The organism is Falsigemmobacter faecalis (genome assembly GCF_003863335.1).
GTDB lineage: Bacteria > Pseudomonadota > Alphaproteobacteria > Rhodobacterales > Rhodobacteraceae > Wagnerdoeblera > Wagnerdoeblera faecalis.
In genome coordinates this window covers 1-48,857 of sequence record NZ_RRAZ01000028.1, presented here as the reverse complement: position 1 = coordinate 48,857, position 48,857 = coordinate 1, and the positions used below count along the sequence as shown (strand labels likewise).

The 48,857-nt window shown below is 62.0% G+C and carries 71 protein-coding genes and 1 pseudogene; 39 read left to right on the top strand and 33 right to left on the bottom strand.

Going from position 1 to position 48,857, the window contains the following annotated elements; translation table 11 throughout:
• A pseudogene (locus EG244_RS20470) lies at positions 1-623 on the top strand (hypothetical protein); the annotation flags it as partial.
• A 269-nt stretch (positions 624-892) separates the two neighbouring features.
• On the opposite strand, the gene EG244_RS16085 reads toward EG244_RS20470, so the two are convergent.
• The 18 genes from EG244_RS16085 to EG244_RS16010 all read right to left on the bottom strand — a co-directional run bounded on the left by EG244_RS16085 (position 893) and on the right by EG244_RS16010 (position 10,049).
• Positions 893-1,984, bottom strand: coding sequence for a tyrosine-type recombinase/integrase (locus EG244_RS16085; RefSeq protein WP_233589040.1), 1,092 nt, complete (start codon positions 1,982-1,984; stop codon positions 893-895).
• Positions 1,966-2,157 carry a hypothetical protein gene (locus EG244_RS16080; protein WP_124966202.1) on the bottom strand — a complete coding sequence of 64 codons (192 nt, stop codon included), beginning with the start codon at positions 2,155-2,157 and terminating at the stop codon, positions 1,966-1,968. Before EG244_RS16080 ends, EG244_RS16085 begins: the two co-directional genes overlap by 19 nt.
• Positions 2,158-2,233: 76 nt before the next feature.
• The gene (locus EG244_RS16075) at positions 2,234-2,656 is read right to left on the bottom strand and encodes a hypothetical protein (protein ID WP_124966201.1); all 423 of its coding nucleotides are present in this window, start codon (positions 2,654-2,656) and stop codon (positions 2,234-2,236) included.
• Complete coding sequence (locus EG244_RS21330) at positions 2,653-2,787, bottom strand: hypothetical protein (RefSeq protein ID WP_267900292.1); 135 nt, start codon at positions 2,785-2,787, stop codon at positions 2,653-2,655. The genes EG244_RS16075 and EG244_RS21330 overlap by 4 nt, the downstream gene beginning before the upstream one ends.
• Complete coding sequence (locus EG244_RS16070) at positions 2,784-3,182, bottom strand: DUF968 domain-containing protein (RefSeq protein WP_158617333.1); 399 nt, start codon at positions 3,180-3,182, stop codon at positions 2,784-2,786. Before EG244_RS16070 ends, EG244_RS21330 begins: the two co-directional genes overlap by 4 nt.
• Complete coding sequence (locus EG244_RS20465; protein WP_158617332.1) at positions 3,179-3,358, bottom strand: hypothetical protein; 180 nt, start codon at positions 3,356-3,358, stop codon at positions 3,179-3,181. The genes EG244_RS16070 and EG244_RS20465 overlap by 4 nt, the downstream gene beginning before the upstream one ends.
• Entirely contained in the window at positions 3,355-3,774 is a 420-nt protein-coding gene (locus EG244_RS16065; RefSeq protein ID WP_124966199.1) for a hypothetical protein, read from the bottom strand. Before EG244_RS16065 ends, EG244_RS20465 begins: the two co-directional genes overlap by 4 nt.
• Positions 3,771-4,160, bottom strand: coding sequence for a recombination protein NinB (locus EG244_RS16060; protein ID WP_124966198.1), 390 nt, complete (start codon positions 4,158-4,160; stop codon positions 3,771-3,773). Before EG244_RS16060 ends, EG244_RS16065 begins: the two co-directional genes overlap by 4 nt.
• Positions 4,160-4,345, bottom strand: a complete 186-nt coding sequence (locus tag EG244_RS16055; protein ID WP_124966197.1) for a hypothetical protein — start codon at positions 4,343-4,345, stop codon at positions 4,160-4,162. The genes EG244_RS16060 and EG244_RS16055 overlap by 1 nt, the downstream gene beginning before the upstream one ends.
• Positions 4,342-4,596, bottom strand: a complete 255-nt coding sequence (locus tag EG244_RS16050; RefSeq protein WP_124966196.1) for a DUF2312 domain-containing protein — start codon at positions 4,594-4,596, stop codon at positions 4,342-4,344. The genes EG244_RS16055 and EG244_RS16050 overlap by 4 nt, the downstream gene beginning before the upstream one ends.
• Positions 4,597-4,658: 62 nt before the next feature.
• Positions 4,659-5,111 (bottom strand): single-stranded DNA-binding protein, encoded by a 453-nt coding sequence (gene ssb, locus EG244_RS16045; protein ID WP_325050395.1) that lies wholly within the window; start codon positions 5,109-5,111, stop codon positions 4,659-4,661.
• Positions 5,111-5,821 (bottom strand): hypothetical protein, encoded by a 711-nt coding sequence (locus tag EG244_RS16040; RefSeq protein ID WP_124966194.1) that lies wholly within the window; start codon positions 5,819-5,821, stop codon positions 5,111-5,113. Before EG244_RS16040 ends, ssb begins: the two co-directional genes overlap by 1 nt.
• A 10-nt stretch (positions 5,822-5,831) precedes the next feature.
• Positions 5,832-6,794 carry a hypothetical protein gene (locus EG244_RS16035; protein ID WP_199738003.1) on the bottom strand — a complete coding sequence of 321 codons (963 nt, stop codon included), beginning with the start codon at positions 6,792-6,794 and terminating at the stop codon, positions 5,832-5,834.
• A complete protein-coding gene (locus EG244_RS16030) occupies positions 6,791-7,624 on the bottom strand; it encodes an ERF family protein (RefSeq protein WP_124966193.1) in 834 nt (277 codons plus the stop codon). The genes EG244_RS16035 and EG244_RS16030 overlap by 4 nt, the downstream gene beginning before the upstream one ends.
• Positions 7,624-7,860 carry a hypothetical protein gene (locus tag EG244_RS16025; protein WP_124966192.1) on the bottom strand — a complete coding sequence of 79 codons (237 nt, stop codon included), beginning with the start codon at positions 7,858-7,860 and terminating at the stop codon, positions 7,624-7,626. Before EG244_RS16025 ends, EG244_RS16030 begins: the two co-directional genes overlap by 1 nt.
• A 99-nt stretch (positions 7,861-7,959) precedes the next feature.
• A complete protein-coding gene (locus EG244_RS16020; protein WP_124966191.1) occupies positions 7,960-8,247 on the bottom strand; it encodes a hypothetical protein in 288 nt (95 codons plus the stop codon).
• A gap of 157 nt (positions 8,248-8,404) precedes the next feature.
• Positions 8,405-8,596 (bottom strand): hypothetical protein, encoded by a 192-nt coding sequence (locus EG244_RS16015; RefSeq protein ID WP_124966190.1) that lies wholly within the window; start codon positions 8,594-8,596, stop codon positions 8,405-8,407.
• A 1,066-nt stretch (positions 8,597-9,662) separates the two neighbouring features.
• Positions 9,663-10,049, bottom strand: a complete 387-nt coding sequence (locus EG244_RS16010; protein WP_158617331.1) for a helix-turn-helix transcriptional regulator — start codon at positions 10,047-10,049, stop codon at positions 9,663-9,665.
• 10 nt (positions 10,050-10,059) lie between these two features.
• Between EG244_RS16010 and EG244_RS21530 the strand changes: the two genes are divergently transcribed.
• The 8 genes from EG244_RS21530 (at position 10,060) to EG244_RS15970 (ending at position 14,622) form a co-directional block, all read left to right on the top strand.
• Positions 10,060-10,278, top strand: a complete 219-nt coding sequence (locus tag EG244_RS21530) for a helix-turn-helix domain-containing protein (protein ID WP_124966188.1) — start codon at positions 10,060-10,062, stop codon at positions 10,276-10,278.
• Positions 10,279-10,596: 318 nt separating this feature from the next.
• Positions 10,597-10,977: a RusA family crossover junction endodeoxyribonuclease gene (locus EG244_RS16000; protein WP_124966187.1), complete on the top strand. Its 381-nt coding sequence runs from the start codon at positions 10,597-10,599 to the stop codon at positions 10,975-10,977.
• Complete coding sequence (locus tag EG244_RS15995; RefSeq protein ID WP_124966186.1) at positions 10,974-11,732, top strand: helix-turn-helix domain-containing protein; 759 nt, start codon at positions 10,974-10,976, stop codon at positions 11,730-11,732. The genes EG244_RS16000 and EG244_RS15995 overlap by 4 nt, the downstream gene beginning before the upstream one ends.
• A gap of 10 nt (positions 11,733-11,742) precedes the next feature.
• A complete protein-coding gene (locus EG244_RS15990; RefSeq protein ID WP_158617330.1) occupies positions 11,743-12,165 on the top strand; it encodes a hypothetical protein in 423 nt (140 codons plus the stop codon).
• Positions 12,162-12,911, top strand: a complete 750-nt coding sequence (locus tag EG244_RS15985; protein ID WP_124966184.1) for a hypothetical protein — start codon at positions 12,162-12,164, stop codon at positions 12,909-12,911. Before EG244_RS15990 ends, EG244_RS15985 begins: the two co-directional genes overlap by 4 nt.
• Entirely contained in the window at positions 12,908-13,108 is a 201-nt protein-coding gene (locus EG244_RS15980; RefSeq protein WP_124966183.1) for a hypothetical protein, read from the top strand. Before EG244_RS15985 ends, EG244_RS15980 begins: the two co-directional genes overlap by 4 nt.
• 385 nt (positions 13,109-13,493) lie before the next feature.
• Positions 13,494-14,012 carry a hypothetical protein gene (locus EG244_RS15975; protein WP_124966182.1) on the top strand — a complete coding sequence of 173 codons (519 nt, stop codon included), beginning with the start codon at positions 13,494-13,496 and terminating at the stop codon, positions 14,010-14,012.
• Between the two features lie 187 nt (positions 14,013-14,199).
• A complete protein-coding gene (locus EG244_RS15970) occupies positions 14,200-14,622 on the top strand; it encodes a hypothetical protein (RefSeq protein WP_124966181.1) in 423 nt (140 codons plus the stop codon).
• Between the two features lie 279 nt (positions 14,623-14,901).
• Here EG244_RS15970 and EG244_RS15965 read toward each other — a convergent pair whose 3' ends face one another.
• Both EG244_RS15965 and EG244_RS15960 read right to left on the bottom strand, forming a co-directional pair.
• Positions 14,902-15,441 (bottom strand): hypothetical protein, encoded by a 540-nt coding sequence (locus EG244_RS15965; RefSeq protein ID WP_124966180.1) that lies wholly within the window; start codon positions 15,439-15,441, stop codon positions 14,902-14,904.
• Positions 15,442-15,602: 161 nt separating this feature from the next.
• Positions 15,603-16,073, bottom strand: a complete 471-nt coding sequence (locus tag EG244_RS15960; RefSeq protein WP_124966179.1) for a hypothetical protein — start codon at positions 16,071-16,073, stop codon at positions 15,603-15,605.
• 454 nt (positions 16,074-16,527) lie between these two features.
• Here EG244_RS15960 and EG244_RS15955 point away from each other — a divergent pair, with 454 nt between their 5' ends.
• Together EG244_RS15955 and EG244_RS15950 are read left to right on the top strand one after the other, a co-directional pair.
• Positions 16,528-16,812 carry a hypothetical protein gene (locus tag EG244_RS15955; RefSeq protein ID WP_124966178.1) on the top strand — a complete coding sequence of 95 codons (285 nt, stop codon included), beginning with the start codon at positions 16,528-16,530 and terminating at the stop codon, positions 16,810-16,812.
• 155 nt (positions 16,813-16,967) lie between these two features.
• A complete protein-coding gene (locus tag EG244_RS15950) occupies positions 16,968-17,480 on the top strand; it encodes a phage terminase small subunit P27 family (RefSeq protein ID WP_124966177.1) in 513 nt (170 codons plus the stop codon).
• A gap of 7 nt (positions 17,481-17,487) precedes the next feature.
• Here the strand turns inward: EG244_RS15950 and EG244_RS15945 are convergent, their stop codons facing one another.
• Positions 17,488-18,099, bottom strand: coding sequence for a BRCT domain-containing protein (locus EG244_RS15945; protein ID WP_124966176.1), 612 nt, complete (start codon positions 18,097-18,099; stop codon positions 17,488-17,490).
• Between the two features lie 99 nt (positions 18,100-18,198).
• Between EG244_RS15945 and EG244_RS15940 the strand changes: the two genes are divergently transcribed.
• The 27 genes from EG244_RS15940 (at position 18,199) to EG244_RS15815 (ending at position 38,474) form a co-directional block, all read left to right on the top strand.
• Positions 18,199-19,899, top strand: coding sequence for a terminase large subunit (locus EG244_RS15940; RefSeq protein ID WP_124966175.1), 1,701 nt, complete (start codon positions 18,199-18,201; stop codon positions 19,897-19,899).
• Complete coding sequence (locus EG244_RS15935) at positions 19,892-21,115, top strand: phage portal protein (RefSeq protein ID WP_124966174.1); 1,224 nt, start codon at positions 19,892-19,894, stop codon at positions 21,113-21,115. The genes EG244_RS15940 and EG244_RS15935 overlap by 8 nt, the downstream gene beginning before the upstream one ends.
• 5 nt (positions 21,116-21,120) lie before the next feature.
• Positions 21,121-21,816, top strand: coding sequence for an HK97 family phage prohead protease (locus tag EG244_RS15930; RefSeq protein ID WP_124966173.1), 696 nt, complete (start codon positions 21,121-21,123; stop codon positions 21,814-21,816).
• A 13-nt stretch (positions 21,817-21,829) separates the two neighbouring features.
• Positions 21,830-23,026 carry a phage major capsid protein gene (locus EG244_RS15925; RefSeq protein ID WP_124966172.1) on the top strand — a complete coding sequence of 399 codons (1,197 nt, stop codon included), beginning with the start codon at positions 21,830-21,832 and terminating at the stop codon, positions 23,024-23,026.
• Between the two features lie 62 nt (positions 23,027-23,088).
• Positions 23,089-23,454 (top strand): hypothetical protein, encoded by a 366-nt coding sequence (locus tag EG244_RS15920; protein ID WP_124966171.1) that lies wholly within the window; start codon positions 23,089-23,091, stop codon positions 23,452-23,454.
• A 2-nt stretch (positions 23,455-23,456) separates the two neighbouring features.
• Entirely contained in the window at positions 23,457-23,765 is a 309-nt protein-coding gene (locus EG244_RS15915; RefSeq protein WP_124966170.1) for a head-tail connector protein, read from the top strand.
• A complete protein-coding gene (locus EG244_RS15910) occupies positions 23,762-24,115 on the top strand; it encodes a head-tail adaptor protein (protein WP_124966169.1) in 354 nt (117 codons plus the stop codon). The genes EG244_RS15915 and EG244_RS15910 overlap by 4 nt, the downstream gene beginning before the upstream one ends.
• Entirely contained in the window at positions 24,084-24,542 is a 459-nt protein-coding gene (locus tag EG244_RS15905) for an HK97 gp10 family phage protein (protein ID WP_124966168.1), read from the top strand. The genes EG244_RS15910 and EG244_RS15905 overlap by 32 nt, the downstream gene beginning before the upstream one ends.
• 3 nt (positions 24,543-24,545) lie before the next feature.
• Positions 24,546-24,923, top strand: a complete 378-nt coding sequence (gp17, locus tag EG244_RS15900; protein ID WP_124966167.1) for a tail completion protein gp17 — start codon at positions 24,546-24,548, stop codon at positions 24,921-24,923.
• Between the two features lies 1 nt (position 24,924).
• Complete coding sequence (locus EG244_RS15895) at positions 24,925-25,353, top strand: phage tail tube protein (protein ID WP_124966166.1); 429 nt, start codon at positions 24,925-24,927, stop codon at positions 25,351-25,353.
• A 3-nt stretch (positions 25,354-25,356) separates the two neighbouring features.
• The gene (locus EG244_RS15890) at positions 25,357-25,695 is read left to right on the top strand and encodes a GTA-gp10 family protein (protein WP_124966165.1); all 339 of its coding nucleotides are present in this window, start codon (positions 25,357-25,359) and stop codon (positions 25,693-25,695) included.
• A 26-nt stretch (positions 25,696-25,721) separates the two neighbouring features.
• Positions 25,722-26,015 carry a hypothetical protein gene (locus EG244_RS15885; protein WP_124966164.1) on the top strand — a complete coding sequence of 98 codons (294 nt, stop codon included), beginning with the start codon at positions 25,722-25,724 and terminating at the stop codon, positions 26,013-26,015.
• Positions 26,016-26,048: 33 nt separating this feature from the next.
• A complete protein-coding gene (locus EG244_RS15880; protein WP_124966163.1) occupies positions 26,049-28,625 on the top strand; it encodes a tape measure protein in 2,577 nt (858 codons plus the stop codon).
• The gene (locus tag EG244_RS15875; RefSeq protein ID WP_124966162.1) at positions 28,625-29,251 is read left to right on the top strand and encodes a hypothetical protein; all 627 of its coding nucleotides are present in this window, start codon (positions 28,625-28,627) and stop codon (positions 29,249-29,251) included. The genes EG244_RS15880 and EG244_RS15875 overlap by 1 nt, the downstream gene beginning before the upstream one ends.
• 3 nt (positions 29,252-29,254) lie before the next feature.
• Positions 29,255-29,869, top strand: a complete 615-nt coding sequence (locus EG244_RS15870; protein ID WP_124966161.1) for a hypothetical protein — start codon at positions 29,255-29,257, stop codon at positions 29,867-29,869.
• Positions 29,854-30,282, top strand: a complete 429-nt coding sequence (locus EG244_RS15865) for a DUF6950 family protein (protein ID WP_124966160.1) — start codon at positions 29,854-29,856, stop codon at positions 30,280-30,282. The genes EG244_RS15870 and EG244_RS15865 overlap by 16 nt, the downstream gene beginning before the upstream one ends.
• A gap of 7 nt (positions 30,283-30,289) precedes the next feature.
• Positions 30,290-33,118, top strand: coding sequence for a phage tail protein (locus EG244_RS15860; protein ID WP_124966159.1), 2,829 nt, complete (start codon positions 30,290-30,292; stop codon positions 33,116-33,118).
• Between the two features lie 52 nt (positions 33,119-33,170).
• Complete coding sequence (locus EG244_RS15855; RefSeq protein ID WP_124966158.1) at positions 33,171-33,632, top strand: phage upper tail fiber protein; 462 nt, start codon at positions 33,171-33,173, stop codon at positions 33,630-33,632.
• Positions 33,632-33,757, top strand: a complete 126-nt coding sequence (locus tag EG244_RS21325; RefSeq protein WP_267900291.1) for a hypothetical protein — start codon at positions 33,632-33,634, stop codon at positions 33,755-33,757. The genes EG244_RS15855 and EG244_RS21325 overlap by 1 nt, the downstream gene beginning before the upstream one ends.
• A gap of 65 nt (positions 33,758-33,822) precedes the next feature.
• A complete protein-coding gene (locus EG244_RS15850; RefSeq protein ID WP_124966157.1) occupies positions 33,823-34,089 on the top strand; it encodes a spike base protein, RCAP_Rcc01079 family in 267 nt (88 codons plus the stop codon).
• Positions 34,089-34,286 carry a hypothetical protein gene (locus EG244_RS15845; RefSeq protein ID WP_124966156.1) on the top strand — a complete coding sequence of 66 codons (198 nt, stop codon included), beginning with the start codon at positions 34,089-34,091 and terminating at the stop codon, positions 34,284-34,286. Before EG244_RS15850 ends, EG244_RS15845 begins: the two co-directional genes overlap by 1 nt.
• Positions 34,283-36,442 (top strand): hypothetical protein, encoded by a 2,160-nt coding sequence (locus EG244_RS15840; RefSeq protein WP_124966155.1) that lies wholly within the window; start codon positions 34,283-34,285, stop codon positions 36,440-36,442. The genes EG244_RS15845 and EG244_RS15840 overlap by 4 nt, the downstream gene beginning before the upstream one ends.
• Positions 36,439-36,831: a hypothetical protein gene (locus EG244_RS15835; protein WP_124966154.1), complete on the top strand. Its 393-nt coding sequence runs from the start codon at positions 36,439-36,441 to the stop codon at positions 36,829-36,831. The genes EG244_RS15840 and EG244_RS15835 overlap by 4 nt, the downstream gene beginning before the upstream one ends.
• Positions 36,832-36,880: 49 nt before the next feature.
• Positions 36,881-37,129, top strand: a complete 249-nt coding sequence (locus tag EG244_RS15830) for a hypothetical protein (protein ID WP_124966153.1) — start codon at positions 36,881-36,883, stop codon at positions 37,127-37,129.
• Positions 37,130-37,377: 248 nt separating this feature from the next.
• Positions 37,378-37,917 carry a lysozyme gene (locus EG244_RS15825; RefSeq protein ID WP_124966152.1) on the top strand — a complete coding sequence of 180 codons (540 nt, stop codon included), beginning with the start codon at positions 37,378-37,380 and terminating at the stop codon, positions 37,915-37,917.
• Positions 37,914-38,120 (top strand): DUF7940 domain-containing protein, encoded by a 207-nt coding sequence (locus EG244_RS15820; protein WP_124966151.1) that lies wholly within the window; start codon positions 37,914-37,916, stop codon positions 38,118-38,120. Before EG244_RS15825 ends, EG244_RS15820 begins: the two co-directional genes overlap by 4 nt.
• Positions 38,121-38,267: 147 nt before the next feature.
• On the top strand, positions 38,268-38,474 hold the full coding sequence (locus tag EG244_RS15815; protein WP_124966150.1) for a hypothetical protein: 207 nt from the start codon (positions 38,268-38,270) through the stop codon (positions 38,472-38,474).
• A gap of 149 nt (positions 38,475-38,623) precedes the next feature.
• Here the strand turns inward: EG244_RS15815 and EG244_RS15810 are convergent, their stop codons facing one another.
• The 8 genes from EG244_RS15810 to EG244_RS15780 all read right to left on the bottom strand — a co-directional run bounded on the left by EG244_RS15810 (position 38,624) and on the right by EG244_RS15780 (position 44,312).
• Positions 38,624-39,751 (bottom strand): tyrosine-type recombinase/integrase, encoded by a 1,128-nt coding sequence (locus tag EG244_RS15810; RefSeq protein ID WP_158617329.1) that lies wholly within the window; start codon positions 39,749-39,751, stop codon positions 38,624-38,626.
• Positions 39,748-39,924, bottom strand: coding sequence for a hypothetical protein (locus EG244_RS20460; RefSeq protein WP_158617328.1), 177 nt, complete (start codon positions 39,922-39,924; stop codon positions 39,748-39,750). The genes EG244_RS15810 and EG244_RS20460 overlap by 4 nt, the downstream gene beginning before the upstream one ends.
• Position 39,925: 1 nt before the next feature.
• Positions 39,926-40,141 (bottom strand): phage head-tail joining protein, encoded by a 216-nt coding sequence (locus tag EG244_RS15805; protein WP_124966148.1) that lies wholly within the window; start codon positions 40,139-40,141, stop codon positions 39,926-39,928.
• Positions 40,141-41,901, bottom strand: coding sequence for a prohead protease/major capsid protein fusion protein (locus tag EG244_RS15800; protein ID WP_124966147.1), 1,761 nt, complete (start codon positions 41,899-41,901; stop codon positions 40,141-40,143). Before EG244_RS15800 ends, EG244_RS15805 begins: the two co-directional genes overlap by 1 nt.
• On the bottom strand, positions 41,898-43,220 hold the full coding sequence (locus EG244_RS15795) for a phage portal protein (protein ID WP_124966146.1): 1,323 nt from the start codon (positions 43,218-43,220) through the stop codon (positions 41,898-41,900). Before EG244_RS15795 ends, EG244_RS15800 begins: the two co-directional genes overlap by 4 nt.
• On the bottom strand, positions 43,217-43,696 hold the full coding sequence (locus EG244_RS15790; protein ID WP_124966145.1) for a MerR family transcriptional regulator: 480 nt from the start codon (positions 43,694-43,696) through the stop codon (positions 43,217-43,219). The genes EG244_RS15795 and EG244_RS15790 overlap by 4 nt, the downstream gene beginning before the upstream one ends.
• Positions 43,697-43,802: 106 nt before the next feature.
• Positions 43,803-44,144, bottom strand: coding sequence for a hypothetical protein (locus EG244_RS15785; protein ID WP_124966144.1), 342 nt, complete (start codon positions 44,142-44,144; stop codon positions 43,803-43,805).
• 15 nt (positions 44,145-44,159) lie between these two features.
• Positions 44,160-44,312: a ribbon-helix-helix domain-containing protein gene (locus EG244_RS15780; RefSeq protein ID WP_124966143.1), complete on the bottom strand. Its 153-nt coding sequence runs from the start codon at positions 44,310-44,312 to the stop codon at positions 44,160-44,162.
• 83 nt (positions 44,313-44,395) lie between these two features.
• Here EG244_RS15780 and EG244_RS15775 point away from each other — a divergent pair, with 83 nt between their 5' ends.
• Positions 44,396-44,755, top strand: a complete 360-nt coding sequence (locus EG244_RS15775; protein WP_124966142.1) for an Arc family DNA-binding protein — start codon at positions 44,396-44,398, stop codon at positions 44,753-44,755.
• A 125-nt stretch (positions 44,756-44,880) separates the two neighbouring features.
• Here the strand turns inward: EG244_RS15775 and EG244_RS15770 are convergent, their stop codons facing one another.
• From EG244_RS15770 to EG244_RS15755, 4 genes are all read right to left on the bottom strand, one after another.
• Positions 44,881-46,662 (bottom strand): phage terminase large subunit family protein, encoded by a 1,782-nt coding sequence (locus tag EG244_RS15770; protein ID WP_124966141.1) that lies wholly within the window; start codon positions 46,660-46,662, stop codon positions 44,881-44,883.
• Positions 46,649-47,140, bottom strand: coding sequence for a DNA packaging protein (locus tag EG244_RS15765; RefSeq protein ID WP_124966140.1), 492 nt, complete (start codon positions 47,138-47,140; stop codon positions 46,649-46,651). The genes EG244_RS15770 and EG244_RS15765 overlap by 14 nt, the downstream gene beginning before the upstream one ends.
• A 554-nt stretch (positions 47,141-47,694) precedes the next feature.
• Positions 47,695-47,940 carry a hypothetical protein gene (locus EG244_RS15760; protein WP_124966139.1) on the bottom strand — a complete coding sequence of 82 codons (246 nt, stop codon included), beginning with the start codon at positions 47,938-47,940 and terminating at the stop codon, positions 47,695-47,697.
• On the bottom strand, positions 47,937-48,602 hold the full coding sequence (locus tag EG244_RS15755; RefSeq protein WP_199738002.1) for a hypothetical protein: 666 nt from the start codon (positions 48,600-48,602) through the stop codon (positions 47,937-47,939). The genes EG244_RS15760 and EG244_RS15755 overlap by 4 nt, the downstream gene beginning before the upstream one ends.
• Positions 48,603-48,857: the final 255 nt, after the last annotated feature.

Here is a 48,857-nt window from a genome sequence, read left to right as displayed (position 1 = left end):
AATGGTCAGGACAGCGAAATCAGCGCCTTACTTGGGAAATGTGGGTTACCACGGTTGCAGAGAACACTGGGGTCATTGGTATCCACTACGATGAATGCCAGCATGTTTTCGTGAAGGGCAGCCGCAATAGCGCGGCGACCAATGCCTCAATCCTCGACAGCTTCAAAACGCTGCTGAAAGATCGAGGTCATCCCCTCATCCTGATCCTATCTGGCGTGCCTGAATTGGCGGAGTTCGTGAACACAGAGCCTCAGTTGGCCCACCTGCTAAGACCCGTGCATTTCGATGACATTGTGCTGGCCCGTAGCAGTGACAAAGACGAAGTGACCGCTCTCCTCTTCGAGTATGCCGATCTCGCCGAAGTTTCGATGGACGAACTCATGACCGAAGACTTCCTGGGAAGGCTGGTCTTTGCCTGCTGCAACAGATGGGGCTTGGTGATCGAACTGATCTGCGATGCCTTGGAGCGATGCATCAGGGCGGATGAAAACCACTGCGGTCTTCATCGGTTCAATGAGGCCTTGTGCGATAGAACCGGTCTCTCCCCCAGTTACACACCCTTTGTGGTGCCGGACTATGTTTCCGCTTTTGATCCGGCGCAACTCGAACAGCTGCGTCTCTGATCAGGGCGCCAGATTTACGGAATTCCGAGCCCGCCAATGGCGGGCTTTTTCGTGTCCCAGACGCGTGGAGCGTAAGGTGTGCAAACTTATCCTGTCATTCGTGCAGCCTTATGCAGGAAGCCCGAATGAATGTCCGCATCTGTTTGATTTTAATTAAAAATAATCAGGATTATTTGATTCGAATGCAAAGTGTGCAAGCTTATGCCTTATCGACATTTATCCAATAAAATCAATGGCAGGTGTCCCGCTTTTCGAAGCTGCGGGACACTTTACCATTCGAGTGATGCCAGAGCCTGCATCGCATCTTCCGACAAAACCCGCCGCTGGGCGCCGCGCGTATAGATCTCCGAGGTCTTCGCCTGGCTGTGCGCCATGATCGCCATGATCTGATGCTGCGAGCATCCGGCCTCGGCCAGCAGCTCAGCCACGGCCTTGCGAATGCCGTGCGATGAGCGATCGGTGAGGCCAGCGGTCTGGCACCATTTCCGCACGCGGTTGCGCAGGCCCTCAGGTGTGCTGAAGGGCTTGCCCGCCTCGGTGAGCAGATAGGTCGGCCCCCGCTGGCCCACCGCACGTGACGCCCGCACAAGCGGCGCCAGCATTGGGATCGTGACCCTGACAGAGCCTTTCTTCGCAGGCTGCCAGTCCAGCCAGAGCATACCATCGCGCTCGACTTCATGCGCCGGGCCCAGCCAGATCGCATCTGAAATCCGGCAGGCGGTGAACATATGCAGCGTGAGCCAGAGGTGCGCCATGGTGCCGAGCGGGTGAGCCGCGCGGAACCGGCGCAGATCCTCGGTGGTCCATGCTTCGGCGCCGCCCTGTGAGCGATGCACCTTGCTGATCCCCTTAACGGGGTTCTGGCTGATTTCTTCGCGCTCGACGGCCCAGGCATACATCGCGCGAGCTGTCTTCATCATGTTGTCGGCCTCAGCCGGTGTGGCGATGAACGCGTCTCGCAGCCGCACGAAAGCCGCGGTTGGCGCGTCTATGTCGAAATCGCCGTAGCGCCCGTCACCATCGTCAAAGTCGCAGATCCGCCGCAGTTGCGAGCGGCGCTGCTTCAGCGTCAGAGGGGAGGCGAGCTTCGCTGTGACCAGCTTCTCCAGATGGGCGAGGTATCCCTGCGCCAGCCAGTCGAGCGACCTCACCACCAGCTTGACTGGCACCTCCGGCGAATAGATCACGCCTGCTCTGGCAGCAGCATAGTATTCGCCGAAGAGAGGGTGATCCGGAGGGACCGGAATATGGATCCGCCGCTCCGCCCGCCGCGCTACGCGGACGCGGTAGCGCAGCGAGCCATTGCGATGGCGCTCGATCAGCAGGCCCGGGAAATTCACCTTCATGGTTGTTTGCGCCATTGGCGCGGGGCACCCGGAGCAGGGGCGGGAATTGTCGCTTCTGCGGGTGGGGTGGCGCTGATGATGATCCGTCCCTCGGGGGTGACCTCCATCTGTCCGACCGAAAGGCCGGCCTCTTTCCAGGCAGTGATGACCCGGCGCATAGCAGCCTCAGTGGGGCGTGGTGCGCGCATTGCGTTGGCCTCCTTTGTTTAATCGCTTCTCTGAGTGAAGCGTGGTTTCTTGTTTTCGCAGATGGAGCGGGCGGCGTCAGAGACGCGGCCATTTTCCGTTCACGCTGTGAACCGGGTTGTGTGCCGCAAGCCGTCCGGCCCAGTCCTTCACCTGCAGGAGCTGTGCAGCGCTGATGCAGAAGCCGTCCGGGCTGGTCACCTGCTCTGCAAGGTTGAGGATCTCCAGAGCTGCTGCGCGAAGGGCCATATCCCGGTCTCCAGCAAACCGGCCCCATTTCGGGCCGACCTTGAAGCTGCTGCCGGCGGCAGAGGCGGACCACATCCAGCGGCCGTCCGTGTGCCGGTGCAGCTCAATGCGCGCCAGCGGCCAGGCCATGCGCGGATGGGGCAGGATCAGTGTCTCGTCCGGTGCGCCCTGTATGACCGTGCCGTGGGGATCGACCGGAAGCCGTACCGGGACCGGCTGCCACAGGTCAAACATGCTGAACTGCTGGCTCATGAGAACCACCAGAGCAGCAGACCCGCCAGCGTGGCCAGAGCTGCGATGATCACCAGCGCGGCGACCGAGGGCAGGGGGAGCGTGTCGTGATGCTCCCGGCCTGCTTCGAAAAGGCTGCGGCGTCCTCTCATGTCTCTCCCCTCAATCTGGCCACCTTGTCCTGCGTGATGGCGATGTAATCTCGGTCGCTGGAGTAGTGGTCCACCCACAGGGCCTTGTCGGCGTGGATGGCGATCCGCCCGGTGCCCGTGTCGCCAATGTGGTGGCAGCGGCACAAAGCGATGGCTTCGCGGTCTGGTGTCTTGTCCTGCCCGAAGCGGCCGCAGATCGTGTGGTGCGCTTCGGTCGGGCTTTGCTGGTGAAACCCGAAGGCATCACAGATCACGCAGGGCAGGCGGCGCACATCGGCCAGATACTCGCGGTCGATCTTGCCTTGCCGCTGCCGGCGCGTGGTCTTCGGCTCGCGGGTGGTGCCCTTGAGGCCCCTCCGTGGGGCCCCGGTCAGGTTGCCGGGGTGGATGCTCACCGGATCACCTCCCGGACATGCCAGCCCCCGTGGCGGGTGCAGTAGACCGCGCGGAATATGGCGTGGTGCTTCCTGCACATGGCCTTGGCGTCAAACTCGGCGCGCCTCTTATCCGCCATGGGGTAGACCTTGTTGTCGTCGCAGTCCGTCTGGAAGCTGTGGCGGGCGAAGGTCATGCCGAGCGCTCCGATGCAGTGATCCGCTCCGGCGGTGTCATTTCAGCGAAGGTGCTGGCGTGAAATGAGAGACCGTGTGCCTCTTGCCATTCATCGCAGGCCCTTTTGACCCGTGCGGCCAGATCCTGCTGTTGTGCTTTGGTTGCGGTGAAAACGATATCATCGAATTCAGACGAAACGCGGTCGCTGTCGAAAATGCTTTCATCAGCGCGTTCGATCAGATCGTCTGCCCCGATCCAGTCAGAGAGTTTGATCGGAGCGTTGATGGCCTGCGCCACATAAAAGCCGCTGTCTTCGCGCTCCTGCTTTCCGGCCTCAATCGCCAACTCGCGGCTATCGAAGGGCCCGACCCAATATTCGTCTTCGAACGGTGCCCAGTGCCACGGCCAGCTTTCGGTTGCTTGCTTCTCGGTCATTCCACATTCCCCCCATCGGACCAGCGCACGCCGTGGCGGTCGCCGTATGATTGAACAAAGGTGATCAGGTCCGCGAACTGCGCCTTGCTCATGCGCGAGGTGCGGAACCCTGCCGGAAATGGCGGGGCATTCTCGATGCCCGGCTGCCAGATGATTTCGTGGCCCAGAGCCGACATGAATGCGGCCTTCCAAAGCTCCGGGGCCATAGAGCGGCCCTCGGGCTTGGCGCGGGCGATATCTGAGAGCAGGGCCCAGAGCTTCGCGTTTTGATCAAGGCTCCGGGTGCCCTCTTTGATCGTCACCACCGCATCTGCCGGTGCCCGCTCGATCAGGGCCTTCGCCAGATCCCGCTGGCGGTCGCCGCGAATGATGATCGTCTGGCTCATCAGACGGCATCCCAGACGCGCAGATCGCGGTCATAGACCTTGCGCACTTCACTGGAGCTGGTGCTGTGCGTGGCGGCCACGGTTTCGCAAATCGCGTCCATGTCGCCACCTTCCGGCAGAGAGCCGTGGGCGCGGGCATAGGCCTGGATGCAGTCGAGCAGGGAGGATTTGATGCGGTCGGTCATGCCATCCCCAGAGCGGCTTTGTACATTTCGAGGATAGCTTCCTCTTCGCTGATCTCGTCGGGCTTGCGCTTCCGCAGAACGATCAGCTTCTTCATCACCTTCGTGTCGTAGCCCCGGCCCTTGGCCTCGGCGAAAAGCTCTTTCTCCTGCTCAGTGATGTCTTTCTTCTCAGCTTCCAGCTGCTCTGCGCGCTCGATGAGCTGGCGCAGTTCGTCGCCCGTCACGGCATAGGCGCCTGACGGATTGCTCATGGCTTTCTCTCCTGTGATTGGCGTTCAGGATGCTGGCCCGCACGGGGCCAGGCACCAGAGCGTCAGAAAGGGATTTCGTCGTCGAAGTTTCCGCCAGATGGGCCGGGCGGGATGTTGCCGCCGCCATAGGCCTCATCCTGCCCGCGCGATGCGCCGCCGCCCTGACCTTCCGGCCAGTCGATCACATCGAGGCGGGAGCCAAAGCCGGAAAGCACCACCTCGGTCGAGTAGCGATCGTGTCCAGCCTGATCCTGCCATTTACGGGTGCGCTGAGGGCCTTCGACATAGACGCGGCGCCCCTTCGCCAGCCACTTCTCGGCGATCAGGGCGAGGTTGCCCCATGCAACCACCGTGTGCCATTCGGTGCGCTCTTTCTTCTCGCCGCTGTCGCGGTCCTTCCATTGCTCAGAGGTCGCGATGCGGAAGGTGGCGACCTTCTCACCGCCCTGGGTGCTGCGGATTTCAGGATCCGCTCCGAGGCGGCCCAGAAGGGTGACGCGGTTCAAATCGGCCATCAGAATGCTTCCTTATCCTGCCAGACGCGGAGGCCGTTCGCCTGCGGGTCCGGTTTGTGGTTCTTGCGCGCCCAGTCCTCGATGAAGGCTGTCAGGTCGTCGCGGCGATTGGTGGCGATCCAGTGCAGGAGCGCCTTGTGGTCGGTGATTTCGTAGCGGGTGACGGTGCGGGTGCCGCGGCTGGCTTCCTCAGTCGCCTTGCGGGTAGCAGCGGCTGCACGGTTGGCCTCGTCGGCTTCCCGCATTGCCTGAGCCGCGGCGCGCTGCGCTTCCAGATCAGCGGCATTCGCGGCGCGGGCAGCTTCCTCAGCCTCACGGCGCTTGCGGGCGGCTTCCATTGCGGCCTGACGCTCGGCCTCTGCCCGCTCGGCCGCCAGCTTGCGCTTGAAGCCATCCACGGAGGCGACCAGGCATCCCTCGATGCGCTTGGCGTCCTCAATGGTTGGCAGCCAGCGCGCGCCCTCGGCCTTATAGGCGTCATAGAGCGGGGCGGTTGCAGACTTCTGACCCTTCTCCAGCGCCAGTCGCCACTCGCGGGCCTCTTTGCGCAGACGGTCGACCTGCTTCATCTGGGCTTCGTTCTCGACCGGCGCGCCATCGGTCCAGTTTTCGGCCTCGACTCGCACGCCCTCATAGAGCGCGCAGATCTCGTCAATCGGATCGGGAGGGTTGTTTGCGCCAATGAAGGCGCGGGGGTTCAGGTCGCTCATGGCTTTGCCCTCAGAACATCCGGTCGATGATTTCGGTGAGATAGGTGGCGTCGACGCGGGTCGGATCCTTCTCCGCGACCTTGGCAATCACCTCGGAGAAGTATGCGACATCCACGCCGGTCAGCTGCTCCTCAAGGACGCGGTGATCCTTCAGATCCAGCTCGGAGATTTGCATAGCCATCTTGAGGTATTGGCCTGCATTGATACGCCAGCCACGCTCGATAAACTTGCGGGTGCGGATCACAGAGCAAAGCGGATAGCGCGACCCCTTGTAGACCAGCACGCGGCTCAGGAGGCTTTCCAGCGCTTCTTGGCGGAGAACCAGATTTGACGTGCCGCTCTCCCAATAATTCATGCAGTGCACGAAGTCATAGCTCTGGTGGATCGTGTCTGGGTCGCCGTAGAAGCGCAGGATTAGCTGCACCTTGCCACGCAGGCTGATCGCATTGCTGCTGAGGAACGCGGGCGAATAGATCGGCGCGGTCTGATCATCGGGCGTTGCGCCGACCTCATCGCCCAGCGGGTCAAATACTTCGCGGACGTATTCACCAGCGTCATGGTCGTTCCCGTGCTCGAAATACTGGTAGTCCTGTTCCTGTCCATCAGCAGCCACGCCTGCTGATTTCACGACAATGCGGACGCGCTCCTTGCCTTCGAGATCCTCCATCTCCTCTACGAAGATCGGAACCGCCACGCCGCCCTGAACCTTGCGATGCGCTTGGAACTCCTTGACGTAGTAGTCGGCCACGCGGCGCACGGTTGCTTTGGTGCGGAAGTAGATGTCGAAATCGTTGACATCCTCGCCCAGAAGCATTGAGGCGATGCAGCCGCCGGTGACGATTGCCTCACGCTCACATGCTTTCCGCAGATCCTCGTCCTTGATGCTCGCCAGCCAGGCGTTCACTTTGTTGCGCAGGATCGACTTGATGGTCTTCGATTTCAGGCCGTGCTCAGGTTTGTCGTGATTATTCATTGGTTCGGGCCCTCATATGGGATGCTATCGTCGAGGATTTCCCCGGTGAGGGGCTGTGCCTGGAGCGCTTTCTTGCGCTGTGCCGCAGCCGCTTTGACGCGGTCGTATTGCGCGGGGTCGCCTGCATGGATGCGTTTGCGGGTATCGCTCTCAGCGTCCCAGATTTCCTGCAGCTCGGGCTCAGAAGCCGCGCTGTTCAGAGCGGTAATCAGAGCTTCCGCCTCAGCCTCTGCGTGGCTTGGCTGCTTCTGGCGCTCTTCGTGGCGCGGGGCCGCGCTCTGGCCATCGTCGTCGACCTCAGCAGAGAGGCCGAGCGCTGCTTTCAGGGTGTAGCGCTGCAGATAGGTCACCGCAGAGCCGACGGCCTGAAAGGCGTTCTTGCTGCCGGAGCCGTCCGGGCTGCAGGAGAGCGAGGTTTCCTCGCTGTGGCCGGCGGAATGGGCGATGATGCAGGTGACCGTGACGCCGCCGCCGTTCTGGCCGGTGCGGAAGCGATAGGACAGGCCATATTGCGCCAGCACCGGGTCGATCACCTTGGCGATGCCCGCCAGCGTCTCGTGCTGGTAATGGGTGCGCTTGCCATCCTTGGTTTTGAAGTCGACGGTCGCATCCTTGACGATGGGCGGGATCTCGGCGCGGGCGGCGGACAGCGCGCCAGCGAAGGCCACACGGGCGTTCTGGGCGTCGAGGCGCTCCTTCATCGCCAGCATGCGCTCCAGCTTGTCGAGGTCGGCCTGCGGGTTCATCACCACCCGCTCGATCATCGACACCATGGGGTCAACTGCGACGACCGCCGTGCCCTCTTCATTGATGGGGGTCAGGTCGCTCATCAGAGCACCGCCGGCACGAAGATAGCGAGAGTCAGCGCCAGCAGGCCGAAGCCCGCAGCGAAGCCGAGCAGCTCCCAGAAGCCAATGGCGGGCTCAGAGGGACGCACCGGAGCGCGGCTGAGAACGGTATCCATGTCCTCAGCCATGGCGCGGGCTTCGGCTTCACGGTCGAGGTCGGTGAGAAGGCGGGGGACAGGCGCTGCGGATGCGCGGTCAATCGGGGCAAGGAAAGTCATTGGATCATCCTTTGCTGGAATGGGGTGCCCGCCCGGCACGATGTGGGACATGGGGGAACCGAGCGGGCCAGCGCGGGGGAGTTGCCGCGCTATGCGAAATCAGCGGGTGCCGGAGCCGAGGCAGTAATCGCAGCGGTGGATTACGCCGCTCTCGCCCCGTACATAGTCGTAGTGGTCCTGAACGATGCGCTGGCCGTGGCATTGGGGGCAGGGCAGGTCGCCGGGGTGGAACTCACCGCGCGGCGGGCCGTTGTGCTTATCAAGGAGGGCGTGAAGCCTCGTCGCGTCCTCCCGTTCCCAGATGAGCCTCTGCGCATCGATCTCCAGCGAACGGTCATGCCAGGAAGGGCGCGCATCTGCTGTGGGGGCTGCGCGCCAGTGCTTCATCGCGAGGCACCCGGGAGAGCGTCCACCAAAGCATCAGAGCGGGCAGCCAGACCGCGAAGGGTAGTAATCTCATCGCGAGGGCGCTGCGCCTTGCGGGCTTCGGAGAAAGCGCGGTGCGCTGCTTCGTTCAGCGCGCGGAGGGTGTCAGCGTAGCCCATCAGTGCACCCGGATCGCCTGGGCCTCGACAGGAGCAAAGCCCCGGAGGCGGTTGTGGCCGAACACGGTGAGCGGTGCAGGCAGGGTGACGTCACTCACCGGGCGGGCCCGATAGGCGCGGTATTCTTCAAGCAGCGCGGCGCGGATAACGGCGCCAGCCGGGGTTACAGAGAAGTCGGTCTTGCGGGGCATTTCGGATCTCCATCTGGGGTGTCAGGCGGCTCGTGTGTCGCGCCCTGATGAGATGAAGATGCACATTATGCATCACAGCGTCAATACATTTTATGCACATTGTGCATCAGAATTTTCACAGCCGTATATAAGCAAAAAGCCCGCCGAAGGGGCGGGCTTTGGGCGGATTGTTTTGGGCAGTTACGTCACGCGTTAGGAATGAACCTGATCATAATCCCAACTGCAGCAATGATGAAGCCAGTCACTGCTAGTAGCCCTCCCCAACCGGGCAACATGCCAACCTTTCCCTTGAGTTCAGCGACATCAGATCTCAGAGCCTTAAGGTCTGACCTGACTTCACTCATGTCTTCCTCAAGTCTTTTCACCCTTGCTTCTAGCATGGCGGCACCTCCGTTTCCTCCCCCCGAGCCGCGGCCCGCAGGGGACGGGAATGAGTGAATGTTATCATTAGATGTCATCGAAGCCCATCCACTTCAATAAAGGAGAAAGGTTAAACAAACGCAAATATCCACATACCCGACACGCTTGGGATAGTTGCTGATCTCTGATGTAAAGGTGGTGCCCCATAAAAAGAACCTTCTCTGGGTTCTCCAGGTGGGAGGCGGGGCCGAACTGTGATGATGCCCCGCAGGCCGTGCAGGCTTGATTAGCCGGCATGCCAATATGCTTAAAGAATTCGTTGATATTCTGTGCACTTATGGAGACGTGGTGGTCTCGGTCGCTTACTGATGTCATGCTCTCCCCCACTTTATTCTAACATCTCACGGCCTCATGCGATTCCGCAACATATCGAGGGGTAAAGTTGGCACTGGGAGTTGACAGCCCTGCACCTGTTCCTGCTATGTTCTCATTATCGAGCCGGGCAATGACACCGAACCGCCAGCATAAGCTGCCGCATGACCCGATCTGCAGATTATGGACTCCCGCGCCAACGGGAGCGCTTATGTTTCAAAAGATGGAGTTAAGATGCGCGGTTACGGCAGGTCACAAGAAAACCCAACCCCTTCACGGGAGGTTGGGTTCGAACAAAAACTCTCTGGGCTCTCAGATGCTCAACTGAGTTGGTTTATTCGTCGTGCTCAGGAGGAAGGGCTGCTGCCTCTTCCGCAAGTTTCATCAACAGCCTGCGCCCACGCTCATCAGCGTTACGGTATGCTCTGACCAGGGCTATCTCGGCCACATCGCGATCTTCGGCAAAGATATCCTCCAAGGTGACGCCCAGCACTTGGGCGCACAGCTTGTAGGTATCGAGTTTCGCCGTGTGATGCATGGTTTCGGCACGCTGAATTGTCGACTGATCAACGCCAGCCAGCGCGGCAAGTTCGCGCTGTGACATCTTTCTGGCGGCTCTGATGTGTTTCAAATTCATGCACAAATCATGCATCATGTGCATGTGTGATGCAAATGCACCACGTGCATTAATGCTGTTGACTGATTGATGCATATCGTGCATCTTAATCCTCATGTCAGATTTCGCAAAATTTCTCGAAGAGAACGGCCTGTCTCACCGCGATTTTGCGCGGTCCGTCAGTGTTGACCCCAGCATTGTTTCTCGACTTGCGGCAGGGAAAATGATCCCCAGCTTGCGTCTTGCGGCGCGAATTGAGCGGCAAACCCGCGGAGCAATTCAGGCGACAAGCTGGGTTAAAGACGAGCCTTCCTCCTTTCGGGGTGGTAGGTAATGTTGCACAACATGCATCACAAATGGCCGTTAATCGGCCGTTTTCAAGGCCGCAAGCCGCAACGGGGCGCTTAAGTGTGGGCCCTTGTCGCCTCTGCCAAGCGCCTGGCTGCCGTGGTTATCGGCTGCCCGGACTGCTCTCAGAGCAAAAGCAGCGCGGCTATGTCTGGGCCTGTCTCGCCCACGTCGACGCTGTCGAACAGCTTTGGTCCGAGCGTCGATCTGGGACGCCGGGCCGAGCGCCAGTGCAATCGCAACCCCGATCTGGTGGCCCGGTATCTCGACCGGCACCGGATCCTCGCCAGGGGAGCCTGATCTGATGCGGATCGTGCTCCCCTGGCCCCCGACCGCGCTGTCAGCCAATGGCAGCCAAGGCGACTTCCGAGGCAAGGCCCGCGCGGCCAAAGCCTACAAGGCAGATTGCGTTGCTCTCTGCCGGGAGCAGGGTAAGGGGCTTCGCAGCCTCCCGGCCCCTGCCATTGTCGCCAATGTATCGCTGACCTTCTGCCCGCCTTCGGGCCGGAGGTATGACCTCGACAACATGCTCAAGCGCATGAAGCACGGCCTCGATGCGGTGGCGGAAGCCATCGGCGTGGATGACGCGGACTGGCGCTCCATGACGCTCCTGCGCGGTGATCCGAGCAAGAGCGGCGGCGTGATCGTCGAGATTAACCCGACGCACCAGGAGTTGATCCCGTGAGCAATACCGTTCACGCCATTTGCAAACATCGCAGGGTTGGGCGGGCTGTGTCTAAGACCGTCCTGCTGCTCATGGCTGACTTCGCCAGCGATGATGGCACTGGCATCTGGGCCAGCAAGCCGAACATGGCTGCCGATCTGGAGATCAGCGAGACAGCCGTGCGTGATGCAATCCGCCACCTGATGGCAGAGGGCATCATTTCAGAGGTTGGCCAGCGCAAGCATCAGAACGGCTACACGGTCGAGTACCGGATCGATCTGGCGCGCGTTTCGGCACTGCCTGTCACCCGCGAAAACGCCCCGGTTCTGACCCCTGCGTCTCCCGCACCCCTGCGCCAGACGCACCCCACCCCTACGCCTCCCGCACCCCAAGACCTACGGGAGACGCAGGTAAACCATCATAGAACCATCATAGAACCACCAGAAGGCAATACGCCCGCGGAGCAGGTGACGCGAAAGCCTCCCAAGCGAGCCAGCGCCCTCCCCGAAAACTGGGTGCCTTCTGACCGAAATCTCGCAGACGCCAGATCCCGCAATTTCACCGACGAGGAAATCCATGAACAAGCCGCTGCTTTCCGTGATCACCACCTCGCCCGCGGAACAACCTTCAAAGACTGGGACGCCGGCTGGCGGATGTGGCTTGGCAATGCTCGTCGCTTCGCCCGACCTGCCGCAGCACGCAACGCCCGAGCTCGCTCAGCGCATGATGTCATGCTCGCAGGCTTTCAAAGCGCAGCGCTGCGAGACCGAAGCTGATCTGAAGGCCGTGAGCCAGGCAGCGGATTACCTCGGCCGCCCGGCGCCCCGGAAGTGGATCGCTGGCCGCGTGGTCTCGCTTCTCAGCCATTACTTCGTGAGCCAGCAGGACGAGACGCTGGCCGCTGCCGTGGCCGAGGATTGGTGCGCGATGCTGGCGGACTATCCGGCCTGGGCCATTGCCAATGCCTGCCGCTGGTGGATGAGCCGTGAGAACCCGCGCAAACACTGCAAGCCGCTGCCGGGCGACATTCAGGACCGGGCGCATATCGAGATGGAGCCGGTCCGCGCTGCTCGGATCACCATCGCCCGCGGCGTGGCCCTCCCGAAGCCGCAGCCTGCAGCCCGGCCGGAAATCACCGAGGAAGAACGCGCCCGCCGCGCTGCTGTCGTCGCGAGCCTCGGCCTGAAACGCATCGGAGGTGAGGCATGAGCGACACCGTCACCATCCACAACGGCCACTGCAGCTACCACGGCCCGGCAGACAAGGCCCCGGCGTGGGTTATCCCTGCGCCAATGACCAGCTTCGAGGACACCACCCACGCATGGGAGGAAGGCTACCGGGCGGGGCGGAGCGATGTGCAGAATTTGCACAATGCCCGCCTAGGCTATGCCCAGAGGATCCACCAAAAGCTGCAGCGGTTTGCCGAGTGCGCCGATGATAGTGAGGGCGTCGATATTGGCCGGGGTTGGCTGGACGCCCTGACCACGATGGGACTGATCGAACGGTCTCAGCGTAGCCCGGCACAGTGGGCGCTGACGGAAGTGGGTGAGTGTGCTCTATCCGCCGCGCCTGCAGTGAAGCAGGCCGCCCAAAGCCCAGCGGTGCAACAGGCGCTCTATCTCGCCCGCGATGCCCGCCCTGCCGGATATGCTTTGGCGCTTAAGCGGATCGAGCTCCTACTCGCTGGCATTGCCCAGCCCGCCGCGCCTGCGGTGAAGGTGAAGCCGCTGGTGTGGGATACAGACCGGTTCCGCACCCAGTGGACCGTATGCGGGCTGTACCATTACCAGAAAAGTCAGTTGTCTGATCGTTATTGCATCAAGTGGGCGCAATGGCCGCTGCGGGACGAGGGGGGCGCCACCATTTGGCACGACACGATCGAAGCCGCAAAGGCCGCCGCCCAGGTTGATTACGAGGCCCGTATTCTCTCCGCTCTGGAAGGGGGTGATGCATGATCTTCGCCCGCATCATGTTCCTGTTCGGGATGTTCACAGCAACCGCGCACGGCTTCGGCTGCCTGTTCCTGGGCTGGGAGTTCACCGCAGCAGAAACGGCGATGAATTACGCTGGGTCCATCCAGATCATGGTCATGGCTATCGGGTTGGGCCTGCTTTTCCCGATCCGCCGCAACGAACAGGAGGTCCGCGAGTGAGCATCACCATCTACACCGCCCCAATCGTCATTGCAGGCGACCTGATCTGGTCCGGCATGCGCCCTGACATGATCAAGCGCGCTATCGAGGAGGTGTGAGGGGTGAGACGTATCATCACGCACGCGCTCGCTGCGTACGTCGGGGCGGGTTTGTCGCTGGGCCTAGTCATGGCGCAGGTACTCCCTCTGACCGCTCTGGGAGTGGCTTTCTACACGGCTACTTGGCCGCGGCAGATCTACTGTGCGCGTGTCGAGGCGCAGCATTGTTTTGGGTCGCCAGAGGATGTGCCGATCTGGCTGCTGTCCGTGCTCTTTGAAGCTGGCGCCGTAAAGTCGGAGCAGGGCCACTAAGGCCCGCCCATAAAAACACCACAGGACAGTGAGACATGAACGCTATGACCTTCCCGAGCCGCAAAGGCCGAAAGGCGAAGGCTGCCCCGGTCACGCTCCCGCAATGGGACCGCGGCGCAGAGGGCCCTGCAAACCAGATCCGTCTGCGGGTCGAGCCTGCCACGGCTGAAGACAAGGAAACGGGCAGGGAGGTGCTGACTGGTGGCAAACGGAAGCGCCGGCAGACATGGGTTCAGCTCTATGCCCGCAAAGGCGACCTGACCGAGACCCAGCTTCTGGCAGCAGAACGCCTGGCCCGTGCTGCAGAAGGCTTCCCGGACCGCGACCCGCTGGCTGCCATCTTCGGGGGCAAGGCAACGGACGGCTTTGACCCGCAGGCTGCCAAGGTCGACGCTCGCGAGCAATTTCGAAGGGCATGGGCAGAAGTGCCTGCCGCCAGCAAGCCCGTGATGCAGCGCGTGGTGCTGGAGGATCAGCCAGTCTGGCACGGGAACATGCCGCAGCGGGAGCGCCACATGCAGCGGCTTCGGGCAGGGCTGGACGCAATCAGTTGACAGGCGCGTCTAAAGGTGCCAGAAATGAAAAATCGCCAGAGGCGCGACCGAGAAAGGTTGCATCTGGAGCCGCCCGAAGCAGAGCCCCTGCCTCGGGCGCATTACATCTTACGCGATAGATCGAGCCGCCTTGTTTTAATTTGATAGCGGTAGATACTCTAGGCTGTATTCAGCCAGGAGAAGTAAGATGCAGTTTATTGAGACGGAGCGGGGGCTTCTGTCAGTAGCCGATATCAATGAGATCCGGAGGCTTGAGTCAGGCTACGGTGAGGCGATTTTTAATAAAGGCAATAACCGAGCGCAGACTCACGACAAATATCAAGATTTAGTGGAATTCATGGGGCCAGTGATAGCCGATACTACGGGCATCTTTGGCTTAATGACCACCCATGACAGCGAAACCGATGAAGTCGTTGGATGTAGTAGGATACCAATTGTCGCGTGGCGTTTGACTGCAGTAGGTGCGCGGCCAATCTTTGCGGATAACAATAACCACGATGCTATTCTTTATCCGTCGGGCGAAGTTGAATGTCATTTCAATTTTTATAATGGCGTCGAGGAATTCCTTGAGCAGATGGAAGAAAACCGGAAAAGAAAATCTGGCCAGTGATCACCTAACTAATTGATAATAAATGCCATGACGCCCGAATGGAAAACTCCGCTCGGGCGCTTTGCGTTTCCGGCTCTGCGCGGTCTCATCTCCGCAGCATCCGGGTTTGAGTCCAGCTACAGCTGGCCGGGAGGACGGCCTATCCCGTCGTCATCCTCAAGAGGAGTGTCCGATGAAGGCTTGGAGCGCCATTCGCCCTATGAAGCGGGCTTACTTAGTCAGCCTGTTTTCGGTAGCTCTTAGCGCTACCTCCATCGCTCTGTCCCTGTGGTCGGGCGGTTACTTAGGTTGACCGTCAAGCCATTCCCAGTCGAGCTTAAGATCTGATGGAGCCAGCTTCGACTTTGAATAAATCAGCGGATATACTGCGTCACCGCCCGATGGCTGGCGGTGTGGCGTGCCAAACACTTCGATGCTGTATCCCAATCTAATTTTGGAGCGGAACGCGTCACTCGGGAGTGGAAACTGAAGCGGCCGATCATAGGATGGTTTGTCCGGATCTTCTAAGCTAGGCCGATCTGAAATCAGAACGCCGCGACGCGCTGCAATCGCATTAATCTTGAGCCTAGCTGTTGGCTCCAAATTCCTGATTGTGACGCGTGTTTCCCAATAACCCTCGATGTCAACATATCCTCCGCCACGAAGTGGACTTCCGATCATTCTTCTTAGTGGGTTAGAGCTTAAAACCTCCAAAATCGGCGATTTTCTTTTCATCCTTTGAGCATCCTGCACTGCCATTCGCCGCGTATAAAACGCGCTGGCAGTCGCAGCGCAGAAGCTCAGGATAGAAATCAGCAGAGCCCAATCCACTTTTTCCATAGTTGCCCTTTAATCGATGGTATAAATTCGAGACAGCGTGCGCGCGGCAACTGGCGCCTCTTAAAATTTTCCCCCTTCCAGCGACACGCCTCCCTGCGGTCCCCTTCCGGGCGTTCGGCTTTGGCCACTTCGCGGGTAGCAGGCGTGTCTCTTGAAGGGGATCAGGCCCTGTAGTGAATCAGAGGATCTTCAGATCGAGTCATCGCCTCATGGCTGGCCCAGAGCGTGAAGGCCTGAATTGGCGCGTAACTCTCAGGTCTGATCTTAGTGCCAGTATTTGAAACAAGCTCGTGGTATAGGACGGAGCTCACGCCTTCGGGCGATGCGCCTACACGCAAGATGATCCCCTCGCTAGTAAGCGCTAAAGGGAAATCCCAATCGGCATATTTAGAGCTGGCTTGACCGACTGCGCCAACTCGAATGAATGGCTTCACGAGCCGCGTGACATGCCGCGACCTGAAGCGACTCCAGCAAGTCGAAACCGCCCTGCCGCTCGGATCGATGTCGGCCAGCACAAGACTATCCTCTTTGGGCGGGTCGCTAAGCACGAGGCTCAGGCATCCATCGGACACCTTGATCCAATCTCCAAGCTCGACCTTGCTCGACAAAACAAACTCATAGTCGCAGTCCATAGCGATCTCCCCTGGCGAACTTCGATCAAACTAATCGCGCTATGATTTAATTCAAAGCAAATCGCAGGCGGAGGTTGATTGATGGCTCTGGCACCCGGCCGCCACGGCCTCCCGAGGTCAGGGTCGGCGCACAAGCCCGTCCCCCGTCACAAACCAAAGGCACGTGAGGATCGCGGCAGCGCCCGCGAGCGTGGCTACACTGCAGAGTGGGAGCGCTTCCGCCTGCAACAACTGAGGCAGCAGCCCCTGTGCGAGTACTGTCTGGCCGATGGGCGCGTGGTGCCAGCCACAGTGCTCGACCATGATCTGCCCCACGAGGGCGACCCGGATCTGTTCTGGCGCAACACATTCACCAGCCTGTGCAAGCGACACCACGATGGCGAGAAGCAACGGGCAGAGGCCCGGCTCACCGGTGAGGCGCTGCTGGCGTGGGTAAGGAAACGAAAGGGCAAGGATGAGAGCTCTCAACGGATTTATCGAAATGCCGGGTGGCGTGATCATTGGCCCCAACGGACGAGACGCACTGCGCGTGGCTGTTGATGAGCTGACCACAGCTGAGGCGGGCCGCATCACACGGACAGTCATCGCTGCACTGAACGCTGAGTTCGGCCACGAAGCCGAGACTGTTGAGGTTACGGTCGACACTCGCGAACTGGGGGAGACGGTAGCACAAGCCGTTGCCGACAAGATCAAAGCCGCGCTGCCCGGCATCGTAGCTTGCGGCAGCCGCGCGAGATGAGCGCACAGCCGGCGCTCAATGCTGCGGGGCAGCACGATGCTGCAGTGCCGCTATTTTATCACTCCCATACGACCTGAAACTCTGACCCCGAAAAATCGGCCGATCTGAGGGCGGGGGGAGGGTCAAAGTCCAGGACATTCTGTTCGGGACCGGCGATGGGCGTCACCTTTTTGCGCGTGCAAAATGAAAACATTTTTTTGGAGGTCGGAATGGCGGGCAGGAAGCGCAAACCTGACCACCTGAAAGTGGTCTCCGGAACTGCCCAGAAGAGTCGGATGAATCCGCAAGCGCCGGCTGCAAACAAGGGGTGTGCTGTCGCTCCGGCGTGGCTCTCAGGTCGGGCAGCCGAGATCTTCGACCAGATCAGCGGGACCTTGCACGGCATGGGGATCGCCTCCCCGGATGATATGCACGCGCTGGCTATTTGCGCGTCCCGGCTGGAAGAGATCGAGATCCTCACCATCGTGGTCGAAGATGAGGGCCGGACCTACACCAGCGACGGCGGGCTCGTAAAAGCACGACCCGAAGTGTCGATGCGCAACGAAGCCATGCGCCACGCTCAAAGCCTGTTGGCAGAGTTCGGCCTGACACCCTCGGCGCGCTCCAAGGTCAGCGCAGGCAAGGCCCCGGAGGCCAACCCATTTGCAGGGCTGGATGATGCGATATGAGAAGGGCTCAGGCGAGGTATTTCCGCCAGTGCTGCTCAGAGACGATGTTGATGGGAACACCCCTGTCGCGCCATTCAGCGGCCTGCATGATTTTGTTACCGAATGAGGAGAACTTCCAGCTCTCTGTCGCGTACTCACCGATCACGAGATAACGGGTCTTTTGGGTCAAGTTCCCGCAAATCGCCCCCAAGGCCGCAGCCGCAGTTTCGCATTCGTGTCGTTTGCCAAACACAAATGTTCCGGTGAAGGAGATGCGGGCATCCGTGAAATTGAGCGCAGGCGCGGGTACGCACAAAGGAAGTGAGGTAGCCTTAAGCACTTCACCCAGCTCAAAGTCGTTTGCAGTCAGGGATGTCATAATAGCTGTGAGGTCGGTCCTCTCCTCCTCACTGATCAGCCCATCCGCAACGGCTTCTTTGACCCGCTGAACCAGCCTGGAGACGAGTGGATTGGTCTGCGCGGCTTCACTGGCCACCAGGTACTTATGCAGAAAGTGAATCTCATGATCGCTCAGATGGCCATCTGCCAGTAACCCCCTGGCGAGCCCAATGACTTCATGAGTTTGTTTTTCATTAATTCGCTGGCCCAGAAATTGTCCCGCCCGTGCTGCATCCGTCATGATTCCCCCCGTTTTCTCCACGCTCTCAACGTCGCCGCTTGGTGAGCGTTGTGTCAATCAAAGCGGCACGAGAGGGCGGCAAGACTGAAGGTCTTCGACATGAAGGTTGGATATGCCGCGACCGCTGAGGCCTACGCGCGTGACGTGATCGCAGGGCGCATCCCGGCGAACAAATACATCCGCCTCGCCTGTCAGCGTCACCTCGACGATCTGGACTGGCAGTCGGACAAGGATTTCAAATTCACCTTCGATGCGAAGAAGGGCGCAAAGGTCGCCAAATTCATCGAGATGATGCCCCATACCAAGGGCAAATGGGCGGCGAAGGGCGAGAAACTCAGGCTGCAACCCTGGCAGATCTTCTTTATCGTCGCGGCCTTTGGCTGGGTCCGGAAGAAGGACGGGCTCCGGCGCTTTCGCAAACTGCTCCTGCTGGTGCCCCGGAAAAACGGGAAGTCGGCGCTCGCGGCCGGGATCGGTCTTTACATGCTGGTGGCAGACGGTGAGCACGGCGCGGAAGTTTATTCCGGCGCCACCACTGAGAAACAGGCATGGGAGGTGTTCCGCCCCGCGAAGCTGATGGCCCAGAAGTCGCCGGCGCTACTCAGCCACTTCGGCCTGAGCGTGAACGCAAAGAACCTGCACGTTCTGGGCAATGGCTCTCGCTTCGAGGCTGTCATCGGGACACCGGGGGACGGGGCTTCGCCCAGCTGCGCCATCGTCGATGAGTATCACGAGCACCCGACCGACGTGCTCTACTCGACCATGGAAACCGGGATGGGCGCGCGTGAACAGCCGCTGATGCTGGTGATCACCACGGCGGGCGACAATATCGCGGGCCCTTGCTACTCGATGCAGCAGGAAGCCCAGGCGATGCTGGAGGGCACGCGGGCGGATGATGAGCTTTTCGCGCTGATCTATGGCGTTGATGAAGGCGACGACTGGACGGACCCACAGGTGCTGCGTAAGGCCAACCCGAACTTCGGGATCTCGGTCTTTGAGGACTTCCTGCTGGCGCGTCAGTCGGAGGCCATGACCAGCCCCCGCAAGGCGGGGGCGTTCAAGACCAAACACCTCAACATCTGGATCTCGGCAAAGGAGGCTTACTTCAACGTCCTGCGCTATCAGGCTGCCGCAGATCCGAAACAGAACGGCGCGCCGGTCAGCCTCAGCCAGTTTGAGGGGCAGGAATGCATCATCGGCATCGACCTTGCCGAGAAGACCGACCTCACCGCTGTTGAGCTGACCTTCCGCCATCTCGATGGCTATGCGCGCTTCGGCTTTTATTATCTGCCGTCCGAGACCATCGAGCGGCCGGAGAATGAGCATTTCCGGACATGGCGCGATGAAGGCCTGCTGATAGAAACCGAAGGCGCGGTCACAGACGACCGGGAGATCCTCGCGGATATTCTGGAGTTTTGCGCCCGCTTCAAAGTGCGGGAGGTCGCCTTTGACCCGCTGCACTCGCGGCAGATGGCGGTGGAGCTGATGGAGCAGGACGTGGCCTGCATCGACTTCCCGAACCGGCCCACCTTCATGAATGAGCCGATGCGCAAAATGGATGCGCTGATCGTTGACCGGAAGCTTTACCACGACGGCTCCGCGCCCTTCGCCTGGATGCTCTCCAATGTGGTGAGCCGCTCGCGGACAAGCGACATCCACAGCCCGACCAAACAGCGGGCTGAGAACAAGATCGACGGGCCGGTGGCCTGCATGATGGCCCTCGGTCGCTGGCTTCTCGATGAGGAGGGCGCCGGGAACCTCGATGACTTCCTCTCTGACCCGGTGGTGAGCCTTGGCTAATATTCCTCAACGCCTGCGTGCCGCGGCGCGGCTGATCACCGGCAAGGTGGATCCGGTCCGGCACGTCAAAATGGACCCGGTGGTTCGCCCCACCGGGACATCAACCGTGGCGCGCAAAACGGTCACCGTCGACAGCGCCATGCAGCTCTCGACCGTCTGGGCCTGCATCCGCCTGATCTCAGAGACGGTCGCGACCCTGCCGCTGGTGCTCTATGAGACCTCGGACGACGGGCAGCGCATGGTGGCAATGAATGACCCGCTGCATCCCCTGCTGCTGCGCGCGCCCAATGCCGACAATACGGCGGTCGAGTTCTGGGAAGGTGTGACGATCTCGCTTTGCCTCTTCGGCAATGCCTATGCCCGCAAGGAGATGATGGGCGCCCGGCTGATCGCCCTGACTCCGCTGGCAGCGGATAAGATGGCGGTGAGCCGGAACACCCAAGGGGCGCTGGTCTACCGCTATACCGGCAAGGAAGCGAAGGGCGAATATCGCGAGGATCAGATATTCCACGTGCGCGGGTTTGGCGGGGCGGGCGATACCGGCCTTTCGCCCATCGCTTTCGCGCGCCAGACCATCGGCACCGCGATTGCGACCGAGGAGCTGGCGGGTTCTATCTTTGCCAATGGTGCGCGGCCCTCGGGTATCCTCACGTCAGAGCAGCTCCTGAAGCCCGATCAGCGCCAGCAGCTGCGCGAGAACATCGTCGAGCCCTTTATCGGATCGGAGAAGGCCGGCGGCATCATGGTGCTGGAAGCGGGGCTGAAATTTCAGACCGTCACCATGACACCGGAGGACAGCCAGTTCCTGCAGACCCGGGCGTTTCAGGTCGAAGAGATCTGCCGCTGGTTCCGGGTCCCGCCCTTCATGGTCGGCCATACCGAGAAAAGCACCAGCTGGGGCTCCGGGCTGGAGCAGCAGCTTATTGCATTCCTGACCTTCGCTCTCGGCCCCTACCTTCGCCGGATCGAACAGGCGGTTCAGCGCAGCCTGATCGCCCCCGAAGCGCGCGCGCGTCTGAAGCCGGAGTTTAAGGTCGAAGGCCTGCTGCGGACCGACAGCGCTGCCCGCGCCGGCTTCTACACCGTCATGGTGCAAAACGGGATCATGACCCGAAACGAGGTGCGGCGGCTGGAAAACCTGCCGCCCATGGACGGCGGGGACACCCTCACAGTCCAGTCGCAAAACGTCCCGCTCGGCAAGCAGCCGCAGGAGTAATTCACATGCACACCAAAGCGTTTGACCTGCACGTCAAAGACGTGTCGGAGGAGGGCACGTTTGTCGGCTATGGCGCGGTCTTCGGCAATCTCGACCGGGTCGGTGACATCATCGACCCCGGCGCCTTTGCGAAGTCTCTCGCGCGCCACACCCGCGAAAAGACCAGCCCCCTCATGCTGTGGAACCACAACCCCTCGGAGCCCATCGGGGTCTGGGAAGATCTGGAGGAGGACGGCAAAGGGCTGCGCGGCAAGGGGCGTCTCGTGCTCGAAACCACCAAGGGCCGCGAAGCGCATGCGCTCCTGAAAGCCGGTGCGGTGCGCGGCCTTTCCATCGGCTATCGCACCATCAAGGGCGAGCCGTCGGGCAACGCCTATAAGCTCAAAGAGGTCGATCTTGTGGAGATCAGCCTCACGGCAATGCCCGCGAACCCCAAAGCCCTGATCACCGGCGTGAAGTCGGAAGCGCTGGCCGCCGATCTTGAAGAGTTTGCGCGACGCCTGCGCGACGGCGAGCCGCTGCCGGTGAAGAATTTTGAGGACATCCTGCGCGAGGCAGGGGTTCCGAAAGCCATGGCCACACAGATCGCCTCTGTCGGCTATGCGAAAGCCATTCGGGGTGAGCCCGAGGGTAAGGCGAATGAACCGGAACTGACCGCGCTGAAAGAAGCGCTGGCGTCCCTCAAATCCCTGTCCAGCTAAGGATCACCCAAACATGGACGACATCAAACAACTGGCCGTCGAGCTGAAGACCGCAGCCGACGAAGTGAAGCGCGTGGCCGAAACCACCAACACTGAGGTCAAGAACCTCGGCAAGGTGACGGCAGAGACCAAACAGAAGGCCGACGAGGCCATGGTCAAGCACAACGAAATTGCGGCGCGTACCACCGAAATTGAGCAAAAGATGGCGCGCGGTCCGCAGGAGCCCGAGCAGCGCAAATCCTTCGGCGCCCGCGTTGTCGAAACCGACGACGTCAAGAATTTCATGGCCTCCTCGCGCCGTGGCAGCGTCTCGATCGATGTGAAGGCCATCATCTCGTCGCTGACCACCGATGCCAATGGCTCGGCCGGCGATCTGATCGTGCCCGACCGGCGCGGGCTGATCGATCCGGTGCAGCGCCGCATGACCATTCGCGACCTGCTGACGCCGGGCAACACCAGCTCGAACGCGATCCAATATGTGAAAGAAACCGGCTTCACCATTGCGGCCGCGACCCACACGGAAACGGCGGGCACCCGCAAGCCGCAGTCCGATATCAAATTCGATCTGATGACGACCGGCGTGACGACCATCGCGCATTGGGTGCAGGCGACGAAGCAGATCCTCGACGATGTGCCCATGCTGCAAAGCTACCTGGACGGGCGGCTGCGCTATGGCCTGATGTACAAAGAAGAAGATCAGCTTTTGAATGGGGATGGTTCGGGGACTGAACTGAACGGCATCTTCACGCAGGCCACCACCTTCAGCTCACCGATCACCGGGCTTGCCGGTGCCACCAAAGTCGACGTGATCCGCCTTGCCATGCTGCAGGCCTTCCTCGCGGAATATCCCGCAAACGGCATCGTGCTGCACCCGACTGACTGGGCAGGCATTGAACTGACCAAGGACATGGGCGGCAACTATCTGATGTCAGACCCCTCGGGCAGCATCGCCAAGCGTCTGTGGGGCCTGCCGGTGATCGACACCCAGGCGATGGTCGCAGACGACTTCCTTGTCGGGGCCTTCCAGCTTGGCGCGCAGGTCTTCGATCGCGAAGAGGCCACCGTCACCATCTCGACCGAAGACGACCAGAACTTCACGAAAAACCTCGTGACCATTCTGGCCGAAGAGCGTCTGGCGCTCGCGGTGTACCGCCCCGAGGCCTTCATCAAGGGCTCGTTCGAAGACGCGCTCGACGATGTGACCGCCTGACCAGCCCGACCGCAGCAGCGGCCCTGAGGGGCCGTTGCTTCCCATGCGAGCAGGAGACGCAAATGCGCACCAAGCATGACCACAAACGCAACTATGCCAATGTGATGGGCTATCTCGGCGAACATGGCGAATTGCCTGCTGCGCCGACCTTCACCTCTGAGGGGGTGATCACCGGCACGTTGAAAGTGGGGCAGACGATCCACTACACAGCCTCGACCTACAAAGGGCACCCCGATCCGGACTATACCGCCGTCTGGCTGACCGATGGCGAACCCGGAGAGCCCGTGGACGAGGCCGGGCTTTATCTCGATACCGAGCACATCGGTGCCGTCATCGGCGTGCGGGAGCGGCTTCGGAACAGCCAGGGCAGGGCCGTGTATGAGTATCACGCTCTCGCGCCGATCCCCGACCCCGACGCTGAGGTATAGCCATGTCGCTGACCCCGCTATTACTCTTCAAAGAACACCAGAGGCTGAGCGGCGATGACGATGAGCTGGCCCAACATTATCTCGATGCCGCAGAGGAGGCGATCTCTCAGCGCATTGGCGTTGCACTCGGTGACGGTGAGGGCCAGCAGGCTCTGACCTCTGCGCTGAAATCGGCGGCCCTGCTGTGGGCTGGTCACCTTTACGAGCACCGTGAAGCCGTGGTCACCGGCACAATTGCCACCAGCCTTCCGCTGACAGTTGATGCGCTGATCGCCCCCTATCGCAGGTGGGATCGGGAGCAAACCAGGTGAGCGCGGGCGCGCTGGACCGGCGCATCGCCATCCGCCGTGCGGCCCTGACGAATACAGGGCTCGGGACCGTCACCACCTGGTCCGAAATCGCCACCCTCTGGGCGTCCCGCAAGGATGCCTCAGATGGTGAAAAGGCCGTGGCCGGGACCGTGCAGAGCACTGTGGTCTCTCGCTTCGTGGTGCGGTCCTCAGTGATGTCGCGCGGCATCAGACCGACGGATCGCCTCACCGAAGGCGGGCTGACTTACGAGATCACCGGGATCAAAGAAGTCGGGCGCCGCGACCGGCTGGAGATCACCGCAGAGGCGAGGCTCGATCATGAAGATAACAATCAGGACCAAGGGCTTTAAAGAAATCGAGCAGGCGCTGAAGGGCATTGAAAAGAAGGCCACCGCAAAGGTCGTCATGCGCAGATCCCTGATCAAGGCAGCGAAGCCGGTCGCGGACAAGGCGCAGGCTATGGCACCCAAAGGGCCTAAGCCAGAACTGTCCCCTTCGGTAGGGGTGAGCACAAAGCTCTCTAAGCGGCAAAAGAAGCTGCACCGCAAAGCTTTTCGGAGCGACAAAGCCTCCGTCGAAGTGTTCGTCGGGGCCGGGCCGTTGTCGTCGGCGCACAACCAGGAGTTCGGCAACGAAAACCACGTAGCGCAACCCTTCCTGCGCCCGGCCTGGGATGCCGAGGGGCGCGCCACCCTGGATCGGCTCGGCGATGAAATGTGGCGACAGATTGAGGCACAGGCCCGCCGAACGGCCAAAAAGAACGGCTGGGAGGTTTGAGCCATGGATGAAGATCTTTGGTATCTGCTGCGCTCAGACGCGGCCGTATTTTTACACATGAAAGAAAGGATCTTCTGGGGCCGCGCGCCGCAGGGGACGGCCTATCCCTATCTGGTCCTCACCCTTGTGGGCGGCGGAGAGGGGGCGGATCTGGCGGGGCCTGACGGGCTTCACGAATACCGTGTGCAGATCGACAGCTATGCGCCCGATCGGGGCGACGCGCGGGCGCCCTCGCGCGCGATTGCCGCTCTTCTGAACGGCTATTCAGACGACAAGTTCCGGGGCGTCTTTCTTGAGGGCACCCGCGAGACCAGCGCGGAGGCGGCCAGCGGTCGCCCCTGCCGATTTTCTCAGGATTTCAACATTTTCTGGAGGGCCTGATATGGCTAAATCAAAAGCTTCGATTGGCTTTAATTCGAAGTTCGGCATCAAAGGGGCCGGCGACACCTATGTCATGGTGGCGGAGGTCGTCTCGATCTCAGTCCCGAACATGAGCCGCGAGACGATCGACGTCACGCACCTCGGGTCGGATGATAAAACAAAGGAGTTTATCGCCGGGCTGAAAGAAACCGGCGAGGCGGTGATCACCATCAACTTTGTGCCCATGGTGGCCGATGTGCTGGTGACGGCCTTTGAGGCTGAAGAGGGTGACTATCGTATCCTGTTTCCCAGCGGCACCACCGCGCTCGATTTCCACGGCATCCCGACTGAATACGCCATCGGCGAGCTGGTGAAGGACGACAAGATGTCGGCCACCTTCACCGTGAAGGCCTCGGGCAAGGCCACCCTCACCACTGTCTCCGCAGGTTAATCCATGGCCAATCCGTTTAAGGGCGAGATCGCCCTGACCCACGCCGGGCGCAACTGGACGCTGCGCCTCGACTTTAACGCGCTGTGCGACTTTGAAGGCGAGACCGGCAAGAATGCTCTGCAGGCTCTGGAAGGCCTCGAGCGCGGGGACGTCACCGCCAGCGATCTGCGCGCGCTGATGTGGGCGGGCCTGCGGCAGGAAGCCCCCGAGATCGATCTGCAGACCGCAGGCCGCATCCTCGGGGAAAATCAGGATGCCCTGATCCGCGCGGCCACCGCTGCCAGCCCGGAGGACGAACCGGGAAACGCCCCGCGCCCGCGCGGGAAAGCGCGGGCGAAATAAACTACCTCTCCCTGCTGTCGGACTATGTGGCGGCGGGGTTTGATCCGGACGGCTTCTGGCAACTGACCCCGCGCCTCTTCTCGGCCCTGATGCGCGGGGCCAGGGGCCGGATCGAGCTGCAGATTGATCTGCAGAACCGGCTGGCATGGCAGACGGCAGCGCTCTCAGGTGCGGCCTTCGTGGGCAAGCTCCCGGCCTTTGAGAAGGTCTTTCCGGAGCACGGCGGCAGGGAAGTCCAGCCTCAGACGCCCGAGCATCAGGAAGGGTTCCTCCGGGCGCTCGCCGCAGCCTGGGGCGCAACCGCGATCGAGGCTGCCTAGCCCGATCTTCAACAAATCCCCCGGAGGCCTGACATGGCATCTTCTGTGATTGGCGCTCTGCGCGTTAACCTTGGATTGGATAGCGCTCAATTCAGCAGTGGCATTAAAAAAGCTGACGGCCAGATGTCGGGCTTTCACAGCTCGCTGGTCAAAATGGCAAAGTCTGCCGGGGGGCTGCTGGCGGGCTACTTTGCCGTCAACGCGATCAAGGATGCGGCTGATAAATGGTCGGATCTGTCCTCGCGTGTCGGCATGGCCGTGGGGAGTCTGGCACTGGCCCCTGAGATTATGGACCGGATCTCTAAGATGGCGCGGGCCAGCTATTCTGATCTGGGTCAGACCGCTGAGGCCTTCATTGCAAACCGCACCGCGCTGGCGGATCTCGGCTATACCACCGACAAGCAGCTCGATTACACCGAAGCCCTCAACAATGCTCTGGTGGTGTCGGGCGCAAAAGGTGAGCGCGCGGCCAGCGTCCAGAACGCGCTTGCAGTCGCCATGGCGACCGGCAAGCTCTCAGGCGATGGTCTGAACTCGGTGCTGGCGCATGGCGGGCGCGTGGCTCAGGCGCTGGCCGATAAGCTCGGCACCACGGTGAGCGGGCTACGCGCTGTCGGATCTAAGGGCAAGATCACCGCCTCGGTGATCTCGGGTGCGCTGATCGGCAGCCTCGAGCAGCTGCGCGAGGAAGCTGCAGAGATGCCCGCGACCATCGGGGATGGCTTCACGCTGCTCTCTAACGCCTTCCTGCGCCTGATTGGCGTTTTTGATCAGGTCTCCGGGGCGTCGGGGAGCGTGGCCAATGCTCTGGTGACGATCGCGGATGGCATCGAATGGGTCGCGAGTGCGATCTCGGATAACTCCGGCGTGATCATTCTTGCGCTGCAATCGCTGGCAGGGATGGCAGCGGTGGTCGGTGTGGCTTTTGCCACCCGCTATGCGGTCAGCATCGGCGTGACGGCTGTGGCTGCCATGCGCGGAGCCGTACAGCAAAGCATCGCGCTGGAAATGCGCCTTGGCGCGCAGAGCCGTGCGGCGGCACTGGCCGGGGTTTCGGTCAAGCTGCTGGCGGGTGCATGGAACACGCTTAAAGCAGCTATTCTGCCGACACTCTTTGGCGCACTTGTGGTTGGTGCGGGCACCCTCGTAGGCGCGCTCATGACCCTGACCAGCAAAATGGGAAGCTTCTCGGCGGCCTGGGGGCTGGTGACTGAGGTGGGCGGTCAGGCGTTCTCGCGGCTGCATTCTCACCTCATGGCCATGAGTTCCCGGGTTCAGGCGGTCTGGCTGGTGATTAAGGCCGGGGCGGTGGAGATCTTCTCCGGCATCGTCGTGGCGGGCGTCGGCTTCGCCAATCGCTACATCGGTGTCTGGCGCGGTGCGATCGATGTTGTGAAAGTGCTCTGGGACAGCCTCCCGACAATCGTCGGGGCAGCGGCGATCGGTGCGGCCAATGCGATGATCTCTGCGGTGGAGACCATGCTGAAAGGTCTCGCAGGCGCGATTGACAGCTTTGCTGCCAGCATCTCTGACAGCTGGATCGGGGATAAGCTCGGGCTGCCTAAGCTGGATCTGGCGGGCAAGGTCAGGCTCGATGAGTTTGACAACCCCTATGCAGAGCAGCTGAAGGGGCTCGGCGCAGCAGCCTCCGGCGCATTTATCGAGGGCTTCAATACCAACACTTTTGACCCCAGCGGCATCACCTCGGGGCTCGAGGGCGTATCGGAAAGCCTGCGCAGCGAGTCTGCCGCCTGGCGCGAGGCGGGCAAGATGCTGGAGGCGGAAGCCGCCCGTCCGATGCCTGCCTGGCAGAAGATGAAAGATCTGCTGTTCGGCGTCTCGACGGAAGCGGCAGCGATCCCGCCTGCGATCATTCCTGCAGGCGATGCTGTCGCTGCGGCAGGCAAGAAGGGGAAGGAAAAGATCTCCGACCTCGCCAAGGTCATGAAGGCCCTGCGCGAGGAAGCCGAAAAGCTTTCCGCCACCATGAACATGTCGACGCTCGATGCGGAGATCTGGGACAAGCAGCGCGCGGCAGGGGTGCAGGCGCAAAGCGTCCAGGGCCAGCAGATCGCCGGGCTGGTGACGCAGATCGACCGCATGAAGCAGCTGAAGGAGGCCACGGAAGAATGGCGCAGCTCGATCACCGGAGCCTTTTCCAATTTCATCACGCAGGGCGGCAGCTTCAAAAAGGTGCTCTCGAGCATCATCGCGAAGCTGGCGGAGATGCTGGCGCAAAAGGCCTTCACCTCGCTGCTCGGTAACGGCACGGCAGGCGGCGGCTTCCTCACCGGCGTGATGAAAATGTTCGGCTTTGCCAACGGGACGCTCTCCGCGCCCGGCGGCTTCGCCCGGGTGCATGAACGGGGCGGCGAGATCATGAACCTGCCACGCGGCACGCAGGTGATCCCGCATGACATCAGCAAGCGCATGGCCGACAGCATGGCCGCTCAGGGTGGAGCCAGCGTCCTGCAGGTGCAGCTCTCGCCCGATCTGGTCGGGCAGATCCTGCAAAAAGCTGAGCGGCAATCGGTGCAGATCGTTCAGGCCGCAGATCGCGGGCTGAACGACCGCGTGAAAGACATCCTGGCAGATCCAAGGAGGTATTAATGACGTCCTTTCCCTATGCGCTCGCAGCCCTGACGGATCATCTGCGCGCCGCAGAGGCGACGCAGGAGCTGAGGCGCTTCGATGAGCAGTCCGGCAGCGGCGACGGGCGGGTCTGGGCTCAGGAGCTCGCCCGCCCGCTCTGGCAGGCCGGTATCAAACTGGTGCCCTGCAGGACGCTCGAAGCGCGCCGGATCGATGCCCTGCTGCGCTCGCTGGCCGGTTCGCAGGGGACCTTTCTCTGGGCGGATCCGTCCTATGCGCCGCCCTATGATCCGGGCGATGCGGTGGTGGTATCGGCCATCGCTTCAGATCGCGCGAGCGTCACGCTCACCGGCCTGCCGCCGCATTACGTCCTGCGCCCCGGTGATCGCTTCTCGGTCGCCTGGGGCGGCGGCCGTCAGTATCTGGCGGAGGTCTCAGATGAGACATGGGCCTCCAATACCGGTGTGGCCTCCGGCGTGGCGGTCTATCCTTACCTGCCCCTCGGGATCTCGGCCGGGGCCTCGGCCAATCTCCTGCGCCCGGTGATGACCGCCTTTGTCCCGCCCGGTGGTCACACGCCCTTCACCTCTCTGCCCGGCGGCATTTCGTCGGGCGGCGCGCTGCAGCTGCTGCAACGGATTTAACCCATGCGCTTTTATGATCCGGCCTTTGCGGCCTCTCTGGCGGCGGCCCGGGAGGGCGGCATTGCGCCTGCGATGTTTGTGCATTTCGCCGCCCGCGATCGCGAGACCGGCGCGGTGGTATCGCTGAACGTCTGGTCGGGGGATGAGGATCTCACCCTGGCGCTGCAGGCCGCAGACGGCAGCACCGTTTCGCGGACCTATGTCGGCGGCTGCGGGCTGCGGGTCGAGGATATTGTCTACAGCGCCGATCTCAATGACCGGCCCGTCTCGGTGACGGTCTCGCAGATCGCGCCCTTCGCGCAACTGCTCGCGCGGGGCCATGATCTGCGGCTCGCCCATTGCGAAATCCACGCCACCACCTGGACGCGCGGCGCGCTGACCTCAGCCCCGCAGATCGAATGGATCGGCATTGTGGACGCCGGGCCGATCTCGACGCCCTCGGCGGGCAGCGAGGGCGGGGTCACGATCACCATCCGCTCTGAGCTGATGACGCAGCTCCTGGCGATTAACCCGGCGAAGTCCTCCGATGAGCATCAGCGGCGGCGCTCGCTGCTCGACACCTTCAGCCGCTACTCGGCCAGCATCCGATCGAGGTCTGTGCAATGGTTCAAAGACTGACACGCCGGTCTGACTGGCGCGGGCGGCTCAGCGCAGAGTTGGACCGCCAGCGGCGCGCCCCCTTCGCCTGGGGGCGGCAGGATTGCGCCCTCGGCCTCGCGTCCGGCGCGGTGCTGGCGCTGACCGGCGAAGATCTCGCCGCTGCCTGGCGCGGGCAATATCGCAGCGAGCGCGGCGCTTTGCGGGCCCTGCGCGCCGCGGGGCATGAGAGCCTCGGCGCGGCGCTGGCGGCGCGGCTGCCGGAGATCTCCCCCGATGAGGCGGATCTCGGGGATATCGCGCTGGTCGCCTCAGAGGGCGCGATCGGCGAGGCGCTCGCGCTTTTCGACAGCGCCGGGCTGATCGCTCTTACCGAGCACGGCCAGGGTCGCATCCCGCGCGAGCGGGCGCTCAGAGCTTTTAAGATCGGATAACGCTTCCATGTGGCAGGTTCTTTTGTTTGCGGTGGTCTTCGGACTGGCCGCCGATCCCGCACAGGCCGGGCCGGTCGGCGGGGCGATTGCGGCCGTGGGCGCGGCGATTAAAGGCTCGGCGATTATGTCGGCGGTGGCGCGGATGGGGGTCAGCATGGCCCTCTCGGCCATCGCGCGCAAACTCGGGCCGAAGCCGCAGGACAGTCGCGCCAGCACCGATGTCAAAGTCGATGTCGCAATGGGCGATGATCTGCCCCTCACCTTTACCCTCGGCGATTACGCGACCGCCGGGCGGCGCAAATACATCGGGAGTTGGGGCCGGAACCTGCGCTTTGTCACCGATGTGATCGAGGTCTCGGCGCTGCCGCAACCCGGTCTCGCGGCGATCTGGATCGGCGATGAGCGCGGCGGGATCGATCTGAGCAAGCTCGGCGTGGTCAGCGGTGCGCCGGGGTCTGTCGAGGCGGTCACGGAGCAAAGCACCGCGCTGCCGGTCTCGGGCTACAGCCTCGGGCATCCGGTCGATATCGGGCCGCTGAGCGGGCGGCGGCGGATCTGGGTCCGCTGGGTCGATGGCACTCAGACGGTCGTCGATCCGCTGCTCGCCTGGGCCTTTGGCTCGGATGCCGATTACCCGTGGTCGGGCATCGGCACCGGCAAGAGCTATGCGATTGTCACGCTACAATACGATCAGGACGGGATGAGCGCGCTGCCCGCGCTGCTGTTTCAGCCCGAGCCGCTGCCGCTCTATGATCCGCGCAAGGATGGCTCAACGGGGGGCACCGGGGCGCATCGCTGGGGCGACCGCGCGACCTATGAGCCAAGCCGCAATGCCGCCGTGATCGCCTATAACGTGGCGCGTGGGATCTACTTCGGCTCTGAGTGGGTCTTCGGGGGGCGCAATCTGCCCGCCTGGCGGCTGCCGCGCGCGGAATGGGTGGCGGCCATGGCGGCCTGTGACCGGGCCATCGCGCTGGCGGGCGGCGGCACAGAGCCTGCCTATCGCGCTGGCCTCGAGATCTCGGTCGATCAATCCGGGGCGGATGTCCTCGAGGCGATCGGGCGCGCGGCCAATATGCGCTTTGCCGAAGTCGGCGGGCAGCTGAAGCCGCTGGTCGATCTGCCCGCCGCGCCGGTCTTCTCGATCACCGACGGCGATATCGTGGTGACCGAAGGCCAAAGCTTCACGCCGTTTTATCCGGTCAGCCAGACCTTCAACGCCATCTCGGCTTCCTACCCGGAGCCGGGCGAGAAATGGGCCACGAAAGACGCGCCGCAGCGCATCGATGCGGTGGCCACGGCAGAGGATGGCGGGCGCTATCTGCCCACGTCAGTCTCTTACCCCGCCTGCCCCTGGGGCACGCAGGTGCAGCGGCTGATGCTTTCGCAGATGAGCGACTATCGCCGGATGCGCCAGCACTCCATGACCCTCTCGCCTGAGGCCTGGGCGCTGGAACCGATGGACATGATCAGCTGGACCTCCGGGCGCAACGGCTATGCGGACAAGAAGTTCCTGGTCGAGATGGTCACGAAGCTGCCGGGGCTCTCGGTGGTGCTGGCGCTGCGCGAGGTCGATCCGGAAGACTATGACTGGGACAGCGATCTGGAACTGCCGGTGGTGATCACCCCGCCGGTCAATCCGGTGCCCTTCACGCAAACGATCTCCGGCTTTGCCGTGGTGCCGGTGCTGCTCGCGGGGGATGACACGCTCGGGCGCAGGGCCGGGCTGCAGATCAGCTGCTCCGGCGCAGAGGCCGGGGTCGGTCAGATCCGCATCCAGATTGAGCAGGGCGGCGATCTGCAGTTTGACATGCTGCGGCCCTATGCGGCCCCGCATGTCTGGACGGTGACCGATATCGTGGCCGGCACCACCTACCGGGTGCGCGCGGCGCTGGTCTCCGATCTCAGCCCGCGCTTTACCTGGTCGCCCTGGATCACGGTCACCACCCAAGCCGTGCCGGTCTGGGCGGCGGATCTCTCGGCCGAGATCCGCGAGGAGTTCGAAGAGATGGCCAATGCTGCCGGGATCGCGCTGGTCGATGCGCTGCCCGCTGAGGGCGAGCGGCCCGATCAGATCGTCATGCTTGCCGCCACCAAACAGCTCTGGCGGTGGGATGCGGAGGCAGAGGGCTGGTCCGATCAGATCGAGGTCGCGATCGGGGACGGCAAGGTGCTCAGCCAGCACATCGCCGCGAACAACATCCTCGCGGGCCATGTCGCGGCGGGGCAGATCGATGCCACCCATCTCAACACGGAAAGCCTCAGCGTGGCGGGGCTGGCGGTCTTCGGCGGAGAGCTGAAGTCCGGCGGCTTTGTCGCGGGGGCCAGCGGCTGGCGGATCAAAGAGGACGGCGCGGCAGAGTTCAACGATGTGACGCTGCGCGGCACACTCAGGGCCTCGCGGATCGATCCGTCTGAGCCGCTGCTGTTTGATGCAGGCAGCGGGCGGCTTGCGCCCCTCGGGGTCTATCTCTTCGCCAGCGGCACCGGACCTGCCAGCGGGGCGGTGGTCGAGGTCAATCTCGGCACCCTCTATGGCCCGACATGGGGCAGCGGGTTCCATGAGCGGCGGCTGTCGCGCGGCAGCATCCCGATCGTGATCGATGTGAACCTCAGCCACGCCAATACCTCGGGCGGCAGCATGGTGGTCGAGGTCAGCATCGATGGTGGCAGCTGGGCCACGATCTACTCGGTCGGGCCGTCTTCCTTCGGCGCCAATGCGGCCTTCGCCTATACGGCCCCGGCGAGTTTTTCGACGCTGCAGTTCCGGGCGGTCTCTTCGTCCAACATGCGCGTCACCAGCCTGTCGCTGAAGGCCACCGCCTTTAACTGGTGAGCATCGGCTGCCCCTCAGGGGGCGGCCTTCACACTCTCAACAGGAGCATCTGATGCGTCAGATCACCATCACACCGGGGCTGGCGCGGCCCTCGGTGACGAATATCTCATTGATCCGCGATGAGCCTTTGCGCGTTCTCATGGGGGGCGAGACATTGGCCCCGTATTCTTTCACGGTGAGCCAGACTGAGGGCGGTGCGCCGCTGGTCGAGATCTCCGCGATGGCGGGAATACTCGACCTCGAGCCTGCCGCGCTGCAGGCGCTCGGGGAAGGGGCGAGCTACTTTTACAACATCTGGCAGGGCGACGCCCCGGCGCGGTTTCTCTGCACGAAGGGCATGCTCACGGTGGTGCCCTCGATCGTGCCCACGGGCGCGGATCCCGCCACGGTGCTGCTGAACAACTTCGGCCAGCAGGGCGGGCCACAGCAGCTGATCGTGCTGACGAAGTCCGAGTATGACGCGATCACCGCGCCCGATCCTGCCACCCTCTATCTGATCCGGGAGGGCCTTTGATGTATTTCACCATCGGGCCGCATCTGATCCTGGCCGTGATGCGCGGCGCGGAGCCGGTCTGGCTCTGGACGCCTGCCGCCCTCAACCCCGGCTTCTGGGCCGGTGGGTTTGAGCCGAAGTCCTGAGCCACCTCCCCCTGCCTCTCTGACACCCGCCCGCCATCGCGCGGGCTTTTTTATTGGAGTGCTCGATGAGCGACCCTTTCCGCAATCACAGCTTCGGCCCCACCGGCCCCGCCATCGGCGCGCTGGCCGTCACGCCCTCCGACAGCGCCGATCTGGCGCAGGCGGTGCGCGCCGTCACCATCGGTGGCGAGGGTGGCCGTCTGAGCTTCATCAGCTCGCGCGACGGCCAGACCTATACCACGGGCGAGCTGCCGCCCGGCACCTATCCGCTCTGCGCCCGGCGCATCCGCGCGACCGGCACAACGGCCACCGGCCTGACGGGGTGGATCTGATGCTCGGGCTGAGCCTCAGTCTGACCAGCGTGCTGCGCAACGGGCGGGGCACGGGCTGGTCTCCCGGCGCTCTCATCCCCGGCGGGCAACCCGGCTTCTGGGCCGGTGGTTTTGAGCCGCCCCCGTTCTCACCGGAGCTCCTGCTGACGATCGCTCAGCCGGGCTTCTGGGCCAATCTTCAGGAGGCACAGCAATGAGGCTGTTTCAGGATGCTGCCGGGACCATCCCGGCTTACGAGGCTGGCCAGCCGGTCGGCAAGGTAGCGCGGGCGGCAGGCACGATTGATGCTACCCAGGCGACCGCGCTCTCGCGCCCGACGCTGGCGCGGATGCCGAAGGGCGGGCGGCGGAATTTGCTTATCACGACGACAAGCTTTGATGCCTGGGGAAAGGCGAGGGCTATTGGCTACCCTGCGGTCGATGGCTGGCTGTCTTTTGGTCCCACTGAAGCCAACGCACAGCAGCAGGTGCATACGGCGGTCGGACAGGGAGCGCGGTCCTATTCGTTCTATGTCCGTAGGGATAGCAAGCCGTTTCGCGTGGGTTTTCGCGCCGCTCATAACACGGGCACCAACTTTGGCGCGGCAACCCTGTATCCGGCGACCGCACAGGCGGGGAACTCTGCGGTTGTGATTTCAGAAGTCACGGAGACTTCCTTCAAGGTCACCGGTGCGGCGGTTCATGTGAACGAAGGGGCAAGCCCCGTATTCTACCTGCGCTTTGACAATGTCGAGGATAACGCTGCCCGTGTCTGGTTGAGGGATCTGCAAGTGGATGCAGGGCCTGCCACGCCTTACCAAGTGGTCGTCAGCGCCAGCGACATCATTGAACCGGGCATCCCTGACGTCTGGCACCTGTTCAACGACGGCGGCGACAGTCTTCTCGCCCCTCTTCCGACCGGCACCTATGAGGTCGCCACGGTCGGGATCGACGGAAAGCCGCATTATGCCAGCCTGACCGGAGATGGATCGGGTAAAAACATCCTGCTGGGCGCGGATCGCATTGCGGATATTTTCGTGCGTCCCGGCGCGCTGACCGATGCAGAGCGGCTGCGGCTCGAGGAATACTGGCAGCAGCGGTATGGGGCCGGGTATCTGATCCCGCCGGGGATGCCCCCTGGCGCACGCCTTATGAGGCAGGAAAGCACCGGAAACACTCCTGCGGCAGTCAGCCAGCCCGTGGGCCTCCTGGCTCTCAGTGCCTCAAACGTATTTGGCCCCGAGCTTCGCGACGGATCCGTAGCGGCAACCACCGGATCGCCCACTGTCGCGTCGCAAATCAACACCATGACCGGTGACGGCAGGGTGCATCGCGATGATGCCTCGAATATCGGCTCTGTACGAATGCCTGATCTCGAACCGGGTGCAACCTATGAGATCAGTTTTTCGCAGATTACCGGCGGAACGCTTTCCTTCCGTCAGGCCAGCTCGTCCGGATCGATCGTAGGGTCGGCAACCGAGGCGAACCCGCGCGCGGTGTTCACCGCGGCCTCGACTGTGAACTTTGTGTCTCTTTCTGCAAACGGCACGACCATCAGCTTCACCGGCATGTCACTGCGCAAGGTGAACGCACCCATAACCCGGCAGGAGACGGCGCTTTCCCGGCCAACGCTGGCGCGCTGGCCGAAAGGCGGGCGGCGGAATCTGATCGCCAATACTTTTGGGATCGCCACTGTGGCGGGCGTCACCGCGACGATAGTTGAGCCCGGTGTGTGGGAACTGAACAATCTTGGGGCTGCAGCGGGTCAGCGGGCAGACTGGAGCGTTCCCGCAGACCGTGCTCCGCCGGGTTCAACGCTGACCTTCAGCGTGGAAGTCAAAAGCGCAGGGGAATACGGCTCACTCGCTATGACCGGTATCCGTAACAGCGCAGGCGCATCCGTGTCTCAGGCCGCCTATGTCGAAAGACTGACGGACAGCTGGCAACGGATGGTAGCCACCCTGACTTTGGGGGCGGATAACACGAATGGCGCTCAGCTCCGCATCAACAATCGCTCCGGGGATGTAAACAAGGTTCTGGTGCGCAATCCGCAGATCGAGATTGGTCCTGCGGCCACGCCGTACCAGGCTGTCGCGTCTATCACCGACATCACCGAAGCGGGCGTCCCTGACGTCTGGCACCTTTACAATGACGGCGGCGACAGCCTGCCCGCCGTCCTGCCTGCAGGCGCATACGAGATCGCCTGGGTGAACCACCTCGGCGTGATCGGCTATGCCAGCGTCACCAGTGACGGCACCACCGGCACCGATCTGCTGCGCGCAGAGCGCATGGCCGATGTGGCCGTGAAGCGGGGGCGCTTCACCTCTTACGAAAAAGCTCAGCTCGAAACCCAATGGGGGAAATATAAGCCATGATCCAAGTCACCATCGCCTGCCCGGTCGCACTCGTCAGCGCGGCCAATCAACTCGCCCGCGTTATCGGCTACGGCGAGGCAGACGGATCCACCTTCACCCTCGCCCCGGTCGTTGGCGGCTATGCCGTTGCCGCCGGGCTGGTGGCCCCGGCCTTCGTCAGTGACGCCTTCCAGCCGCTCATCGAGCCGGAATGGGGCGCCGATATGGTGGCGGCCGCTGCCGCTCAGGCGGAGGTGGTTCTGATCGAGCTGCCCGCCGCCGATGAGCCGCCCCCGGAGATCCCGCAAGGTAAGATCCTCGCGGTGGTCGGGCTCGATCCCCCGGCCGCCCGGGCGCTGCTGGGGCTCGAGGGGATGCCCGCCGCGATCGAGCCGGAACCTGAAGCGTAAACCAACGGCCCCGCCTCGTGCGGGGCCTTTCTTTGCGCGGAGGGCGCCCTTGGAAGACATTGCAAAAACCTACTGGCCGCAGCTGATCACGCTGCTGGCCTTCGTCGCCTGGCTCATCCGGCTGGAGGCGGCAGTAAAGGGGCAAGCCGGTTTCATTGCTGAACTGCGCCGGGAGCAGGCCGAGATCACCCGCCGCGCTCAGGATCAAGCCGTTACGCTGGCGCGGATGGATGAGAGCCTGTCGGCGATCAAGCTGACACTGGATCGGCTGGTTGACCGGATGGAGCGGCGGTCCTGAAACGAAACAAGGCGCCTTCATTGAAGACGCCCTGTCCCATCACATCTGGCTTTAAGCATGTTGTGACGGGACCGAAGTCACCTGAAACGCGATGCGTTGTAACCAGCTGATCTGAACAGCCTGCCATAGATTGGCGACAGGTAGTGTCACGATTAGCGCACAGCATGTCACAGAACCGAAATCGGTCGCGACTGATCTGTGACATATCCCGGCCACCGCGCCGGGTTTCTCATTTGATGGAGGCAGCGATGCTGCAATTTCTGGTCCGGCTTTTAGCCGGTCTCCGGGCGATGCTGAGTGCGCGCCCGAAATCCACCGTTGGCGGCGTGACCGCCGTGCTTGCGGCAGCGGCGATCTTCGTCGCACCCTGGGAGGGCGAGCGCACCGAGGCCTATCTCGACCGCATCGCCAGCCCGCCGGTCTGGACGGTCTGTTACGGCGAAACGAAGGGCGTGAAGCCCGGCGACAGTTACACGCCCGAGCAATGCCTGACGATGCTGATGCAATCGCTCGGTGGCTATCACGCGCAGCTTGCCGCTTGCCTGCCAGGCCTGACCTCGCAGCCGCAGGGCGTGCAGGTCGCGCTCACCTCCTGGACGTACAACGTCGGGGCAGGGGCGGCCTGTGGCTCAACCCTCGTTAAGATGGCACGGGCAGGGGACTGGGCCGGCGCCTGCCGTCAGTTGCCCCGGTGGGACCGGGCAGGCGGCAAGCAGATCCGCGGGCTCACCAATCGCCGGGCAACTGAGCAGCGCCTCTGTCTCGAAGCTCTGGGGGTGAAGGCATGAGGCTCATTCCAAACTGGCGGGCGCACCTGCGCAGCTATTCCGCCATGGCCCTCGCTGCACTCGCCGCCCTGCCTATGATCTGGGCACAGGTGCCGCCCGAACTGATTGCCCTGATCCCGGCGGACTGGCTGAAATGGATCATCACGGGCGTGGCGCTGGCGGGCTTTGTGGGCAAGTTCGTCGATCAGGGGCTGCCGAAGTGATGGGCGCGCTGATCCGGGCGCTGTGGAAGCCGCTGGCGGGCGTTCTGTTCGCCGCGGCCCTCTACTGGCGCGGGAGGCGAGATGCGGCTGACAAGTCGGGCGCCAACGCTTCACGCGATTATCGTGACACAAGACGGAGGATGGACGATGCGCAAGTCGATCGCACTGACCCTGATGCTGCTCGTGACTGGTTGCGTGCGCGTGGATCCCGCCGCGATCTGTGACGGGAGCCGGGCAGCACGGACCGAACATGCCGCAGCGCTGGCGGCGGATGGCGGCGCGCGGTCGGTAGTGACCGGTGTCGCGCTGATCGAAGCTATTGATGCCGGCTGTGGTGCGCGACGTGCTGGCTGAAACCGTTAAAAGCTGCGGGACAAGTCGCCCGTAATGCATTGATTCTACTAGCTTCGGAAGTGTGTCCTGCGGGACAACGAATTGCTGATCTTAAAGGGAAATTCCGGCGTTCAGTCATACCCTCCGGGCCTACCAAACCCCATCATTTTTCACTCTCCTTTCAAATGGTTAGTGGAATTTGTGGCGAACCGAGCTTGAAGGTTCACCACGGTTTGTTCGCGATTTGGGCGCGAAAGCAGCTTTTCCATCGCGGAATCTGCTAGTCCTTCACGCAATGCGGCCTCGGTGTATCGCTGCACTTCAGCCAGAGTTTTGTGGCCGGTGATCGACATAATTTCGTGCGCCGTAGCACCTGCCTCAGCCAAGCGACGAGCGCATGCCTTGCGCAGGCCATGGGCCGAGCACTCAGGCAGCTGCGCAATGTCGCACCACTCTCTCATCTTATTGCCGAGGCCTGCGGCTGAGCGCCCTTTTCCATAGGCCGTGGCGAGGAAAGGACGGTCTTTGGGTAAATCACCGATCACCGCCCATAGGTCTGGGTGGATGGGAATGCTAACAAGGATACCGTTGCTCTTCTGGGTCTTCTGACGCCGGTATTGCAGGCGCGGACCCTCAGCGGTCTCTTTAATATTCGCCCAGCCAAGTGCCACGGCATCGACTCGGGCCGCGCCGGTGTAGAGCATCAAAGTTACCGCAGTGTGCGGGACTGTGCCCTGAGCGTGATGCTGAAAGTATTGGCCGATCTCAACTTCGTTCCATGTATGGAAGCCGTCACCAGCGATTTTATAGGCTTTGGTCAGGCGCGCGGGGTTGGACTTGATCCAGTCAAGAGCGATGGCGTGATCGAAAAGCTGGCCGAGCCGCTTGCGCAGGTTGTTGGCCGCTGCCGGGGTATCTGCCTTCTTTCCGAGGATCGCCATTACATGTTTGCGCTCAATACGCGCAACAAGCTTCGTGCCGTGCTCCACACGGAACGGCTCGATTATCCCGCGATAGGTTTTCGTGGTCAATTCGGCCAGCCCGCGCCATTCCGGTGTCCGGTAATAGCTGGCGACCAGATCATTGATACTTTCGGGCACTGTCTGGGATGCGCCTGCACCCGCTTTACGGCCCGTCCGGTGTTCCGTCTGCGCGGCTTCATAACGGCGCAGAAACTCTTCCGAACCGTAGTCCGTTCCAAGCTCGCGGCTGAACGCGCCCTTACGATAGCGCCAGCGCCGAACGCCGTGCCTATCTTTGTATGGGGAAGCGCCGGGAAACTGCCGCTTGTATTTCATTTCAACACTTCGTCCCATTCGTTCGGGGTCTGCTGCGCGGCCTCGGATGCAGGCTTTGCCGTAATTTTGCCTGGCTCGATGACCAGCGATGGCGCAGGGTATCCCGCGTCACGATACGCCTTAAGAACCTTGGTCAGGTCAGATTGGGTGAACGTGGCGCGGGGATTGGCCATATCAGAGGCCCTTTGAGCTAGAGAAGCGGACGGTTGCTGGGCGGTGACTGGAAGCGCGATTGATTCGCATTTCCAGATCGGCAATGGCCGCAGCCATTTCAGTATCGGACCGGTACTCGACCTTTTCTTCGCCCATTTGGAGCGAGCGCACACCGCGCGCCCGCTCCAATATCAGCTTGTCGCGCAGGGCGATCATATCAGCGGTCGGGATCGACATCAGCCCACCCGGAACCAGCCGCGATGGTCCAGCCAGCCGCTGCCGAAGTCGAGCCGGACCTTCATCTGGACGCCATCAACCTCGAAACCCACTTTCGTGTCGAGCTGCGGGCCGGGCGCGCCTTCCAGATAGCTGTATTCCAGGCCGTCAACCTTCGCCGGATCGGCAACCACGTACCAAGTGGTGGCCGAGGTCAGGCGCGGCTCGATGATCAGCGACAAGTTCGAGAACGGGTTGGTGTCGCTGGTGCGGTTAGCCTGAATTTCGGACAGCTCCTGTTCCAGGGCTGTTTCCAGCTCAGGCGGGGCCAACACATAGCGTGGGGTGACGTCGATCAGGCCACCGGAAAGGCCGGTCTGCTTCCGCATCGCCAAACGAGCTGCGGACAGGTCCTCCTTGATTGTTGCAGTCGGGGCCTTCGTGTTGCCGTGGCTGGCATGGAACATCGTCACACCATCACTCATCACCGGGTTTGTGATGATTTTTGTCACGAGCTGAGCGGCTTCAAAGGCGCGAGCGGCGGCACCGAGCCGGGCCGGGATCGCGCTGAAAGCGTCCAGATCGTCGTTGATCATGGCCTGACGCGAGATCGCAAAAATCTTGCCGAAGGTGGCGAGGCTGTAATGCTCTTGCGATTCCGCGAAGGTGCCGTGGCGGAATTCACCACCCTCTCCGACTGCTTCCAGCATGGGGGCCTCGCCCAGCATCAGCGAGCGTTTGGGGCGGAAGTCGCGGATCGTGCCTTGACGGGCGAGCTGGCGCGCACCAGACGGGGCTTCTTCATAGCTGCGGCGCAGCTCACGACCGACCTGATCACCAAGGATCAACGGAAAATCAGAGGTCGTATGCAGCGCGCGCGTGATCACCTGATCCGCCGAAATACCCGTGACCGAACGCCCGGAACGGAGCAGACTGGCGCGGGCATGGTCCAGAACCGACATATGGGCGAACTCACGCGCCGGGGCCGACAGCCGATGCTCAGGATGCATCCGGGCATAGAGGGCCTCACCTGCGCGGGTGGCAATCATGGCGGGGTCCGTATGGTCCATGCCAATCTGCGCGCGGATGGTGCGTGGCTGTGCGCTGCGAGTGCGCACAGCATCCAGTGCACGGGCGCGGACTTCCTCTGCGGGGGCACCTTCGGCAACTTGCGCTTCGGTCCAGGCGCGGTCCAGCCCTGCGGCTGCGGCGATGGTGGCGACGACTGATGCGCCAAGCGCCTCGGTCATGCGGCCTTCCGGCGCTGCGGCCTCGGTGATGGCTTCTTCAATCTGATCTTCCGGCATATTCTGTTCTCCTGCTCGGAAATGTGCTCCCGGATCGGCCGGGACCGGAACAATGGACACCTCGATGGGCGTCCAGCTAATGGCGGTGCGGATGCGGTGATCGCCCTCCCGCGTGTCCTGCCAGTCGGCAACGTGATAGCCGATCGACAGCCCGCGTAGCGTCCCATCTCCGATATCGGACAGGACCGACCGCGCGGCCTCGTTGCTGCGGAACCGCATCTTGACCCATAGGCCTTCGGGGCGCAGTTCTGCTGCCTCGATCACGCCGAGCTGATCGGCGGTCGAGGCGGCACGGTGCGCGTCCAGAACCGGGGCACCGACCAGCCGCGACACATCGCATCCCGCAAGGTCAAGGCGTTCGATGAAACCCGGACGGGGCGCATCCGCCCCGGTGGACACGATAGCTTCCACGGTGCGCGCTTGCGCATCGAGGGTGGACGGCTGAGGCCGCAACTGGCGCAGGTGAACGGTCATTGCGTCACCGCCTTTGCCTGCGTATCGCGCGCCAGCTCTTCGTCCAGATCGTCGATATCGCGACCGCGACCGGCCACGACTTCTTCGCGGGATTTCAGGCGCGCCTCGATGGCCGCGACCTCTGCAGCCACTTCGTTGTGAGGATCGACCCATGCCCAGCCGGGGCTAACAAAGCGCGCTGCACGGAAGTCGGATAGGCCTTGGGCATCAGCAGGGATAACGCCTGCCAGAACCTGCGCATCAATCCAGCGATCCCAGAGAGGGCGCAGGAAGCGCGCCTCGATCAGGTTGCGTTGCAGCATCTCGGCGCGGCGGCGGAACTCGATGAGGCCGACACGGGCCGAGGAATAGTTGGTGCGCTCCAAATCGCCGGTCAGTGCCTCGAAGGTCAGACCAACACCGGATGCGATTTCGCGATCTTGACCACGCAGGAAGTCTACCGCTTGTTGCAGGCCTTGACCGGGCTGCGAGAAGGTCACTTCGGCACCGGGCGGTAGAATGCGCATTGCGCCGGGTTCAAGCGACACATTGACCGAACCATCACCGTTGTCACCGAAGCCCGCCGCGCCGCCCTCTGGGTCGCGGACATAGCCGGTGATCAGGCTGGCGACCTTCAACTGCATCAGCAACGCGTCCGAGGCCTCGTCGCGGTCGCGGAGCTTCAAAAGGACGGGCGACAGCCACGAAAGCCCCCGCACCTGACCGGGGAAGAGCGCGTCGAATAGATGCAGCATATCCGAGGCGGGAACGCGGATCGGAGCACCGATCATGCCGAACGGGGTGCCGGGGGCCTCGGGCAGGACGTGATAGGCCTGCACCTGATCGTCGCCGTCGAACTCGATCCCGGCGATGATGCGCGCGCCGTTGCCAAGATCGCGGGTCAGGGTCGGGTCGATCTGGTCGGACGGGATCTGGCGCAGGCGCAGTTTGCCGTCGAGATCGGTCACGAGCTGCACGAAGGCTTCACCATCGCGGACCATCGCGCGGATGATCGTTGGCAGATGGGCGTTCGCCAGCAGTTCAAAAGCGGTATTGAGCTGATAGGCGATGTTGCGGTCAGGGTGCTGCGAACGAGCATGGAAGCCTTTGCCGACCAGCGCGGCGGTCCACGCCTCGACAATGCGATTGCCCTGCGGGGTGTTGACGTAGAGCGCAGCGGCTCGGGCCATTGCCGGACCGCGCGCTGCAAGGGTGGACTGGGTCGGCGCGCCCAGCATCGGCGCACCCTGCCAACGGCGACCGCCGCCCCCAGCCTCGATGCCGGAGCGGCGGAAGAACCGCGAAACGCTGCGCAGGAACTGACGCGGGGGGCTGATCATTCGCCCACCTCCCCCACGCTAGTCAGCTTGCCGATAGCGGTCTCGATCAGCTCTTCGAGGTCGATAACCAGCATCGAAACGGCATGAGGAAGATCGTCAGCCGACTTCGGTCGATAGACACTCTTATCTTGATAGGTCGAGCCATCTTTCCAGACAAACTTCGTTCTGCCTCGGAAAATAGCGACGAAGGCTGCGACCGGCGTATTCTGGTAGCCGAGCAGCGCGTGAGCCACTCCCATGAGCGTCTTGAAGGCAATCTCGTTGGCGCGAGTAACTGGCACCCCGAAATCGGTCAGTTGCTTCATGAGGGCAATGATACCCACGTCGAAAACCGTGAACTCTGTCCAGCCATCCGCCCCGTAGTCAGCGACCAATTGGAGTGGATAGCGGTCCATCCAGTTGCGCAGCGTTTTGGGTGCAACGCCTGCCGCGTTTGCCGCCGCAGTGAACCGGATTTTTTGCTTAAGGTGGTTCATAAGAAAATACCCGCATGAGGAACTTTATTCAGAAATACTCAAGTGGGTATTTTCTGTCAAGCTGGTATCACCTAAGTTCCGCAAGCGGTGAGCGGGGCAATCACGTTCATGCTTCGCCGCTTTTCCCTGTGAACCATTCCAGCCGCCGCTCGCAATCCGTCAGGATCATGCCGCGCAGATCACCTACGAAGATGAAGTCAAGGCTCGCCCCGGTGTGTCGAACAAAGTCCATAACCTCTGGTGAGAGACAATCTTCCTCATCAACCAGTCGCGCTGGCGGATCGACCCCCAGCACTTCGGCAACATAGGCGGCGCGACGGGCGGAAACTTCGAGGTTGTGGGTCTCGCCATCATCGAAAAGATTAGAAAAGTTGGATTTGCGGAGCGAGTTGCAGGTATCGACTGGCAAAGCGGTATCAGGCCCGGAAAGCGGGTTCATGGCGTTCATAGCTATCTCCTAGTTTCAGGTGGTTTGAAGTTCAGAACGCGCCATTGCGGCGCGGATGGCTCGTATCACTTCGCTGTTCTGGCTCGCGCCGTTCTTCTCCGCCTCGGCTTGGAGCCAAGCTTTCAGGTCTGGCGGCAAACGAAGCTGTAAGGGTTTACGGTCAATCATCGAACACTCCATGATGTCCATATGACATTATATGTCCAAAGGACACCATTGCGTCAATAAAAATATCATGTCCATTTGACATCATGACCGAGATCGAAAGCCGCTCACTAACTGACAAGTTCATGCTTCGCCTTCCCGATGGGATGCGCGACCGGATCAAAGCTGCCGCTGAGACAAACAATCGTTCAATGAATTCTGAAATTCTGGCGCTGCTGGAAGAGAAGTTCCCGGTCAGAAACCTCATAGGTGACGCCGGGAAGTGGGTGGATCACATTCATGCTGCCGACACTGACGCTGAGTTCGACAAGCGGCTGGCGGAAGCGAATGCCTGGGCAGCGCAGGCCCCTGACCAGAACGTCATTCGGTTCCAGAAAAGTGCGCTAGGCGATGGATGGACGGTGGCAATCGTCGTTGATCGCTACCGCTCTGCACCCGTCAAATAGCCCCGAAAACAGCTTCAAAACTGTAACGCTATCAATATGCCGCTAACACTCTGGTGACGCTCACTAAAAGCGCCAATCCAGAGTGTAACGATGACAAATTGCATTTCCTGCTACTGTTACACGGATTAGCGGCTCATCCAGGCCGATTGGAGCACCGGGCCCTTGCGCGAGACGATAGGCGCTGAGGATGAAAGTTCAGTCCTGCGGCGCTCCCATTCCGTGGTGATGATCTGCCGAGCGGCGAGTGCATAGACAAGGCAATCCAGCGCCTCAGCCCTGCGGCCAGGGATGCGCTCGAAGCTGCGGATGGGCTGGCCGCGACGATAGCGCAGGACTGCGCGCTCTGAGGCCACCTGCTCATGCCAGACGCGGGGCAACTCTTCGGAAAGCCGGATCGAACCGGGCCGAGCAAGGCGCGGGAACAGTTGTTGCTTGGCGGTATCGACACCTATGATCCAGAGCCGCGCCCCGGTCTTTGTCTTGCTGCCCGCCCGCTCGATCAGGGGACGATTGCCGGATGCGCCCTTGATCGCCATGATCTTTCGCCGCGTCCTTGGGGTGCAGAAGGCGGTCACGCGGTTCATTGTGGTGCCGTCCCCTGCATCTACCGCGCAAGCATCAATGCCGATCTGACCGCCCAGCTCATGCGGGAACCGCTGTTTTAGGGCTTCGTCCAACTCTTCCCAAGTATCGGCGCTATCCCATGCCCCCCAGATCACCCGGTGCCCCAGCACGAAGGCGGTGCCGCTCTCAGCCCAGCCAACATAGGTCAGTTCAAGCCGATCATGCTGCACATCGCAGCCGGCGGTCAGCGCCAGCACATCAGCTGGGATCGGCTTCGACAGCCCGAAGGTTTCACCGCGCGAAGCCAGATCATCGTCGGCCAGCTCGTCGCCATCGCCGCGCCAGCCTTGCCCGAGGATGGTGTTGACGAAAGTTTGTAGCGTGGTCGGATCATCCTTGGCGGTAATAAACTCGGTCGCGAGCTTTCCCCATGCAGCATTGGCGTGGAGCGATACCAGAGCATTGAGCCGGAACCCGGCATGACCCGAAACATGCGGGCGGGTGCGCCGCCAGATGCCGTCTGCGACCATCGCAGGCTTATGGCGTTCATCGACTTCGGTTTCGCAATGGGGACAGCGCCAGCGGGCGGTCTCGGGCGCGGTATCATCCCAGATAATCGCATCCCAAGTGATTTCCCCGAAGGTGCCGCACTCTGGGCATGGCACCTCGAACACGCGGGCATCGGATTGGGCATAGGCGCGCAGGACGTGGCTTGTATCGTCATGCACCGGGGTCGATCCCATGACGATCTTGCGATCCGGGAAGGACATTGTGCGCCGCTCGGCAAGGAGGATAGGCGAGCCTTCGGCAGTCGGGTCCATGCCGTCTGCCTCGTCGATAAATAGGACGCGGACGTTGTGGCGACGAAGGTTGCGGGGGGACTTTGCGGCAACCACCTTGAGCGAGCCACCGGGGAACCGGCGCGACAGCAGGGTGTTTCGCTCGCCTTCCTGCCGATCATCGGCAAGCGCATCGGCCACGGCTTTCGAGGCTGCGAAAATCGGCTCAATGTCGCTAACCACATAGTCCCGGCAATCGGCCTCTGCAGGCAGCAGGCAGAGAATTGGCGCAGGCTCATTGGCGACGAAGGAGGCGACTGCCGAGGTTAGCAGAGTGGTGAAGCCGACCCGGACAGGCTTGACCAGCGTGACACGCTCGATCAGTGGATCCCCGATGGTGTCGGCTATCTCGCGCTGGAAGGGCCAGAGACGCACAGGGCCGGGCTGGGCGGACACGCCCTGCGGTAGCGCAATGTTGGCCTCGATCCAGTCGGAGAGGCGCAGGCGCGGCGGCGGGATCAGCGCACGGCGGGCTTTAGACAGCACAAGATCAATCGTTGTCATGGCCGAGTTCCTCAAGGGCTTGGCGAAGCTCGTGGTCGATGGTGTCGATGGTGGCCGCGTCCAGGGGCAGCATGGAGCGGACACGGGCGGGAACGGCAAGGATGCGAGCGCGGACTTGCCGAAGAAGATCGGACCATGTGCGCTCGACCTCAGCCGCTGCGACCAGCTCACCGCGCAGTGCCGCATTGCGAAGAGCCTGGGCATCCGCTTGCTCACGGGCCAGCCGCGCGCGTTCTGCAGTGAGATTGCTAACGTGTTCCTCGCCACCACGACCGCTGGCAACGCCGCGCAGGTGAACAACGTAGGCGCGGACGGTTTCGCCCAGATCGTAAGCATCATGGCCGCGATGGACAGCGATGCCGCGCTTTTTTAGATCGGACAGGGCAGCGGGCGAAATCGACAGAAGATCGCAAAGGTCAGCGCCGTTGATCCGAAGCGAGGGCTTGCCGTCAAACGCAAGTTCTTCAAGGATGCGCATCTTTCACCCCATTGATTTCATTTGCAAAGCCTGACGTCTCGGGGTGCGAATTACCCGCAGAGGGACCTCCCCGGAAGGACCCACGATGCTTGCGAGAAGGCGAAGCTCATGCTCGATCTCGCTCTTCTCGACATGGAAACGCTCAGGGCCGCGGTGATCTGGGCGAAGGCGGCGCACTCTCTCGGCCAGTTCGCCTATGTGCTGCCATGTGTCTGTTCTGATTGTTGCGTTCATCTCTCTATCTATCCTGTCCTGCTCAATGGTGAGGTTCTGAGCGAAGGGCATAGGGAGACCAGCCCGTGTCTTTCGACACAGGTTGGTCCCTAGCCCTCTGCGTGAAGATCTGCTCAACGGAGCCGGTCCATCGCTTCTGGGCGCCGAAGTCGTGTGACCCCGCTTCGGCTTGCTCGCTACTTAAAGGCACCGGGTCTGGTGCCTGATCCCCCGCTTCGAGCTTTCGGGCTGCGGTTGGCCGTATTGGGATCGCCCGCTGGTCGGCCATAGTGCTGTGTCGTCGCCATCGTTCTGCACCTCCCGACGACACAGTGAAGAGGTCAGGCGGCTGCACCATCCTCCCTGTCGATCAGGTCCAGTTCGGGTTCAGGGGCGTTGCTGAGGTCAGCCACGAGCCTACGCATGAGGAAGGCCTGCTTCTCGCTCGGGTGCCACTTGGCGCGCTTGCCATGCTTCGCGATGGAACGCGCAAAGCTTTTGACCCATTCGTCGCTGCCAGCCATCGCGCGGCGAAGCACCTTGGGCCACCAGAAGATCATGATTTCATCCAGCTCACTGTCGGTCATGCTGCGACCTCCACCGTGCTGATGTGGTTGTAGAATGCTGCCTGGTCCTTGGGGTCCATCGCCTCGAAACAGGCTAGCGCATAGGCCTTCAGCTCGGAGCGCGAAGCCCACGACGCCCATGACCGTGCATCCTCCATGCCCCCGAGGAAGGATGGCAGGGGGTCGCCCGCAGCGTTAACCGCCGTGGCCGCAATATCCTGCACCGTGCCCGCGTCCAGCGTGGCAAGCAAGACGGCTGCCATGAACGCGCGTTCTTGAGGTGTAAGGCGAACAGCGGCAAGGAGGCCAAAGCCCTCCCAAGCATTGGCCGTGCCCAGAAGCAGGCTGTAGCCCAGCATCCGGGACATTTGCTTGTACTGGGGCGGCATGACCTGAGCGACAATGTTGCCCGATTTAAGATTGGACGCAGAGTCAGGCTTCTTGTATGATTTGGCCTTGAAGTTACCGACTTCGTATTCAGCCCCGGTCGCGCCCGCCAGCGCGCCGGGGTTTTCCTTTTTCCGATCTCCGGAATGGTTCGCCAGCGTCGAGAATTCTTCAATCTTTTCAGCACTGGAAAAAACTGAGTTCGTCAGGCTATCAGTTTGAAAACTAACGTGTTGCTGCAGCCCTCCGGGCCTACCAAACACCGGTTTTATTGCCGATAAGGCATAAGTGTGCACGAAACACGGTTTATTCTTGCACACCCCTGTCAAGGGAAATTTCACCTAGGTTAGATCTGCTCTACCCACCAAGCTGGGTGTACAGATCCGCTGCGGCAAAAACTTCCCACTGCAGAATATCGATATAAGCTCACATAGGGCGAACTTGCTGCGCACTTCACCGGCTGACCATATTTCGACAATCTCGGGCCGCTGCAAATTCAACAATATCTAACAGGGTGCTGAAAAAGTCAGGCGATAAGAAAAATCTTACTG

Coding starts and splice junctions, on each gene's coding strand:
- EG244_RS16085 (WP_233589040.1), bottom strand. CDS start 1,984: ATGGCGCAAACAACCATGAAGGTGAATTTCCCGGGCCTGCTGATCGAG.
- EG244_RS16080 (WP_124966202.1), bottom strand. CDS start 2,157: ATGCGCGCACCACGCCCCACTGAGGCTGCTATGCGCCGGGTCATCACT.
- EG244_RS16075 (WP_124966201.1), bottom strand. CDS start 2,656: ATGAGCCAGCAGTTCAGCATGTTTGACCTGTGGCAGCCGGTCCCGGTA.
- EG244_RS21330 (WP_267900292.1), bottom strand. CDS start 2,787: ATGAGAGGACGCCGCAGCCTTTTCGAAGCAGGCCGGGAGCATCACGAC.
- EG244_RS20465 (WP_158617332.1), bottom strand. CDS start 3,358: ATGACCTTCGCCCGCCACAGCTTCCAGACGGACTGCGACGACAACAAG.
- EG244_RS16065 (WP_124966199.1), bottom strand. CDS start 3,774: ATGACCGAGAAGCAAGCAACCGAAAGCTGGCCGTGGCACTGGGCACCG.
- EG244_RS16060 (WP_124966198.1), bottom strand. CDS start 4,160: ATGAGCCAGACGATCATCATTCGCGGCGACCGCCAGCGGGATCTGGCG.
- EG244_RS16055 (WP_124966197.1), bottom strand. CDS start 4,345: ATGACCGACCGCATCAAATCCTCCCTGCTCGACTGCATCCAGGCCTAT.
- EG244_RS16050 (WP_124966196.1), bottom strand. CDS start 4,596: ATGAGCAATCCGTCAGGCGCCTATGCCGTGACGGGCGACGAACTGCGC.
- ssb (WP_325050395.1), bottom strand. CDS start 5,111: ATGGCCGATTTGAACCGCGTCACCCTTCTGGGCCGCCTCGGAGCGGAT.
- EG244_RS16040 (WP_124966194.1), bottom strand. CDS start 5,821: ATGAGCGACCTGAACCCCCGCGCCTTCATTGGCGCAAACAACCCTCCC.
- EG244_RS16035 (WP_199738003.1), bottom strand. CDS start 6,794: ATGAATAATCACGACAAACCTGAGCACGGCCTGAAATCGAAGACCATC.
- EG244_RS16030 (WP_124966193.1), bottom strand. CDS start 7,624: ATGAGCGACCTGACCCCCATCAATGAAGAGGGCACGGCGGTCGTCGCA.
- EG244_RS16025 (WP_124966192.1), bottom strand. CDS start 7,860: ATGACTTTCCTTGCCCCGATTGACCGCGCATCCGCAGCGCCTGTCCCC.
- EG244_RS16020 (WP_124966191.1), bottom strand. CDS start 8,247: ATGAAGCACTGGCGCGCAGCCCCCACAGCAGATGCGCGCCCTTCCTGG.
- EG244_RS16015 (WP_124966190.1), bottom strand. CDS start 8,596: ATGCCCCGCAAGACCGACTTCTCTGTAACCCCGGCTGGCGCCGTTATC.
- EG244_RS16010 (WP_158617331.1), bottom strand. CDS start 10,049: ATGCACGATATGCATCAATCAGTCAACAGCATTAATGCACGTGGTGCA.
- EG244_RS21530 (WP_124966188.1), top strand. CDS start 10,060: ATGTCAGATTTCGCAAAATTTCTCGAAGAGAACGGCCTGTCTCACCGC.
- EG244_RS16000 (WP_124966187.1), top strand. CDS start 10,597: ATGCGGATCGTGCTCCCCTGGCCCCCGACCGCGCTGTCAGCCAATGGC.
- EG244_RS15985 (WP_124966184.1), top strand. CDS start 12,162: ATGAGCGACACCGTCACCATCCACAACGGCCACTGCAGCTACCACGGC.
- EG244_RS15980 (WP_124966183.1), top strand. CDS start 12,908: ATGATCTTCGCCCGCATCATGTTCCTGTTCGGGATGTTCACAGCAACC.
- EG244_RS15975 (WP_124966182.1), top strand. CDS start 13,494: ATGAACGCTATGACCTTCCCGAGCCGCAAAGGCCGAAAGGCGAAGGCT.
- EG244_RS15970 (WP_124966181.1), top strand. CDS start 14,200: ATGCAGTTTATTGAGACGGAGCGGGGGCTTCTGTCAGTAGCCGATATC.
- EG244_RS15965 (WP_124966180.1), bottom strand. CDS start 15,441: ATGGAAAAAGTGGATTGGGCTCTGCTGATTTCTATCCTGAGCTTCTGC.
- EG244_RS15960 (WP_124966179.1), bottom strand. CDS start 16,073: ATGGACTGCGACTATGAGTTTGTTTTGTCGAGCAAGGTCGAGCTTGGA.
- EG244_RS15955 (WP_124966178.1), top strand. CDS start 16,528: ATGAGAGCTCTCAACGGATTTATCGAAATGCCGGGTGGCGTGATCATT.
- EG244_RS15950 (WP_124966177.1), top strand. CDS start 16,968: ATGGGCGTCACCTTTTTGCGCGTGCAAAATGAAAACATTTTTTTGGAG.
- EG244_RS15945 (WP_124966176.1), bottom strand. CDS start 18,099: ATGACGGATGCAGCACGGGCGGGACAATTTCTGGGCCAGCGAATTAAT.
- EG244_RS15940 (WP_124966175.1), top strand. CDS start 18,199: ATGAAGGTTGGATATGCCGCGACCGCTGAGGCCTACGCGCGTGACGTG.
- EG244_RS15930 (WP_124966173.1), top strand. CDS start 21,121: ATGCACACCAAAGCGTTTGACCTGCACGTCAAAGACGTGTCGGAGGAG.
- EG244_RS15925 (WP_124966172.1), top strand. CDS start 21,830: ATGGACGACATCAAACAACTGGCCGTCGAGCTGAAGACCGCAGCCGAC.
- EG244_RS15920 (WP_124966171.1), top strand. CDS start 23,089: ATGCGCACCAAGCATGACCACAAACGCAACTATGCCAATGTGATGGGC.
- EG244_RS15915 (WP_124966170.1), top strand. CDS start 23,457: ATGTCGCTGACCCCGCTATTACTCTTCAAAGAACACCAGAGGCTGAGC.
- EG244_RS15905 (WP_124966168.1), top strand. CDS start 24,084: ATGAAGATAACAATCAGGACCAAGGGCTTTAAAGAAATCGAGCAGGCG.
- gp17 (WP_124966167.1), top strand. CDS start 24,546: ATGGATGAAGATCTTTGGTATCTGCTGCGCTCAGACGCGGCCGTATTT.
- EG244_RS15895 (WP_124966166.1), top strand. CDS start 24,925: ATGGCTAAATCAAAAGCTTCGATTGGCTTTAATTCGAAGTTCGGCATC.
- EG244_RS15890 (WP_124966165.1), top strand. CDS start 25,357: ATGGCCAATCCGTTTAAGGGCGAGATCGCCCTGACCCACGCCGGGCGC.
- EG244_RS15880 (WP_124966163.1), top strand. CDS start 26,049: ATGGCATCTTCTGTGATTGGCGCTCTGCGCGTTAACCTTGGATTGGAT.
- EG244_RS15875 (WP_124966162.1), top strand. CDS start 28,625: ATGACGTCCTTTCCCTATGCGCTCGCAGCCCTGACGGATCATCTGCGC.
- EG244_RS15870 (WP_124966161.1), top strand. CDS start 29,255: ATGCGCTTTTATGATCCGGCCTTTGCGGCCTCTCTGGCGGCGGCCCGG.
- EG244_RS15865 (WP_124966160.1), top strand. CDS start 29,854: ATGGTTCAAAGACTGACACGCCGGTCTGACTGGCGCGGGCGGCTCAGC.
- EG244_RS15860 (WP_124966159.1), top strand. CDS start 30,290: ATGTGGCAGGTTCTTTTGTTTGCGGTGGTCTTCGGACTGGCCGCCGAT.
- EG244_RS15855 (WP_124966158.1), top strand. CDS start 33,171: ATGCGTCAGATCACCATCACACCGGGGCTGGCGCGGCCCTCGGTGACG.
- EG244_RS21325 (WP_267900291.1), top strand. CDS start 33,632: ATGTATTTCACCATCGGGCCGCATCTGATCCTGGCCGTGATGCGCGGC.
- EG244_RS15850 (WP_124966157.1), top strand. CDS start 33,823: ATGAGCGACCCTTTCCGCAATCACAGCTTCGGCCCCACCGGCCCCGCC.
- EG244_RS15845 (WP_124966156.1), top strand. CDS start 34,089: ATGCTCGGGCTGAGCCTCAGTCTGACCAGCGTGCTGCGCAACGGGCGG.
- EG244_RS15840 (WP_124966155.1), top strand. CDS start 34,283: ATGAGGCTGTTTCAGGATGCTGCCGGGACCATCCCGGCTTACGAGGCT.
- EG244_RS15835 (WP_124966154.1), top strand. CDS start 36,439: ATGATCCAAGTCACCATCGCCTGCCCGGTCGCACTCGTCAGCGCGGCC.
- EG244_RS15825 (WP_124966152.1), top strand. CDS start 37,378: ATGCTGCAATTTCTGGTCCGGCTTTTAGCCGGTCTCCGGGCGATGCTG.
- EG244_RS15820 (WP_124966151.1), top strand. CDS start 37,914: ATGAGGCTCATTCCAAACTGGCGGGCGCACCTGCGCAGCTATTCCGCC.
- EG244_RS15815 (WP_124966150.1), top strand. CDS start 38,268: ATGCGCAAGTCGATCGCACTGACCCTGATGCTGCTCGTGACTGGTTGC.
- EG244_RS15810 (WP_158617329.1), bottom strand. CDS start 39,751: ATGAAATACAAGCGGCAGTTTCCCGGCGCTTCCCCATACAAAGATAGG.
- EG244_RS20460 (WP_158617328.1), bottom strand. CDS start 39,924: ATGGCCAATCCCCGCGCCACGTTCACCCAATCTGACCTGACCAAGGTT.
- EG244_RS15805 (WP_124966148.1), bottom strand. CDS start 40,141: ATGTCGATCCCGACCGCTGATATGATCGCCCTGCGCGACAAGCTGATA.
- EG244_RS15800 (WP_124966147.1), bottom strand. CDS start 41,901: ATGACCGTTCACCTGCGCCAGTTGCGGCCTCAGCCGTCCACCCTCGAT.
- EG244_RS15795 (WP_124966146.1), bottom strand. CDS start 43,220: ATGATCAGCCCCCCGCGTCAGTTCCTGCGCAGCGTTTCGCGGTTCTTC.
- EG244_RS15790 (WP_124966145.1), bottom strand. CDS start 43,696: ATGAACCACCTTAAGCAAAAAATCCGGTTCACTGCGGCGGCAAACGCG.
- EG244_RS15785 (WP_124966144.1), bottom strand. CDS start 44,144: ATGAACGCCATGAACCCGCTTTCCGGGCCTGATACCGCTTTGCCAGTC.
- EG244_RS15780 (WP_124966143.1), bottom strand. CDS start 44,312: ATGATTGACCGTAAACCCTTACAGCTTCGTTTGCCGCCAGACCTGAAA.
- EG244_RS15775 (WP_124966142.1), top strand. CDS start 44,396: ATGACCGAGATCGAAAGCCGCTCACTAACTGACAAGTTCATGCTTCGC.
- EG244_RS15770 (WP_124966141.1), bottom strand. CDS start 46,662: ATGACAACGATTGATCTTGTGCTGTCTAAAGCCCGCCGTGCGCTGATC.
- EG244_RS15765 (WP_124966140.1), bottom strand. CDS start 47,140: ATGCGCATCCTTGAAGAACTTGCGTTTGACGGCAAGCCCTCGCTTCGG.
- EG244_RS15760 (WP_124966139.1), bottom strand. CDS start 47,940: ATGACCGACAGTGAGCTGGATGAAATCATGATCTTCTGGTGGCCCAAG.